This window comes from Streptomyces sp. HB132 (genome assembly GCF_016909575.1).
GTDB lineage: Bacteria > Actinomycetota > Actinomycetes > Streptomycetales > Streptomycetaceae > Streptomyces.
The window spans coordinates 164,504-220,583 of sequence record NZ_JAFBGA010000001.1; the positions used below are offsets into that span (position 1 = coordinate 164,504).

General features: G+C 72.1%; 54 protein-coding genes and 1 pseudogene (2 of these 55 cut by a window edge). 26 read left to right on the plus strand and 29 right to left on the minus strand.

Annotation, left to right across the window (positions count from 1 at the left end):
• Nucleotides 1–919: the 5' portion of a hypothetical protein gene (locus tag JOC24_RS00865; RefSeq protein ID WP_205018137.1), read on the minus strand. 125 nt of this gene lie to the left of the window's left edge; 919 of the gene's 1,044 nt are visible here — the first part of the coding sequence; its start codon is at nt 917–919; its stop codon lies beyond the left edge, outside the window.
• Between the two features lie 234 nt (nt 920–1,153).
• On the opposite strand from JOC24_RS00865, the pseudogene JOC24_RS00870 reads away from it, so the two are divergent.
• Nucleotides 1,154–1,758, plus strand: a pseudogene (locus tag JOC24_RS00870) (Uma2 family endonuclease).
• Between the two features lie 107 nt (nt 1,759–1,865).
• On the opposite strand, the gene JOC24_RS00875 reads toward JOC24_RS00870, so the two are convergent.
• The 5 genes from JOC24_RS00875 to JOC24_RS00895 form a co-directional block, all read right to left on the minus strand.
• Complete coding sequence (locus JOC24_RS00875) at nt 1,866–2,219, minus strand: PRC-barrel domain-containing protein (RefSeq protein WP_205018138.1); 354 nt, start codon at nt 2,217–2,219, stop codon at nt 1,866–1,868.
• A gap of 191 nt (nt 2,220–2,410) precedes the next feature.
• Nucleotides 2,411–2,581, minus strand: a complete 171-nt coding sequence (locus tag JOC24_RS00880; protein WP_031093367.1) for a hypothetical protein — start codon at nt 2,579–2,581, stop codon at nt 2,411–2,413.
• Between the two features lie 123 nt (nt 2,582–2,704).
• Nucleotides 2,705–4,222 (minus strand): PTS transporter subunit EIIC, encoded by a 1,518-nt coding sequence (locus JOC24_RS00885; RefSeq protein ID WP_205018139.1) that lies wholly within the window; start codon nt 4,220–4,222, stop codon nt 2,705–2,707.
• A 36-nt stretch (nt 4,223–4,258) separates the two neighbouring features.
• Nucleotides 4,259–5,227 (minus strand): N-acetylmuramic acid 6-phosphate etherase, encoded by a 969-nt coding sequence (murQ, locus tag JOC24_RS00890; RefSeq protein ID WP_205018140.1) that lies wholly within the window; start codon nt 5,225–5,227, stop codon nt 4,259–4,261.
• A 56-nt stretch (nt 5,228–5,283) separates the two neighbouring features.
• Nucleotides 5,284–6,201, minus strand: coding sequence for a MurR/RpiR family transcriptional regulator (locus JOC24_RS00895; protein ID WP_205018141.1), 918 nt, complete (start codon nt 6,199–6,201; stop codon nt 5,284–5,286).
• A gap of 102 nt (nt 6,202–6,303) precedes the next feature.
• On the opposite strand from JOC24_RS00895, the gene JOC24_RS00900 reads away from it, so the two are divergent.
• Nucleotides 6,304–6,672, plus strand: coding sequence for a hypothetical protein (locus tag JOC24_RS00900; RefSeq protein WP_205018142.1), 369 nt, complete (start codon nt 6,304–6,306; stop codon nt 6,670–6,672).
• Nucleotides 6,669–6,938, plus strand: coding sequence for a DUF4031 domain-containing protein (locus JOC24_RS00905; RefSeq protein WP_205018143.1), 270 nt, complete (start codon nt 6,669–6,671; stop codon nt 6,936–6,938). The genes JOC24_RS00900 and JOC24_RS00905 overlap by 4 nt, the downstream gene beginning before the upstream one ends.
• On the opposite strand, the gene JOC24_RS00910 is transcribed toward JOC24_RS00905, so the two are convergent.
• The 7 genes from JOC24_RS00910 to JOC24_RS00940 form a co-directional block, all read right to left on the minus strand.
• A complete protein-coding gene (locus tag JOC24_RS00910) occupies nt 6,892–7,227 on the minus strand; it encodes a hypothetical protein (protein ID WP_239579332.1) in 336 nt (111 codons plus the stop codon). The genes JOC24_RS00905 and JOC24_RS00910 overlap by 47 nt on opposite strands.
• 119 nt (nt 7,228–7,346) lie before the next feature.
• Nucleotides 7,347–8,609, minus strand: coding sequence for a Cmx/CmrA family chloramphenicol efflux MFS transporter (locus JOC24_RS00915; protein ID WP_239579498.1), 1,263 nt, complete (start codon nt 8,607–8,609; stop codon nt 7,347–7,349).
• A gap of 72 nt (nt 8,610–8,681) precedes the next feature.
• Nucleotides 8,682–9,365, minus strand: a complete 684-nt coding sequence (locus tag JOC24_RS00920) for an HD domain-containing protein (RefSeq protein ID WP_205018144.1) — start codon at nt 9,363–9,365, stop codon at nt 8,682–8,684.
• A gap of 74 nt (nt 9,366–9,439) precedes the next feature.
• The gene (locus JOC24_RS00925) at nt 9,440–10,480 is read right to left on the minus strand and encodes a DUF2891 domain-containing protein (RefSeq protein ID WP_205018145.1); all 1,041 of its coding nucleotides are present in this window, start codon (nt 10,478–10,480) and stop codon (nt 9,440–9,442) included.
• A 79-nt stretch (nt 10,481–10,559) separates the two neighbouring features.
• On the minus strand, nt 10,560–11,528 hold the full coding sequence (locus JOC24_RS00930; RefSeq protein ID WP_205018146.1) for a DUF979 domain-containing protein: 969 nt from the start codon (nt 11,526–11,528) through the stop codon (nt 10,560–10,562).
• Nucleotides 11,525–12,256, minus strand: a complete 732-nt coding sequence (locus JOC24_RS00935; RefSeq protein ID WP_205018147.1) for a DUF969 domain-containing protein — start codon at nt 12,254–12,256, stop codon at nt 11,525–11,527. Before JOC24_RS00935 ends, JOC24_RS00930 begins: the two co-directional genes overlap by 4 nt.
• A 240-nt stretch (nt 12,257–12,496) precedes the next feature.
• A complete protein-coding gene (locus tag JOC24_RS00940; protein ID WP_205018148.1) occupies nt 12,497–13,222 on the minus strand; it encodes a GntR family transcriptional regulator in 726 nt (241 codons plus the stop codon).
• A gap of 246 nt (nt 13,223–13,468) precedes the next feature.
• Between JOC24_RS00940 and JOC24_RS00945 the strand changes: the two genes are divergently transcribed.
• From JOC24_RS00945 to JOC24_RS00980, 8 genes are all read left to right on the plus strand, one after another.
• Nucleotides 13,469–14,218 (plus strand): LamB/YcsF family protein, encoded by a 750-nt coding sequence (locus JOC24_RS00945; RefSeq protein WP_205018734.1) that lies wholly within the window; start codon nt 13,469–13,471, stop codon nt 14,216–14,218.
• Nucleotides 14,215–14,850 carry a 5-oxoprolinase subunit B family protein gene (locus JOC24_RS00950; protein ID WP_205018149.1) on the plus strand — a complete coding sequence of 212 codons (636 nt, stop codon included), beginning with the start codon at nt 14,215–14,217 and terminating at the stop codon, nt 14,848–14,850. The genes JOC24_RS00945 and JOC24_RS00950 overlap by 4 nt, the downstream gene beginning before the upstream one ends.
• Nucleotides 14,847–15,707: a 5-oxoprolinase subunit C family protein gene (locus JOC24_RS00955; protein WP_205018150.1), complete on the plus strand. Its 861-nt coding sequence runs from the start codon at nt 14,847–14,849 to the stop codon at nt 15,705–15,707. The genes JOC24_RS00950 and JOC24_RS00955 overlap by 4 nt, the downstream gene beginning before the upstream one ends.
• Nucleotides 15,708–15,792: 85 nt before the next feature.
• Nucleotides 15,793–16,458, plus strand: coding sequence for an RNA polymerase sigma factor (locus JOC24_RS00960; RefSeq protein ID WP_205018151.1), 666 nt, complete (start codon nt 15,793–15,795; stop codon nt 16,456–16,458).
• Nucleotides 16,451–17,383 (plus strand): CU044_5270 family protein, encoded by a 933-nt coding sequence (locus JOC24_RS00965; protein WP_205018152.1) that lies wholly within the window; start codon nt 16,451–16,453, stop codon nt 17,381–17,383. Before JOC24_RS00960 ends, JOC24_RS00965 begins: the two co-directional genes overlap by 8 nt.
• A gap of 139 nt (nt 17,384–17,522) precedes the next feature.
• Nucleotides 17,523–18,926, plus strand: coding sequence for a lipase family protein (locus JOC24_RS00970; protein WP_205018153.1), 1,404 nt, complete (start codon nt 17,523–17,525; stop codon nt 18,924–18,926).
• A gap of 176 nt (nt 18,927–19,102) precedes the next feature.
• Nucleotides 19,103–19,792 carry a copper homeostasis protein CutC gene (locus tag JOC24_RS00975; RefSeq protein ID WP_205018154.1) on the plus strand — a complete coding sequence of 230 codons (690 nt, stop codon included), beginning with the start codon at nt 19,103–19,105 and terminating at the stop codon, nt 19,790–19,792.
• 132 nt (nt 19,793–19,924) lie between these two features.
• The gene (locus JOC24_RS00980) at nt 19,925–22,207 is read left to right on the plus strand and encodes an MMPL family transporter (RefSeq protein WP_205018155.1); all 2,283 of its coding nucleotides are present in this window, start codon (nt 19,925–19,927) and stop codon (nt 22,205–22,207) included.
• Between the two features lie 48 nt (nt 22,208–22,255).
• Here JOC24_RS00980 and JOC24_RS00985 read toward each other — a convergent pair whose 3' ends face one another.
• Nucleotides 22,256–23,242: a lytic polysaccharide monooxygenase auxiliary activity family 9 protein gene (locus JOC24_RS00985; protein WP_205018156.1), complete on the minus strand. Its 987-nt coding sequence runs from the start codon at nt 23,240–23,242 to the stop codon at nt 22,256–22,258.
• A gap of 373 nt (nt 23,243–23,615) precedes the next feature.
• Nucleotides 23,616–25,673 carry a HelD family protein gene (locus JOC24_RS00990; protein ID WP_205018157.1) on the minus strand — a complete coding sequence of 686 codons (2,058 nt, stop codon included), beginning with the start codon at nt 25,671–25,673 and terminating at the stop codon, nt 23,616–23,618.
• 362 nt (nt 25,674–26,035) lie between these two features.
• On the opposite strand from JOC24_RS00990, the gene JOC24_RS00995 reads away from it, so the two are divergent.
• Nucleotides 26,036–26,227 (plus strand): hypothetical protein, encoded by a 192-nt coding sequence (locus tag JOC24_RS00995; protein WP_205018158.1) that lies wholly within the window; start codon nt 26,036–26,038, stop codon nt 26,225–26,227.
• A 28-nt stretch (nt 26,228–26,255) separates the two neighbouring features.
• Here the strand turns inward: JOC24_RS00995 and JOC24_RS01000 are convergent, their stop codons facing one another.
• Nucleotides 26,256–27,899 (minus strand): DNA repair helicase XPB, encoded by a 1,644-nt coding sequence (locus JOC24_RS01000; protein ID WP_205018159.1) that lies wholly within the window; start codon nt 27,897–27,899, stop codon nt 26,256–26,258.
• Nucleotides 27,900–28,169: 270 nt separating this feature from the next.
• Between JOC24_RS01000 and JOC24_RS01005 the strand changes: the two genes are divergently transcribed.
• Nucleotides 28,170–29,153 carry a GNAT family N-acetyltransferase gene (locus tag JOC24_RS01005; RefSeq protein WP_205018160.1) on the plus strand — a complete coding sequence of 328 codons (984 nt, stop codon included), beginning with the start codon at nt 28,170–28,172 and terminating at the stop codon, nt 29,151–29,153.
• Nucleotides 29,154–29,258: 105 nt separating this feature from the next.
• Entirely contained in the window at nt 29,259–30,044 is a 786-nt protein-coding gene (locus tag JOC24_RS01010; protein ID WP_205018161.1) for a uracil-DNA glycosylase, read from the plus strand.
• Between the two features lie 75 nt (nt 30,045–30,119).
• On the opposite strand, the gene JOC24_RS01015 is transcribed toward JOC24_RS01010, so the two are convergent.
• Nucleotides 30,120–32,585, minus strand: a complete 2,466-nt coding sequence (locus JOC24_RS01015; RefSeq protein WP_205018162.1) for a helicase-associated domain-containing protein — start codon at nt 32,583–32,585, stop codon at nt 30,120–30,122.
• Between the two features lie 64 nt (nt 32,586–32,649).
• Here JOC24_RS01015 and JOC24_RS01020 point away from each other — a divergent pair, with 64 nt between their 5' ends.
• From JOC24_RS01020 to JOC24_RS01030, 3 genes are all read left to right on the plus strand, one after another.
• On the plus strand, nt 32,650–33,870 hold the full coding sequence (locus tag JOC24_RS01020; protein ID WP_205018163.1) for a hypothetical protein: 1,221 nt from the start codon (nt 32,650–32,652) through the stop codon (nt 33,868–33,870).
• Between the two features lie 69 nt (nt 33,871–33,939).
• The gene (locus tag JOC24_RS01025) at nt 33,940–34,521 is read left to right on the plus strand and encodes a sugar O-acetyltransferase (protein WP_205018164.1); all 582 of its coding nucleotides are present in this window, start codon (nt 33,940–33,942) and stop codon (nt 34,519–34,521) included.
• 11 nt (nt 34,522–34,532) lie between these two features.
• Nucleotides 34,533–35,078, plus strand: a complete 546-nt coding sequence (locus JOC24_RS01030) for a TetR/AcrR family transcriptional regulator (protein ID WP_205018165.1) — start codon at nt 34,533–34,535, stop codon at nt 35,076–35,078.
• A 156-nt stretch (nt 35,079–35,234) separates the two neighbouring features.
• Here JOC24_RS01030 and JOC24_RS01035 read toward each other — a convergent pair whose 3' ends face one another.
• On the minus strand, nt 35,235–35,789 hold the full coding sequence (locus tag JOC24_RS01035; RefSeq protein WP_205018166.1) for a hypothetical protein: 555 nt from the start codon (nt 35,787–35,789) through the stop codon (nt 35,235–35,237).
• 128 nt (nt 35,790–35,917) lie between these two features.
• Here JOC24_RS01035 and JOC24_RS01040 point away from each other — a divergent pair, with 128 nt between their 5' ends.
• Nucleotides 35,918–36,544 carry an HAD family hydrolase gene (locus tag JOC24_RS01040; protein WP_374104465.1) on the plus strand — a complete coding sequence of 209 codons (627 nt, stop codon included), beginning with the start codon at nt 35,918–35,920 and terminating at the stop codon, nt 36,542–36,544.
• A 29-nt stretch (nt 36,545–36,573) separates the two neighbouring features.
• Here JOC24_RS01040 and JOC24_RS01045 read toward each other — a convergent pair whose 3' ends face one another.
• A complete protein-coding gene (locus JOC24_RS01045) occupies nt 36,574–36,810 on the minus strand; it encodes a hypothetical protein (protein ID WP_205018168.1) in 237 nt (78 codons plus the stop codon).
• Nucleotides 36,811–36,975: 165 nt separating this feature from the next.
• Between JOC24_RS01045 and JOC24_RS33750 the strand changes: the two genes are divergently transcribed.
• Complete coding sequence (locus JOC24_RS33750) at nt 36,976–37,359, plus strand: cold-shock protein (RefSeq protein ID WP_205018169.1); 384 nt, start codon at nt 36,976–36,978, stop codon at nt 37,357–37,359.
• 36 nt (nt 37,360–37,395) lie between these two features.
• Here the strand turns inward: JOC24_RS33750 and JOC24_RS01055 are convergent, their stop codons facing one another.
• From JOC24_RS01055 to JOC24_RS01070, 4 genes are read right to left on the minus strand one after another with little or no spacing between them, the layout of a single operon-like run.
• Nucleotides 37,396–38,301, minus strand: coding sequence for a 1,4-dihydroxy-6-naphthoate synthase (locus JOC24_RS01055; protein ID WP_205018170.1), 906 nt, complete (start codon nt 38,299–38,301; stop codon nt 37,396–37,398).
• Complete coding sequence (locus JOC24_RS01060; protein ID WP_205018171.1) at nt 38,273–38,992, minus strand: futalosine hydrolase; 720 nt, start codon at nt 38,990–38,992, stop codon at nt 38,273–38,275. The genes JOC24_RS01055 and JOC24_RS01060 overlap by 29 nt, the downstream gene beginning before the upstream one ends.
• A gap of 25 nt (nt 38,993–39,017) precedes the next feature.
• Complete coding sequence (locus JOC24_RS01065; RefSeq protein WP_205018172.1) at nt 39,018–39,500, minus strand: DUF2771 domain-containing protein; 483 nt, start codon at nt 39,498–39,500, stop codon at nt 39,018–39,020.
• A gap of 27 nt (nt 39,501–39,527) precedes the next feature.
• Nucleotides 39,528–40,961, minus strand: a complete 1,434-nt coding sequence (locus JOC24_RS01070; RefSeq protein WP_205018173.1) for an MFS transporter — start codon at nt 40,959–40,961, stop codon at nt 39,528–39,530.
• 453 nt (nt 40,962–41,414) lie between these two features.
• Here JOC24_RS01070 and JOC24_RS01075 point away from each other — a divergent pair, with 453 nt between their 5' ends.
• Together JOC24_RS01075 and JOC24_RS01080 are read left to right on the plus strand one after the other, a co-directional pair.
• Entirely contained in the window at nt 41,415–42,347 is a 933-nt protein-coding gene (locus JOC24_RS01075; RefSeq protein ID WP_205018174.1) for a DUF3027 domain-containing protein, read from the plus strand.
• A gap of 344 nt (nt 42,348–42,691) precedes the next feature.
• Nucleotides 42,692–45,883: a sacsin N-terminal ATP-binding-like domain-containing protein gene (locus tag JOC24_RS01080; RefSeq protein ID WP_205018175.1), complete on the plus strand. Its 3,192-nt coding sequence runs from the start codon at nt 42,692–42,694 to the stop codon at nt 45,881–45,883.
• A 19-nt stretch (nt 45,884–45,902) separates the two neighbouring features.
• Here JOC24_RS01080 and JOC24_RS01085 read toward each other — a convergent pair whose 3' ends face one another.
• On the minus strand, nt 45,903–46,166 hold the full coding sequence (locus tag JOC24_RS01085) for a hypothetical protein (protein WP_205018176.1): 264 nt from the start codon (nt 46,164–46,166) through the stop codon (nt 45,903–45,905).
• A gap of 236 nt (nt 46,167–46,402) precedes the next feature.
• On the opposite strand from JOC24_RS01085, the gene JOC24_RS01090 reads away from it, so the two are divergent.
• Nucleotides 46,403–47,263 carry a calcium-binding protein gene (locus tag JOC24_RS01090; protein ID WP_205018177.1) on the plus strand — a complete coding sequence of 287 codons (861 nt, stop codon included), beginning with the start codon at nt 46,403–46,405 and terminating at the stop codon, nt 47,261–47,263.
• A 23-nt stretch (nt 47,264–47,286) separates the two neighbouring features.
• Here JOC24_RS01090 and JOC24_RS01095 read toward each other — a convergent pair whose 3' ends face one another.
• Together JOC24_RS01095 and JOC24_RS01100 are read right to left on the minus strand one after the other, a co-directional pair.
• Nucleotides 47,287–49,695: an HAD-IC family P-type ATPase gene (locus JOC24_RS01095; protein WP_205018178.1), complete on the minus strand. Its 2,409-nt coding sequence runs from the start codon at nt 49,693–49,695 to the stop codon at nt 47,287–47,289.
• A 137-nt stretch (nt 49,696–49,832) separates the two neighbouring features.
• Nucleotides 49,833–50,120 carry a DUF2530 domain-containing protein gene (locus JOC24_RS01100; RefSeq protein WP_205018179.1) on the minus strand — a complete coding sequence of 96 codons (288 nt, stop codon included), beginning with the start codon at nt 50,118–50,120 and terminating at the stop codon, nt 49,833–49,835.
• A 189-nt stretch (nt 50,121–50,309) separates the two neighbouring features.
• On the opposite strand from JOC24_RS01100, the gene JOC24_RS01105 reads away from it, so the two are divergent.
• A complete protein-coding gene (locus JOC24_RS01105) occupies nt 50,310–51,761 on the plus strand; it encodes an NCS2 family permease (protein ID WP_205018180.1) in 1,452 nt (483 codons plus the stop codon).
• A gap of 36 nt (nt 51,762–51,797) precedes the next feature.
• On the opposite strand, the gene JOC24_RS01110 is transcribed toward JOC24_RS01105, so the two are convergent.
• Nucleotides 51,798–52,013, minus strand: a complete 216-nt coding sequence (locus tag JOC24_RS01110) for a hypothetical protein (protein WP_205018181.1) — start codon at nt 52,011–52,013, stop codon at nt 51,798–51,800.
• A 134-nt stretch (nt 52,014–52,147) separates the two neighbouring features.
• On the opposite strand from JOC24_RS01110, the gene JOC24_RS01115 reads away from it, so the two are divergent.
• The 3 genes from JOC24_RS01115 to thpR all read left to right on the plus strand — a co-directional run bounded on the left by JOC24_RS01115 (nt 52,148) and on the right by thpR (nt 54,788).
• Nucleotides 52,148–52,588, plus strand: a complete 441-nt coding sequence (locus tag JOC24_RS01115) for a MarR family winged helix-turn-helix transcriptional regulator (protein ID WP_205018182.1) — start codon at nt 52,148–52,150, stop codon at nt 52,586–52,588.
• A gap of 100 nt (nt 52,589–52,688) precedes the next feature.
• Entirely contained in the window at nt 52,689–54,023 is a 1,335-nt protein-coding gene (locus JOC24_RS01120) for an MFS transporter (protein ID WP_205018183.1), read from the plus strand.
• 183 nt (nt 54,024–54,206) lie between these two features.
• Nucleotides 54,207–54,788 carry an RNA 2',3'-cyclic phosphodiesterase gene (gene thpR, locus JOC24_RS01125; RefSeq protein WP_205018184.1) on the plus strand — a complete coding sequence of 194 codons (582 nt, stop codon included), beginning with the start codon at nt 54,207–54,209 and terminating at the stop codon, nt 54,786–54,788.
• A 146-nt stretch (nt 54,789–54,934) separates the two neighbouring features.
• Here the strand turns inward: thpR and JOC24_RS01130 are convergent, their stop codons facing one another.
• A complete protein-coding gene (locus tag JOC24_RS01130; RefSeq protein ID WP_205018185.1) occupies nt 54,935–55,930 on the minus strand; it encodes an aldo/keto reductase in 996 nt (331 codons plus the stop codon).
• Between the two features lie 46 nt (nt 55,931–55,976).
• Nucleotides 55,977–56,080: the 3' end of a prolyl aminopeptidase gene (pip, locus tag JOC24_RS01135; RefSeq protein WP_205018186.1), read on the minus strand. The gene runs 871 nt beyond the window's last position; only the last 104 of its 975 coding nucleotides appear in the window; its start codon lies beyond the right edge, outside the window; its stop codon occupies nt 55,977–55,979.

The following is a 56,080-nucleotide window of genomic DNA, read 5'->3' on the forward strand; positions in this document are numbered from 1 at the left end:
TGGCGATCGGGGCGAGGACCCCGGCCACGTAGGCGGCGTAGGTGTTGTCCGGGCCCCACTCCAGGAACAGGGAGGCAGCCCCGGGGCGCGTCGGCCGGGCGGCGGCCTGGAGCAGTACGTACAGGCCGACGGTGAGTCCGCCCAGGGGCAGTGCGACGGCCAGGGTGCGCAAACAGGAGACGGCCCGGCCCCAGGTCAGCGACCAGGAGCGACACAACGCGGCCAGGGGGCCGAGGCCTTCGTTCGCGGAGGCCGCCGGGGCCAGGGCCCAGCCGAACCGGAGCAGCAGCGTGAGGGCCAGGCCCAGCAGGGGCGGGCCGTAGGTCAGCAGGGGGTTCAGGTTGGGGTACTCCCACAGCGGGACGATCGCGGTGTACTCCCTGAACGTGGTGGTGGTGAAGTACTCCTCGACCAGGACGCCGAGCACCAAAGGGGTCCACACGAACACCCCGCGCAGCACGTACACCCCGAGGACCGTACGGAAACGGCCACGCGGGCCGCTCTCTCCCGTTTCGGCAGCGGCTCGGGCGCACGCCGTCTGGAGGGCGGTGCATGCCAGGTGCAGCAGCAGGATCAGGAACGGCAGGCAGGCGAGCAGGATGAGCCACATCGTGTTCACGCGGGTGCCTTCGGGCGCGTAGGAGTCCTCGTAGATACGGGCCTGTGTCGCGCCCAGGCGAATCTCGGTGAACTCGGGCCAGGCGGCGACGAAGCCCACGACGGTCAGCAGTAGTCCGCCCAGGGCGGCCAGACCGGTGACGAGGGCCGCTCGGCCGTGGAGGCTGCGTCCGTCACGGCGCATGACGGCGAGCGCCGTGCGGGCGATACCGCGTCGCGAGCCGTCGGCCTCCTTCGCCTGCCGCTCCTCGCCCGGGGCCGCTCGGTGGGCGTTGCCGCCACTCGCCTGGCCGTTCGTCATGTCTACCGCCTCTCTCTGTCCGGGGGACGCTGCCCAGTGCTCGAAGATCAACGTCTCAGGGGAGAGATGTGTGAGAACGGGCGGCCGGTTCCTCGGGCACGACGAGCGCGGGGACACCTGTGGAGAGGTCCCTGGGGGCGTCACACGATCGTGGGACGTTGGATGGGAGCGGCGGACCGCCGCGAACAAGTCGATCCACGCTTCCGCGTACGGCCACAGGAGGAGGGACCTGCGATGACCGCCGCGATGGTCGAAAGCGATCAGGGCTCTGAAGGCCGCCCGTGGGACTACCTGCTGCGCACATGGCAGGAACTGGACGTGCCCGAGGGGTGGCGCGCCGAGATCGACGAAAGCCAGATCGCCTTGGTACCGCCGCCTCATGCGCACCACAACGGCATCGCCGCGAAGGTGCAGCGAAGGCTCTACACGAATCTGCCGGAGGAACTGGAGATCCAGCAGACGCTCGGTGTCCACGTCGCGCCTCTCGACAAGCTGTACGTCTTGGACCTCGTCGTGATGCCGCAGAACTGATCGAGGCCGCCGACCCGGAGACCAGTGCCCCGATGGATGCGTCGGAGGCCTTGCTGATCGTCGAGATCACCTCCAGGGGGAACGCCCGGGAGGACAGGACGAAGAACTACCGTGCCTACGCGCGCGCCGGGGTCCGCATGTATCTGCTGCTGGACAGGTTCGACACCCGTGGGGCGATGGCGACGCTGTTCACCGAGCCGAACGAGGACGGAACGTACAAGCGTTCCGACCCCGTGCCCTTCGGGAAGCCGCTGCTGCTGCCCGCGCCCTTCGACGTCACCCTGCCCACGGACGGCTTCCCGGTCTGAACCTTGCCGCCCTGGGCGGTCGGAATCTGAGGCAGGGCCTTCGCGCACCCGACAGCGGGGCCGGCCCTCTGAAGAGCCGGCCCCGCCTCCGAACGTGTGCGTCCGGATCAGTTGAGGCGGTAGCCGTCGTAGTAGCTGCCGATCTGGGCGTGATAGCCCGGGTCGTTCGCGTGCTTGTGCTTGTCGAACTCCGGGGAGTCCTTGATCTGGTCCTTGGTCAGGTCGACGAATATCTTCTTGTGCTCGGTGTCGATCCCCCTGACCGTCCCTGCCGGGAGCAGGACTTCCTTGCCGAAGATCCAGACACCGGTGTCGACGACGAGATGGGCGGAGCCCACGTCGTCGGAGTGCTTGTCGACCTTGCCGATGCTTCCGTCCGTCGCCTCGACCGTGAATCCGGTCAGGTCGGCGCCCGCGGTGTGGCCGCTCGTAGGCTGGTAGCCCCACAGGTTGTCGCTCATTCTTCGGCTCCCTCCTTGGCGATTGATTCCGCGCGGCGATTCTCATCGGGATGAAGATGAGTGCCGCTCAGTAATTCGGCTGCCCCTACATTTCCGGTCCACACCCACGGAATCCCGATAACACGCGAAAATGCGGGTGGCTCAAGACCATCAGGTCTTGAGCCACCCGCATAAATGCTGGTCAGGGTCTTCTACCAGCGATACCACCGGCCGCGCTTACCGCCGCCGGCCGCCGGGCGCACGAAGAATCCGATCAGCCAGACCACGAGCACGATCACCGCGATCCACCACAGTGCCTTGAGTGCGAAACCGGCACCGAAAAGGATCAGGGCGAGCAGAAGAACGAGAAGCAGGGGAACCATTGTTATCAACCTCCGGAGCAGCGTGTGCCCGGCGATGCATTGCCTACACACACGTGTTCCTACGGAAAATTTCCTGGGCTCCCCGTGACCGCTCGCGGCCCCGCGGACGAGCGTGCGGCGCGTTCAGACTCCGGCGGGTTCCTTCGGCTGGGTGTCGCCCGAGCCCGAGGGGGAGGCCGGGCCGGTGGCCGCGACCGTGGAGGCGGCCGGTTCCTGGCTGACGTTGAACTCCGCCAGCAGGGCCTTGCTGAAGCCGAAGAAGTACGTGGCGACGAACCCCGCGACATAGCCGACGAGCAGGCCGCCCGCGTAGATCGCGATCGTGGAGCCGAGGCCGTGGTTGCCGTCCAGGAGGGGGAACAGCGCCCAGCCGGAAGGGCCGATGGCCGTCGAGCCGACCGAGTCGCCGAGCTGGTTGAAGAGGCCGACGAAGCCGCCGCCGAAGGCGCCGCCCACACAGGCCGTGACGAACGGGCGGCCCAGCGGGAGCGAGACACCGTAGATCAGGGGCTCACCCACGCCCAGCAGACCTGCGGGCATGGCGGACCTGATGGTCTTGCGGATCGACTCGTTCCGGGGGAGACGGAGGTACACGGCCGCTGCCGCGCCGACCTGGCCGGCTCCGGCCATCGCGAGGATCGGGAGCAGGACCGTGAAGCCCTGCTGCTCGATCAGAGTGGTGTGGATCGGGATCAGGGCCTGGTGCAGGCCCAGCATCACCAGCGGCAGGAAGAAGCCGCCGAGCAGGAAGCCGGCACCCGCGCCGCCGGTGGAGAGCAGCCAGTCCGCGAACGTGCCGATGGCGGAGGAGACCTCGCCGGCCACGTACATCAGGCCGAAGATCGTGACGAGGCCGGAGATCAGCACCGTGAGTGTCGGGGTGACCAGGACGTCCAGTGCCTCGGGCACCCAGCGGCGGCACCACTTCTCGACGTACACCGCGAGGACCGCCGCGCCGAGGGCGCCGAGGACGCCGCCCTGGCCGGGGGAGAGGGTCTGGCCGAAGGCGTCGATGTTCGCGACGCCGGGGAAGACGATGATCGCCGCGACCGCGCCGCCGAGGATCGGCGTGCCGCCGAACTCCTTCGCCGTGTTGTAGCCGACGAAGACCGCGATCAGGGCCATGAAGCCCGAGGCCATCGCGGCCAGGGCGGGGGTGACCGAGGTCAGCCAGCCGAGGTTCACCAGCAGGCCGTTGAGGCCGGCGATGATGCCGCAGCCGATCAGGGCGGGGATCAGCGGGACGAAGATGTTCGCGATCTTGCGCAGGAACAGCTTGAACGGGGTGGCGTTCTTCGTCTTCCGCTGCGCCTTGAGGGCCGCGCCCTTGTCGGCCAGCTCCTCCGCCGTGTGCGTGGGTGCGGGCGTCCCGGACGCCCGGCCGTCCTCGACCAGTTGCTCGAACTCGGGGGTGACCCGGGCGACGGTGCCTGGGCCGAGGACGATCTGGTAGGTGTCGTCCTCGACCACGCCCATCACGGCGGGGACCGCCTTGAGGGCCTCGTCGTCGACGAGGGAGCGGTCGTGCAGGCCCAGCCGGAGCCGGGTCATGCAGTGGGCGATCGAGCTGACGTTCGCAGCGCCACCGACGAGCGGCAGGATCGCGGCGGCAGTGGCGCGGTTCTTGTCTTCAGTAGCCATGGTGCGTGGTGCCTTGCTGTGCGGGGGTGTGGTGCGTCAGGTGGTGCGGACGGCCGCGAGGGCCGCGCGGAGGTGGCCGTCGGACTCGGCCAGGAGGGTGGCGGCGGCAGGTCCGTCGACCCCGCCGAGGATGGTGAGGATGGCGTTCTTCACCTCGCCGTCGGTGGCGGCGAGGGCCGCCTCGATCTCCTGGTCACCGGCGCCGGTGGCGAGGGAGACGATGCGGCGGGAGCGGGCGCGCAGCTTCTCGTTGGAGGCGCGCACGTCGACCATCAGGTTCCCGTAGGTCTTGCCGAGCCGGATCATCGTGATCGTCGACAGCATGTTGAGGACGAGCTTCTGGGCCGTGCCCGCCTTGAGACGGGTCGAGCCGGTGAGCAGCTCGGCGCCGACGACGATCTCCAGGCCGTGTTCGGCTGCCGCGGCGAGCGCCGAGTCCGCGTTGCAGGAGAGACCGAGGGTGAGCGCACCCTTGGCGCGGGCGTGTTCGACGGCGCCGATGGCGTACGGGGTACGGCCCGAGGCGGAGATGCCGACCACGGTGTCGTCGGCGGTGAGGCCCAGACCGTCGAGGTCGGCGGCGGCCAGCTCCTTGCTGTCCTCGGCGCCCTCGACGGCCTTGACCATGGCGGAGGGGCCGCCCGCGATCAGGCCGAGGACCTCGGACGGGTCGGTGTTGAAGGTGGGCGGGCACTCGCTGGCGTCGAGCACACCGAGACGGCCGGCGGTGCCGGCGCCCGCGTAGATCAGCCGGCCGCCGCGCGCCATGCGCTCGGCAGTGGCGTCGATCGCGGCGGCGATCTGCGGCAGCTTCTCGGCTACCGCGGCGGGGACGGTGGCGTCCTCGCCGTTCATGATGCGGGCTATCTCCTGCGTCGGCAGCTGGTCGATCTCGGCGAGCTCCGGCCGGAACGCCTCCGTGGTGAGGGTGGCGAGCTGGGCGCGCAGTTCGCCGTAGCCGTCGGGTACGGGGGTGTCTGCGTTCGCGTCGGTGGTGGAGGTCATGAACAGCGCTCTGCTTTCTCGTTCTGGTTCGGATCGCGGGGTGCGGGTGCTGCAGGTCAGCGGCTGCGTGGCGTGTGGCGGTGGGCGAGCGCCTCGTAGGAGGCGGACAGTGCGGGCGCGGCCGTCTCGTACGTTCGTTGGGCGACCCCTATGAACAGGCAGTCGACGACGAGGAGCTGACTGGTGCGGCTCGACATGGCGGCGGGCCGCAGCTCGCTCTCCCGCGCTGTGGAGGTGGTCAGCACGTGGTCCGCGTACTGCGAGACGGGGCCGTCGGGGCGGCCTGTGATCGCGACAGTCGTCGCGCCCCGGTCGAAGGCGACCCGGAGCGGCTCTATGACGTCACCCGTGGAGCCGGAGTGGGTGATCGCGATGGCCACGTCGCCGGGGCGCAGCTGCACGGCGTTGGTCACGGCCAGGTGCGGGTCCATGTGGGCGTGGGCTATCAGGCCGATCCGGAGCAGCTTCTGCGCCAGGTCCTGGCCGACGAGGGAGGACGCCCCGACGCCGTAGATGTCGATGCGGCGGGCGGTCGCCGCGGCCGCCACGGCGGCCCCGAGCTGCACCGTGTCGAGACCGGCGGCCGTGTCGGCGAGGGTCTGCTGCTCGTCGTAGGCGAGCTTCGTGACGACGTCCGCGATGGAGTCGTCGACCGCGATGTCGGCGGTGACGGCGGGTGCCCGGCCCGACTGCTGGTGGGCCGCGAGGCCGGCGAGCGCGAGACGGAGGTCCCGGTAGCCCGGGTAGCCGAGGAGGCGGGCCGTGCGGACGACCGTCGCCTCACTGGTGCCGGTGAGTTCGGCGAGACCGGTGACGGTGAGGGCGGCACACCCGGCCGGGTCCCCGGCGACGGCTTCGGCGACCCGCTGCATGGAACGGGTCATGGACGGAGCCAGGGTCCGCACCTTCGCCGCGAGGGCCGCAGGGGCGGGCGGGGAATCCGGATTGAAACTTTCCTTCACGTCATTGGTCACATTTGAAAGATATTTTCACGGGCGAATCCCGTCAACCCCCCTTTGGTCCCTACCTCTGAAGGATCGCTCTCCGCCGTACGTACGGCGGGGGACAATGAGGCCATGGAGTTGAACAGCCTGGAACAGGAGCTGCACACCGCGCGTGCGCTGGTGATGGCCGACCTCGTCGCGGGCGATGTGGCGGAAGCCGGGATCGTCTCGATGGTCGAGGACGCGATAGCCCACCGGAGGTGGTGGGTCGAGCAGTGGCCCGAGGGTGTGTCCTTCGTCACGGGGCTCGTCGCGCAGGACGTCCAGGACGCTCTCCTGGAGCAGCACGGGCGCTGGCCGTTGTGCCCGGTGTGCACGGACGAGGGACCGCACGCCCTCGACGTCGAGCCGGAGCTCGGACCCGACCCGCACTGGGTCTGCACGAAGGCGACGGTGGCCGTCGCGCGGGTGGGATCGCTCTCCGAGGTGCTCGGCCGGTGACCGTCTACATCGACCCGCCGACCTGGCCGGGGCACGGCCGCCTGTGGTCGCACCTGGTCAGTGATGTGTCGTTCGAGGAACTGCACGCCTTCGCCGCCACGATCGGCTGCCCGCCCCGCGCCTTCGAGCGCGACCACTACGACGTGCCCGAGGCGCATTACGCGGACGCGGTGCGCGCCGGGGCGCGGGAGGTCGGGTCGAAGGAGATCGTGCGCCGCCTCACCGAGGCGGGGCTCCGGCGGCCGAAGGGGCGCCCCGCCCTCTGAGCCGCCGCCCCGTCGGTGTTCCTCCACTCGGCTCGTCGTCGTACGTGCTGATCATGTGGACGACGGCCTCGTCGGGCAGGGGCCGGGGCCGGGCGAGGACGGCCGTCCGAGGTCCCTCGGCAAGGTGGGCTCGGACGAACCACTCGGGATCGTCCGACAGCCGTGCCCGCTGGGCCGGATCGGCATGGGGGTTACGGGCGAAGAAGCCGCGGGTGCGGGTGTCGGGGTGCTCGATCACCGCGTCGACGACGACGGCGTCGGGCAGGGTCCGGTCCCGGCACAGCACCATCCGTAAGGCCGCCGGGTCGTCGGCGAGCAGCCGCAGCAGGATGCTCGTCGGTACGGACGGGTTGAGAGCCGGCCCGGCGAGCCCGGCGGGCGGGAGGATCGGCGTCCTCCCGGATCTGCTCAGGTGTAGGCATGCTCCGTGCCCCCGGACCGTTCGGAACCGACGACCTGCTCCGTGCCGGTGTGCTGCTCCCCGCCGGTGTGCGTCCGTGCGCCCGCGATCCGGCGGGACGGCGTACCGCCGCCGCGCAGCCGCAGTGAGACCGTCACCGCCGCCAGACCGAGCACCAGCATCGCGGCACCGGCCCAGGCCGTCGCCCGGAAGCCGAAGTCCGCGTCGATCACCGCACCGCCGAGCCACGGGCCGCTCGTGTTGCCCAGGTTGAACGCGGCCGTGGCCGTCGCCCCCGCCAGCGTCGGGGCGACACCCGCGACGTTGAACATGCGGGCGTTGAGCGCCGGGGCCGTGTAGAAGGCGGACAGCCCCAGCAGGAAAGCCAGGACGACGACGGCGACCTGGTTCGACGCGAAGAGGGCCAGTGCCACCAGGAACACCGTCGAGGCGCTGATCCCGCTCAGCAGCACACCGAAGAGGTGCGCGTCCGCGACCCGGCCGCCGATGGTCGTACCGATCAGCGCGCCGACACCGAACAGCCCGAGCACCCACGGGACCCAGCCCGAGTCCAGTCCCGCGACATCCGTAAGCAGCGGTGCGAGGTAGCTGAACGCGCAGAACACACCGCCGGCCGCGAGGGCGGTGATCACGATGGACAGCCACACCTGGCGGTCCTTGTAGATCGCGATCTCCCGCCTGAGCTGCGGCTTCTCGTCCGGCAGCGGAATGCGCGGGATGCGCGTGACGACACCGACCAGAGCCACGGCGGACGCCGCGCCCACCGCCCAGAACGCCGAACGCCAGCCGAAGCTCTCCCCGAGGAACGCTCCCAGCGGTACGCCCAGCACGTTGGCGATCGACAGTCCGCCGATCATGACGGCCATGGCCCTGGCCCGGGCGTTCACCGGCACCATCGCGATGGCGACCGCCGCGCCCACCGCCCAGAAACCGGCGCACGCCAGCGCACTCACCACCCGGGACACGAACAGCACGTCGTACGTCGGTGCCAGCGCACCCGCGACCTGGCCCAGCCCGAAGACGGAGATCAGCGCGATGAGCGTCGTGCGGCGCGGCAGCCGCAGCGTGGCGACGGCCAGCAGCGGGGCGCCGACCACCATGCCGATCGCGAAGGCGGATATGAGGAGTCCGGCCTTCGGGATGGACACGTCCATGTCGTCGGCGATGGGCGGCAGCAGCCCGGACAGCATGAACTCACTGGTGCCGAGGGCGAAGACCGAGAGGCCGAGGATGTAGACGGCCATCGGCATGCGGGGACGGCTGGAAGCAGAATCGGGCATGACAGTGGCCAACAGCGCTTTCGTCCCTGTCATTCCCTTGTCTCACCGGCTGAGAAGCTCCAGTTCGGTGGTCAGGTTCTGCCGCGCCCGCGGCTCCCATTCCCCCGCCCCGTGCGGCGTACGGAACAGCCGGGGCAGCTCCAGCAGTTGACGCAGGACGGCGGTCCGCCCCTCGCGGAAGGCGTCGTCCGGGACGAAGCCGTACTCCTCGCGCACCTGCGCCGCGTACGCCGCGTACTCCTTGGGCGGCGACGCGAGGATCGCGAGGTCCGCGTCGCACAGGACCTCGCCGTTGGTGTCGCCGTCCGCAGGGTCGTGGGTGACGGTGAGCCGGACCAGTCGGGCGACCTCGGCCGTCGCGGCGTCAGGGACACCGGCCTCGGGCAGGGCGCGCTCGGCGAGCGCCGCGCTGCGCTCCTCGTTCTCGGAGCGGTCGGGGCGGTAGACCGCGTCGTGGAACCAGACGGCGAGGCGCACCAGCTCCGGGTCGGAGGCGTGGCCGGCCAGCGTGTCGACGCGGTCCAGGACCTGCGTCAGGTGGGCGGTGGTGTGGTAGCGCCGCTGGGGTTCGGCCCAGCGGCCCAGGAGGTTGTCGGCGTAGGGCATCGGGTCGGGGCCCGGACCGCCGCGTGCGGCGAGCAGGGTCTCGCGCCAGCGGCCACGGAGGGCGTCGTCACCGGGCGGGTTTTCGGAGGGGCCGGTCTCGGAGGTGCCGCTGTCGCTCATAGGCCGAGGGTAGGACGTACGTCCTGCGCGCACGGCCCGCCCCCGGCCGCGCGGGCCGGGGGCGGGCCCGCTGCTCAGTGACCGGGCGCCGTGTCCAGGGCCAGTGCCGCGTACGTCGCCAGCCAGTGGTCCGAGGAGAAGTCCCCGGAGGACACCGTCGGCAGGCCGAGCGAGAGATGGGCCTCGGCCGAGGCCAGGAGCGCGGTTCGGGCCGGGCCGTCCGGGAGCGCGTCGGCGATCGTACGGAGGGCGGCCGCCCGGCTCAGGGTGAGACCGAGGAGGTGGCCGATCTGGGGGTCGGCGTGGTCGGAGACCACCGGCGGGTCGAGCAGCGTGGAGTCGGGCGCGGCGGAGACCAGGGCCGGCAGGAACGTGGCGATCCAGGTGCGGAACTCCGCCACCGGCAGCACCCGGCGCATCGCGTCCGCCTCGACCAGGGCGGGGGAGAGGAAGTCCTGGCCGGAGGGTTCCCAGTGGGCGGGGGCGTCGTGGTCGTCGGTGAACCAGGTCCGCAACCGCTCCGTCGCCGCGTCGAGGACCGGCGCGGGCAGCCCGGCGGCCGGGCCCGCGTCGAGGATCAGGCCCAGGCCGAATGCGCTGTTGTTGTGGACGCCGTGCCGGACCGGGTACGTCGCCTTGGGCAGCCAGGCGGTGAGCAGGTCGCCGACCGCTGCCACGCCGGGGGCCAGGGCGTCGGCCCAGCGGTCGCCGTCGGGCGTGGTGAGGGCCCGGCACTCCGCGGCCAGCGCGATCAGCCAGGCCCAGCCGTAGGGACGCTCGAAGTGCGGCCGACCACGCAGGTAGGACGCCTCGACGGCGATGTTCTCGGGGGTCAGATGAGTGTCGAGGACCTCGCGGACACGGGTGGTGAGGGTGGCCGGAAGGTCGCCGGTGGTGGAGAAGCGGCGCATGAGGCGGACGAGCAGCCAGTGCATGTGCACCGTTGAGTGCCAGTCGTAGCCCCCGTAGAACGCGGGGTGCAGCGTGCGGGGCGCGACGAGTTCCTCGGGCCCTGCGTAGAGGTGGGCGGGCGCGTTGGGGTATTCGCGTACGACGTTGGCGAGGGCCAGTTCCGCGAAGGGGACGGCGTACGCGGCGGGGAGCGCGGGGGACATCGGGGTCACTCCAGAGGGGGTGTCTCGGGCCGTGGGGGCGGGGGCCGGGTCGGGGGATCTCGGGGCGGGGTGCCTCGGGTCAGAAGGCGAAGAGCGCCATGATCGCGACGTTGCAGACCAGCAGGGCCGCCGCCGTGGGCAGCTGTGCCTTGATCGGGCCGTACTGGTCCTTGAGTTCGAGGAGTGCCGCCGGGACCAGGTTGAAGTTGGCGGCCATCGGCGTGACGAGCGTGCCGCAGAAGCCGCACAGCATGCCGACCGCGAGGACGGCGGGCGCGTTGCCGTTCATCTGCTCGATGAGGACGGGCCAGCCGATCGCGGCGGTCATCACCGGGAACGCGGCGAAGGCGTTGCCCATGACGATGGTGAACAACGCCATCCCGCAGCAGTAGACGGCCACGGCCACGAGCCGCTGGCCGTCCGGCAGCACCGCCTCGGTGATCCTTCCGACCTGGTCCCCGACACCGGCGGTCTGGAAGATCGAGCCGAGGACGGAGAGGAGCTGCGGGAGGAGCAGTGCCCAGCCCATCGACTCGAGCATGTTCCGACCGGAGTGCAGCGGAACGGAGACCTTCCGCTCGCGCAGGAGCACCATGCCCACCACCAGCGCGGCGACGGCGCCGACGCCCAGGCCGAGGATGGTCTCGTACCCCGGCTCCAGGACGGGTTCGCCACCGATCTTCCAGTTCTTCACCAGGGTCGCGCAGATCATCGCGACCACGGGGATGGTGAGGGCCGGAAGGAACAGTTTGTTGCCGAGACGGGCGGCCGAGGCCGCGCGCTTCTCGCGGGGCGGTGTGTGCGACTCGCCCTTGCCGGTGAGACCGAAGCCGCCCAGGACGATCAGGACCAGGACGGCGACGCCCAGCGGTTCGGCGGGGAGGGACTTGTCGACGACTCCGGTGGAGTAGAAGAACGCGGTGCCCAGCAGGCCCCAGAAGCCGGCGGAGCCGAAGCGCTTCGGGTTGGTGCGGTCCATGGCCATCTGCGCGGCCATGACGAGGAACACCGCGCCGACCAGCCAGAAGAAGTACTCGGACTTGATCACTTGGCGTCCTCCGTGCGGATCCCGGCATGCGCCGCCAGGTCGTTCTCGGCCGCTGTGACGGCGAGTTCGCGCTCCAGCTGCCGGTCCAGGTTGAGCAGGCGGGCCCCGTGGATCAGGAAGGCGCAGATCGCGGAGGGGATCGCCCACAGGGCCAGGTGCAGGGGTTCGAGGTGCTGGTCGTACGTGGAGTTCACGAAGCCGGTGATCAGCAGGATCGATCCGATGGCGATGAAGCAGTCCTCACCGAAGAACACTCCGATGGTGTCGGCGCCGGACGCGTGCGAACGGACCTTCTCGCGCAGTTTCTGCGGGAGCGGACGACCTGCCTTGGCCTCGGCCGCCGCTTCGGCCATCGGGGCGATCAGGGGCCGCACGCTCTGTGCGGGGCCACCGATGCTGGTGAGGCCGACGGATGCGGTGAGCTGCCGGATCAGCAGGTAGAGCGTCAGGAAGCGGCCGGTGGTCAACTTGCCCAGCTTGCCGATGAGGGTACGGGCCTGCTCCTGGAGTCCGTAACGCTCGAGGAGCCCGATGACGGGCAGCGTGATGACGAAGACGGTCACCGAACGGGCGGAGGCGAAGCTGTTGCCGAACGAGGCCAGCACCTCCTGCGGCGAGAGCTTGCCGAGCAGCCCCGTGATGATGCCGGCGGCACCCACCACGAGCAGAGGATTGCGGCGGGTGGCGAATCCGAGGATCACCACGAGCACGCCGAGGAGAACGATCACGCGTCGGCCTTCTTCCGCGCAGGGACGTGGCGGTGCACGGTCCTGGTCAGACGGGGGTATAACGCGAGACCTTAGGGTCTTGTTCAACAATCCCACAAGGGTGTGGGATGCATCGATCGTAATCAGTGGCGCGCGAGGAGGGAGAGACGGGTTTTATGTCCTCATCTGCCCGCATTCATAGGGGAGTGGGGGTGTGGCGGGAGTGGTGGGGCGGTGTGCGGATCATCGGACGATCCTGGGTCATCGCTCGGTGAGCCGCTGCGCGTACGCCTCCGCCAGTTGACGCCTGGAGTCCTCCAGGTAGAAGGCGAGCATCCGCTCGGCGCCGGCCGCGTCCCCCTTGGCGAGCCTGTCCGTGATCTCGCGGTTGCGGGTGAGGTAGGGCTCGTGGAAGCGGCGTGGGTCGGCCATCACGTGGAAGGCGAGCCGCAGTTCGGCGAGGACGTTGCGCATCAGTTCGTCGGTGCGGGCGCTGTTCGCCAGGCCGGCCAGCGCCTGGTGGAAACGGATGTTGGCGGTGGAGCAGGCGGGCCAGTCGTCCTGGAGTGCCGCCTGCTCGCCGGTCGACACCGCCGCCTCGACCGCCGCCAGGTCGAACGGGGGCTCGCCCAGGGTCCGCAGGGCAGCGCACTCGACGAGGAGCCGCACCCGGTAGATGTCGACCAGGTCGTCCACGGCCAGGATGCGGACGAACACCCCCCGGTTGAGGCGGTGCTCCAGGAGGCGTTCGTGGGACAGCAGGCGGAACGCCTCGCGCAGGGTGTTGCGGGACACGGCCAGGGCGCCGCTGATGCTCTCCTCGGACAGCCGGCTGCCCGGCGGGAAGTAGCCCTCCGTGATCCGGTCCCGCAGGACGGCGGCGACCCGCTCGGCCGTACCGGACCCCTCCAGGGAGGTGCTGTGCGTCGCCAGTTCCGAGAGGTCCGGTGCGTCGCCGGTCCTCCCGCCGTTCGTCTTCCCCGCCATGCCCCGTCCTCTGCCTGTCGCGCCTGTCGCGCCTGTCGTACGGTCGTGCCTGCCGCGTCCGCCGTTCCGCCCGCCGGTTCCGCAGTTCGAGGCGGGCCTGGGGTTCCGTCAGCTGTGCGCGGTGCTCTGTGCTCAGTGAACCGTACGAAGGCCTCGGGCAGAGCCCAGGCTCTTGTCAGATTGTTGAACAATCGCTAGCGTGCGCCCGTGACGGATCTGACGAGTGTGACGCGCCCGGCGCGGCCGATGGACCTCAACGCGGACCTGGGTGAGGGGTTCGGACGCTGGACCCTCACCGAGGACGAGGCGCTGCTGAACTGTGTCACCAGCGCCAATGTGGCCTGCGGTTTCCACGCGGGCGACGCCTCCGTGATGCGGCGCGTCTGCGACACGGCGGCGGAGCGGGGCGTACGCATCGGGGCGCAGGTCTCCTACCGCGACCTCGCCGGATTCGGGCGCCGCGCCATGGACGTCCCGGCACGTGAACTGACCGCCGAGATCGCCTACCAGATCGGCGCCCTGAGGGTCTTCGCGGAGGCGGCCGGCTCCACGGTCTCCTACGTGAAGCCGCACGGCGCCCTCTACAACCGGGTCGTCCGGGACGAGGAGCAGGCCGACGCCGTCGTCGCGGGGGTGCTGCTCGCGGGTGGCCGCCCGGCGGTCCTCGGGCTGCCCGGTTCGCGGCTGCTCGCCCGTGCGGAGGCGGAGGGACTGACCGCCGTCGAGGAGGCGTTCGCCGACCGCGCGTACACCTCGCAGGGCACGCTCGTGCCACGCGGCGAGCCGGGAGCCGTGGTGCACGACGCGGACGAGGTCGTACGCCGCAGCGTCGGCATGGCCGTCGACGGAGCGGTGACGGGGGTGGACGGCGGCCGGATAGCGCTCACGGCACGGTCGCTGTGCGTCCACGGCGACACCCCCGGCGCGGCGGCGCTCGCCCTGCGGGTGCGTACGGCGCTGGAGGAAGTCGGCGTCCGTGTGCAGGCGTTCGCGTGAGCGGCATCCGGGTGCTGGAGGCAGGCCCCCGCGCCCTGCTCGTGGAACTGGACTCCGGCGAGGACGCGGAGGCGTTCCATGCGGAGCTGCTCCGCAGCCGGGCCGCCGGGGAGCTCCCCGGCGTGCGCGAGATCGTCCCGGGCGCGCGGACGGTGCTGCTCGACGGGGTGGAGGACCGCGCGCTCGCGGGGCGGCTGCGGTCGTGGACCGTGCCGCCGCCGAGCCGGGGAGCGGGGGAGGCCGTCGAGATACCCGTCGTCTACGACGGCCCGGACCTCGCCGACGTGGCCGAGGTGTGGGGCGTCGCCGTCGACGAGGTGCCCCGCATCCACGCCCGTACGGAATTCCGGGTGGCCTTCTGCGGTTTCGCGCCCGGCTTCGGATACCTCACGGGTCTGCCGGGGCATCTGGGCGTGCCGCGCCGGACCACCCCGCGGACCCGGGTGCCCGCCGGTGCGCTGGCCCTCGCCGGTCCGTACACCGGGGTCTATCCGCGCCCGTCGCCCGGCGGCTGGCAGCTCATCGGGCGCACGCCCGAGCCGGACGCCCTCTGGGACCCGGGGCGGGAGCCGGCGGCGCTGCTCACGCCCGGGGCCCGGGTGCGATTCGTGCCGGCGGGGGTGCGCGGATGAGCGCGGGCATCGAAGTGGTCCGGGCGGGCGCCCTGACCACCGTGCAGGACGAGGGCCGCACCGGCTGGGCGCATCTGGGCGTGCCCCGGGCCGGGGCGCTGGACGGGCCCGCCCGGCGGCTGGCCAACCGCCTCGTCGGCAACGCCCCCGACGCGGCGGTACTGGAGACCACGCTCACGGGGTGCGCGGTCCGGGTGACCGGAACCCGGACCGTGCTGGCCGTCGTCGGCGGGGCGGGGTGCCGGGTCACGGTGGACGGCCGCCCGGTCGCGTGGGGTGCGCCCGTCCGCGTACCCGGCGGTGCGGTGCTGGAGGCCGGGCCCGCGGTGCACGGGGTACGCGGATACCTGGCGTTCGCGGGCGGACTGGAGCCCGAGCCGGTGCTCGGCAGCAGATCCGCGGACCTGCTCTCGGGTCTCGGCCCGCCGGTCCTGCGCGAGGGCGACGTCCTGCCGCTCGGACGGCCGGGCGGCGCTCCCCGCGTCGACACCGTGCCCTGGCCGGGCGTCCCCGCGGAGCTGGTGCTGCCCCTGCATCCGGGCCCGCGCGACAGCTGGTTCACCGGGGAGGCCCTGCGCACGCTCACCACCGCCGCGTACCGGGTCTCGGAGCGGAGCAACCGCATCGGGCTGCGCACGGAGGGCCCCGCCCTGCGGCGCGCCCGGGACGGCGAACTGCCCAGCGAGGGCATGGTGCTGGGAGCCGTCCAGGTGCCGCCGGACGGGCTGCCCGTGGTGTTCCTCAACGACCACCCGACGACGGGGGGCTATCCGGTCGTGGGCGTGGTCGCCGAAGCCGCGCTGGCGGGGGCGGCGCAGGCGGTCCCGGGGACACCGGTGCGGTTCGTGCGGGCGTGACGGGAACCCGGATCGAGGCGTCGGCCAACAGGAGGTGACCGAGCCCGCCTCTTCGAGGGAAGCCCATGAGTCCGAGAACCGACCAGTGACCGCCCCGCCGGAGCTCGAGGCCCGGCACGCCCCCGCCGACGCCGACGCCGAACCGGTCCCCGAGTCCGATGCCTCGATCGTCCGGCGCTCCCTGGGCGATCCCGACGTCTTCGCCGAGTTGTTCCACCGGTACGCCGACGACATCCACCGGTACGCGGCCCGTCGCCTCGGCACCGAGGCGGCCGACGACCTGATGGCCGAGACCTTCGTGATCGCCTTCCAGCAGCGCCGCGGGTACGACCTGTCGAGGCCGCAGGCGCGGCCCTGGCTCTACGGCATCGTCACCAATCTCGTGCGGGGGCACCGGCGTGCCGAGGCCCGGCGCCTCAGGGCGCTGTCGCGTGCCGCCTCCGCCGCCCCGGACGAACGGGGCGGGGACGGGGAGCCGTTGGCGGACCGGGTGGCCGCCCGGGTCAGCGCCGAGGGCACCCGCGCCGAACTCGCGGGGGCCCTCGCCGCGCTGCCCGCCCGTTACCGGGACGTCCTGCTGGTCATCGCGTGGGGCGACCTGGACTACGCGGAGGCGGCGGAGGCGCTCGGCGTGCCCGTGGGCACCGTGCGCTCCCGGCTGCACCGGGCACGGAAGAGGCTGCGTGACGCACTGGGCGGGTCGGATCCCACACGTCCGCACGAGGTTCAGGAGGAGCCCGACCATGGATGACCTCACCGCTCTGCGGGAGATGGAGGCCGATGTGCCCGCGCCGGGCGACGAGGCCCGCACGGCCGCCCGCGCCCGGCTGGCGCGCGCCGTCGCCGAGGAGACCTGCCGGACCCGATCACGCGCGGTGCCCAGGAGGCTGGTGCTGCGGGCGGGCTTCGCCGCGACGGCGACCGCGACCGTGCTCGCGGCCGTGGTCGTCACCACGGACGACGGGCCCGGACCGCGGATGACCACGCTGTCCGCAGCCCAGGTGCTGCACCGGGCGGCCGACCGGACGCGTGCCGACGGCGCCGGGCTGCCTGCCCCGCGCGACGACCAGTACTTCTACACCGAGGAGATCGCCACGCGGACTCCTCTGGACGGCGGGAGGCCGACGACGCGCACGGACAGGATCTGGCTGTCCGTGGACGGTTCCCGGCCCTCCCGGTACGTCTACGGCGAACGGGTCCGCGAGCAGCCGCCGTTGACCGAGCACGAGATGCGGTGGCCGCCCACCGGGTACGCGGAACTGAAGAAGCTGCCGACCGATCCGGACCGGCTCCTCGATGCGCTCGGACACGCGGAGGACGGCACGGACCGCCGCTCGGCCTACATGGACCTGTGCCTGCTGCTGCGCGGTCCGGGAGTCATGCCGGCGGGGCTGCAGGCCGCCGCGTTCGAAGCTCTCGCGAAGCTGCCCGGCATCGTCCTGGACGACGACGAGGTGGACGCTCTCGGCCGGCACGGGATCGGTGTCTCGTATCCCGGGATGACGTTCGGTCCCGTATTCGAGCGAGGCAGCTGCGCCTACCTCGGCATGCGCCTGGACGGGGTCGAGGGAGGCCACTGGGAGGGCCGCGAGCTGAAGGGCGGCGAGAAGTACGTGGAGGTCAGGGGGCGGGTGAGGTCGGGCGTGGTGGACGAGATCGGCCAGCGGCCCCGGTAGGGGCGGCGGGGCGGGTCCGGTCGGGGGGCCGGACCCGCCCACCACGTTACCGAAGCGTAACTTACCGATGAGTTACTTCAGGTAACGCCCCGGTGTTAGCTTGCGCTCACGTTCATCGGAGCAGAGCGAGGAGTGAGCCGTGAGTCCCCGCAAGACGACCCGTTCGAGCTCGACCACGAGTACCCCCCACCTCCTGGAACCCCGCCGGCGGGGACGCCGCACGGGACGTCTGCTGGCCGCTTCGGTGGCCGCCGCCGCGTGCCTGGGAGCGGTGGCCGTACCGGCCTCCGCCACCGGCTCGTCGGAGTCGGTGGTCTCCCGGGGCGTGACCATCCCCGCCTTCTACGACCCGCCGGCGCAGCTGCCCACCGCCGACGGCACCCTCGTCCGCGCGGAGCCCCTGCCGCTCGGGGTGAGCCTCCCCGGCCTGGACGGCCGGCGGATGCCCGGCACCGCGACGCGCCTGATGTACAAGTCCACCGACGCGGGCGGCGGGCCCGTCGCCGTCACCGGCGCGTACATCGAACCGTCCGCCGCGTGGAAGGGCGGCGGTTCCCGCCCCCTGGTGGCGCTGGCCACGGGGACCATGGGCCAGGGCGACCAGTGTGCCCCCTCGCTGTCGCTCCAGCACCCGCTGACCATCGGCGAGGGCACGGTGTCCATCGGCTACGACAACATCGCGGTCTACCGCTTCCTCGCGGCCGGTGCCGCCGTCGTCGTCACCGACTACGCCGGCCTCGGCGCGACCGACCGGCTCCACACCTACGTCGACCGTGTCGACGAGGGCCACGCCCTCCTGGACGCGGCACGCGCGGCACGCTCCGTCGACGGCGCCTCGATCACCTCGGCCTCGAAGGTCGGCCTCTACGGCTACAGCCAGGGCGGCGGTGCCAGCGCCTCGGCCGCCGAACTGCAGTCCACGTACGCCCCCGACGTCAATCTGGCGGGCACCTACGCGGGGGCGCCGCCCGCCGACCTCACCGAGGTCATGAAGGGCATCGACGGCAGCGCCCTGGCCGGTGCGCTCGGCTGGTCGATCAACGGCTTCGCCCAGTCCGACCCGTCCCTGAAGGCGATCGTCGACGCGAACACGAACGACGTCGGCAAGGCCGCGCTGAAGGACACCTCGACCATGTGCGTGGGCGACGCGATCCTCGGCTACGGCTTCGCCGACAGCAAGAAATGGACCGCGAACGGCAAGTCGCTCGCCGACGTCATCGCGGCCGAACCGAAGCTGCAGGCGATGCTCGCCCAGCAGCGCCTGGGCAACCTGAAGCCGACGGCTCCGGTGCGGCTGGCGACCGGCGTCCAGGACGACATAGTCCCCCACAAGCAGGCCAAGCAGCTCGCGGTGGACTGGTGCCGCAAGGGCGGCGACGTGACGTACGAGGCCGTCCGGCTGCCCGACCTCGGTGACAAGATCATGACCAACCACCTCGCCCCGCTCCTCACCGACCAGGGCAGTGCCATCTCCTGGCTGACCGACCGGCTCTCCGGCAAGAAGGCCGTCTCCAACTGCTGGTCGATGCCGATCCAGCCCTGACGTCCCCACTCCGTGACCCTCGAGGCCGCGGCGCGTCCGCTCGGCGGACGCCGCCGCGGCCTCGCGTATCTTCACGCATGCGTTCCCACGGGGAGCTGCGCCCCGGGTGGCCGACCCGTAGTCTGGTTATTGGACTAGACCTGTAGTCCGCAGCCGCTCCGAGGGAATGGAACACCATGAGCAACCGTGCAGTCCTGGAGGTGATCGCTCTCGACGCGGAGGACGCGGTCGCGGCGCAGGCGGGTGGTGCGGACCGCCTCGAACTGGTCACCGACATGGCGGCCGACGGCCTGACCCCGTCGGTGAAGGTCTTCGCGGAGATCAAGGCCGCCGTCGGCATCCCGCTGCGGGTGATGCTCAGGGCCGCGGACGGATTCGCCGCCGGGGACATCGGCGTCCTCGTGGAGAAGGCCCGCGCGATGCGCGCCGCGGGGGCGGAGGAGTTCGTCCTCGGTTTCCTCGACCAGGACGGTCACGCCGACCTGGTGGCCGTCGAGCGGCTCGTCGCCGAGCTGAACGGCTGCCCGTGGACCTTTCACCGCGCCATCGACCGCGCGGTCGACCGCGACGTCCTGCGCAAGCACCTCGCGGACCTGCCGGGGCTCGACACCTACCTCACGGCGGGCTCGCCGAACGGGGTCGACGCGGGCATGGACGTCCTGCTGGCCGAGGCGGGGCGCTCGGACCTGCCCGGTTACGAGCCGCAGATCATGGTCGGCGGAGGCCTGCGCCTCGACCACGTGCCGCGCCTGCGCGCAGCTGGAATCGAGGCCTTCCACATCGGCGGGGCGGCACGCCCGGGCGGCTGGAGCGGTCCGGTGGACGCGGCGGCGGTACGGGAGTGGCGCGCGGCGCTCGACGGCTGACGGGCGGTCGGGGCGGAGGCGGACGCCCCGGGCCCGGGCGGCGTCACCCGTTCCCCCACTCCGGGGTGCCACGGCGGCGGGACCGGCTTTGAATGCTGGTGTCCCAGGTGTCGCTCCAGCCCCGGAGTTCACATGTCGCACCCGCAGCCCGCCCACGACTCCGGCACCGACGCGCGCCGGACGGGGACGCTGCACGCGACCGGAGCGTGGTGTGCGCGTCACTTCGTGACCGTCATCGTGCTGTGGCTGGCCGCGCTCGCCGCGCTCCAGGGCCTCCAGCACGCCTACGGCGGCGACTACTCGGACAACTTCGCGATCCCCGGCACCCAGTCGCAGGACGGCCTGGACGTCCTGGAAGCGCACGCCCCCTCGGCCGGCGGCTACGGCAGCCAGGTGGTGGTGCACGACGCGGACAAGCAACTCAGCGAGCTGAGCAGCCAGATGTCGACGGTGGTCGGCAGCCTGCAGAAGCTCCCCGACGTGCTGTCCGCACAGAACCCGCTGACCGCGCCGAGCAGCACCGGCGGACCGGACGTCGGCCCGCTCTCCGCCGACGGGAAGACGGCGTACATCACCGTCCGGTTCAGCGAGCAGCCCTCCACCCTCGGCTCCGGATACCTCGACGGTGTGGACTCCGCCGTGCGGCCGCTCCGCTCGGCGGGCGCCGAGGTGGAGTACGGCGGCTCGCTGGGTGAGCTGGCCCGTCCCGAGGCGAACGACCGCGTCAGCGAGGCCATCGGATTCGCGGTGGCCGTCCTCGTGCTGCTGATCGGCTTCGGCAGCCTCCTGGCGGCCCTGCTCCCCCTGATCACGGCCCTCATCTGTGTCGTCTGCGGGCTCGGCCTGCTGGGACTGCTGGCCGCGGCGACGACCTTCGCCACCGTGTCACCGACCCTGGCCACGATGATCGGGCTCGGCGTCGGCATCGACTACGCCCTGTTCCTGGTGACCCGGCACCGCCAGAACCTCATGGACGGCGGGGATCCGGTGGCCGCCGCCGGGGACGCCACGGCGACCAGCGGACGGGCCGTGCTGCTCTCCGGGTGCACGGTGATCATCGCTCTCTGCGGGCTGTGGGTCTCCGGCATCGGCTTCATCGGCAAACTCGGCCTGGCGGCTGCCGTCACGGTCGTCACGGCGGTGCTCGGGGCGCTCACCCTGGTGCCTGCGATGCTCGGCCTGACCGGGAGGTACATCGACCGGATCCACGTACGCAAGCCGATCGCCGAGGTGGAGACCGACGCGGAGGCAGGTCCGGAGCCCGGGGCGGAGGGTGCCGCGGGCCGGGGCCGGGCGACGCACGGGACGTGGCACCGGTACGCGCAGCGGGTCGAGCGACGGCCGTGGTGGTTCCTGGCCGGCGGGGTCGTGGTGCTGGCGGTCCTCGCCTTCCCCCTCTTCTTCATCCAGCTCGGCCACATCGGGGACGGCGCCGATCCCGAGTCGTTCACCGACCGGCGCGCCTACGACCTCATGTCCTCGGCGTTCGGACCCGGCTCGAACGGCCCGCTGACGCTCGTGATCGACCAGAGCGAGGTCCCGCAGAGCGACCGGTCCGCACTGCAGAGCCAGGCCCAGCAGTCCCTGACCGACGTGCCGGACGCCGCCGTCATCACCCCGCTCGCCGCCACCTCGGACGGGGACGTCCTCACGGCCACCGCCTACTCCGTCGCCGCGCCGCAGGACGAGCGGACCACCAGCCTGGTCAACCACCTCACGGACGACGTCCTGCCCGACGCGGTCTCCGGCACCGCGGCGAACACCTACGTGACCGGTACGACGGCCGCCCAGGTCGACTTCCTGGACATCGTCTCCCGCCGGCTGCCCCTGATCATCGCCGTGGTCGTGGGACTCGCCTTCCTCGTCATCCTGGCCGTGTTCCGCGGGCTGCTCGTCGCGGTCAAGGCGGCCGTGCTCAACGTGCTGTCGATCGCGGCCTCGTACGGGGTCGTGGTCGCCGTCTTCCAGTGGGGCTGGGGCGGGCCCGCGCTCGGGGTGTCGGGGGACGTACCGATCGAGAGCTACGTCCCGATGATGATGTTCGCCATCGTCTTCGGGCTCAGCATGGACTACGAGATCTTCCTGCTGTCCCGGATCCATGAGGCGTGGCTGGCGACCAAGGACCCGAAGGCGAGCGTCGCGCACGCCCTGGAGATCACCGCGCGGGTGATCACGTGCGCCGCGCTGATCATGGTCAGCGTCTTCGCCGCCTTCATCATCAGCGACAACATCGTCGTCAAGATGCTCGGTCTCGGCCTCGCGGTCAGCGTGCTCGTCGACGCCACCGTCGTACGGCTCCTGCTGGTGCCCGCCGTGATGACCCTGCTCGGCCGCGCGGCCTGGTGGACGCCCCGGTGGCTGGACCGCATCCTGCCGCACCTCGACGCGGAAGGGGACGCGAAGGCGCGGGGGTGACCCCGGGTCGGTGGTCACCGGCCCGGGGTCACGCACGGCTCCTCGCGGTCAGTGGTTCTGCCCGGCCTGCCGGCGGCGGCGACGGCTCTGGGTCACCGCTCCCGCCGCGAAGATCAGGGCGGCTCCCGTCAGCGAGACCGCTGTCGCGGCCGGCAGGTATCCGGCCGATGAGTCGTCGCTGGAGGCCACCAGGGCCGCCCCGCCGACCGGGGCCGCGTGCCCGGCGTGCTCCGCGTGGGCCGGCACGGCCGGTGTCCCGGCCTTCTCCGCGGCCTCCGCCAGTTCGTCCGCCGACATCCGGCTGCCCTTCATGCCCGTGACCTGGCCGCTGCCGCCGTCGAAGACGATGTCGGAACAGGAGTAGAAGTTCTCCTGGCTGTCCGAGCGGATCCAGTGGATGAAGAGCATGTGCTTGCCGGTCCTGCCCTGCGGGAGCTGGAGGTTCCAGTAGTAGTTGCCGCCGTCCGAGCCCGCGCCACCGGCCTGCGGCGGATTGTTCACGGTCTGGGTGAGCGTCAGGTCGTCCCACGCCAGGGGCTGGTCGGGCGTCCACCCGTTCTTGGTGATGTAGACGTCGAACTTGCCCGGGTGCGCGGCCCAGTTGCTGTACTTGACCTGCGTCGTGGAGCCTGCCGTGAGGTGTGTCGTCGGCCAGTCGCCGCGGGCCGCGTTGTACGAGGAGAAGTTGTACGGACCGTTGTGGCCGCCGCTGCACAGCTCGCCGTCGGGGATGTACCCCTTGGTCCGTCCGCCGCCGTTGGAGTCCAGGACACCGAACCAGTTGTAGAGCGGCGTCGTGCCGGTCTGCGCGACCGCGGCGGCACAGGCCGGGTTCGACGGCATCTGGTTACCGCTCGCGATCATGTCCTTGTAGCAGAGGTAGCTGCGGGAGCCCGGCTCCATGGCGACGCCGTGGGCGGACGCGGGAGTGGGCAGTCCGGCCAGGGTGAGGGCCAGGAGGCCCGCTCCCAGGAAGCTCAGCGCGCGGGGGGCGCGTAACCGAGTGCTTCTCCGAACGGTGTTTCGCTTGGCCATGAGTTGGTCTCCTTCGGGATTCTCTGTTGGGGCAGATGACCCTGGTGGCCCCCACGCGCAGGGAGCGCCGAGCGCCTGAGCGAGACGTGCCGGTACAGCCGGGCCGAAGACGTGCCGGGGCGGCGGGTGAGGCCCGTGGACCGGTTTCGTGCCGGCCCGTCCCGGGCCCCTGGCCGACCTGTCTTCGGCTCGTGCGGGTGGGGGGAGAGGGGCCCATGGGAGCGCTCCCAAAAAAGTAGCGCGGACGGGGTGGTCTGTAAACGCCCCGTGCAGTGACTGGCGCAACTTCCCGCACACGCACGGCAGTCGCGGCCGGTGACGGGTCCGGGCGCTGTACGCACAGCCGTGCCCGGCCCATCACCGGCCCGCAGGACTAGGCCAGTCGCTCCGGCAGTTCCGCAGCGTGCAGCACGACGAGGCCGGACACCGCTCGGGTCAGGGCCACGTACAGGCGGCGCAGGCCCGTGCGTTCGTCGGGTTCGCCGTCGACCACGGCCGCCGGTTCGTCGAGTACGACGTAGTCGTACTCCAGGCCCTTCGCCAGCGAGGCCGGGACCAGGGTCAGCCGGGACTCGGCCGTCGTCTCCTGGCCGGGGGAGAGGAAGCTGTGGCCGGCCGCCGTCAGGGCCGCCGACAGCGCCGGGACGCGGGCGTCGGCGGCGATCAGGCCGATCGAGCCCTCCTGGCGCAGCGACTCCTCGCACGCCGCCACCACCGCCGCCTCCAGATCCGCCGCGCCCACCTCACGCACCGAGAGGGAGCCGGGCGCCTCACGCACCGACTCCACCGGGGCCAGACCCGGCGAGATCGCGGGGAGCAGCCGGGAGGCGTACGCGATCACCTCGCGCGGCACACGGAAGCCGGCCGTCAGCTCCTCCACCACCGCGTCCGCCTTGCCCAGATGGAACAGCGCCTGCTCCCAGCTCCCCGTCGACCACGGCGTCGTCCCCTGCGCCAGGTCTCCTAGCACCGTCGCCGAGCCGGTCGAGCAGCGGCGGCCCACCGCGCGGTACTGCATCGGGGACAGGTCCTGGGCCTCGTCGATGACGACATGGCCCAGCGAGTGCGTCCGTGCCACCAGGTCGGCGGCCTCGTCGACCAGGACCGCGTCCGCCGCCGTCCACTTCACCGACTTCACGCTGCGAGCCGGCCTGGTCATCAGGATCTGCTTCTGCTCGTCGTCGGTGAGGAGCCCCTCCGCGTGCGCGGCCAGGAATTCCGCGTCCGTCAGGATCCGCAGCACGAGCTTCGCCGGGTCGACCGCCGGCCAGATCGCCTTGACGGCCGCCTTCACCGCCGGATTGCGTGCGACGGCGTTCTGCACCCGGTCGTCCGGTGCCTCGCCCGCCTCTTCCATCCGTACGAGGACGGCGTGCGCGATGCGCTGCGGAAGCGCCTCGTGGGCGGCCCCGTACCGCATGTCCCGGGCCAGCAGCTCACCGACCATCTCCTCGACCTCGTAGGCCGGGATCCGCCAGCGGCGTGAGCCGCGCACCACCACGACCGGCTCCGACGGGGGCGTCACGTGCGAGCGGATCGCCCGCCGCAGGACCTCGGCCATCCGCGCGTCGCCCTTGATCACTGCGGCGGCGGATTCGTCGGTGCCGCGCACCTCGACGCGTGCCGCCACCAGGTCCTCGACGGTGGCCTGCCGCACCTCCAGCTCGCCGAGCGCCGGCAGGACCTGCTCGATGTAGTGGAGGAAAGACCGGTTCGGACCGACGACGAGGGTGCCGGTGCGGGCGAGGCGCTCGCGGTGCGCGTAGAGGAGGTAGGCGACACGGTGCAGGCCGACGGCCGTCTTTCCGGTGCCGGGGCCTCCCTGGACGCAGACCGTTCCGCCGAGACCGCTTCGGACGATCTCGTCCTGCTCGGGCTGGATCGTCGCCACGATGTCGCGCATCGGGCCCACACGGGGCCGCTCGATCTCCGCCTGGAGGAGCTTGCTGGTCTGCTCGGTCTCCGTGGGGTCGGCGAGGTGCTCGTCCTCGTACGCGGTGAGCTCGCCGCCCGTGTAGCCGAAGCGACGGCGGTGGTCGACGTCCAGCGGGTTTTTCCTGGAAGCCTGGTAGAACGGCTGGGAGACCGGCGCGCGCCAGTCGATGACCATGGGGTCGCCGTGGGCGTCGTGGACGTGGCGGCGCCCGATGTAGAACCGTTCCCCCTGCGAGCCCTCCGCCTTCTCGGCGCCGACCACGTGCAGGTAGTCGAGGCGCCCGAAGAACAGCGGGGTGTGGGAGAGATCGGCGAGCGCCTTGATGCGGTCGTCGATCTGCGACTGGAGGACCGCCGCGTTGACCCAGTTCGCGGTGACGTCGCGGATGTCGAGCGCCTGCACGTCCTCGCGCATGGCGCGCAGCGCGGCACGGGACGCGGCGAGGTGCGCCCGCTCCCTGACCAGTGGATTGCTTGACTCTTCGTGCGCGGGCACGGTGTTGCCTCCGGCTTTTCGACGCAGGACGGCGGACAGGGCTCACCGCCCGGTCCGCTCGGGGACGTACACACAGAGAGGCGCACGCGGGTGTGCGCGTGCGGCTGTTGTCGGCCGGTTTCCGTCCGGTCGGCGGCGCTCCCCCGGCTGCCGGCCGCGCGGAAGGGCGGCCGGTACCACGGTTCGGGAGGCGGGCAGACCGGCGATTGTATAGACCGCGGCCGCCGGGGGCGAACGAATAAAGGATCAGGCCGTGTCCGCCCCGTAGGGGACGGGTCCGTCTTCCGGCCGACCCGGGCCCGCACCTTCCTCGGCCGGCCGGCCGATGCCGCGACGCGGCCCGGCGGAGCACCATGGAAGGCATGAGCACCCTTTACGTGAACCCCCGCAGGACCGGTCCCGCGCACGGCGCGACCGCGGCCACCGGGCACCCGTACAGTCACCGGGTGGGAAACGCGATGCGCGCCGTCTCGGTCTACGCACGCACCGCGTTCGGTGTGGCCGTCCTCGGCGAGTACGCGGAGGAGGCGGGCGTCGTCCGCCGCCACCGCTGAGCCCGGGCGGGCCCCGCCCGTGGCCCCGTCAGCTCTCCGTCAGCAGCTCGTCCGCGTCGACGATCCGGTACGCGTACCCCTGCTCGGCCAGGAACCGCTGGCGGTGCGCCGCGAAGTCCTGGTCGATGGTGTCGCGGGCGACCACCGAGTAGAACCGCGCCTCGTGCCCGTCCGCCTTCGGCCGCAGCACCCGGCCGAGCCGCTGGGCCTCCTCCTGGCGCGAACCGAACGTCCCGGACACCTGGATGGCGACCGTCGCCTCCGGAAGGTCGATCGAGAAGTTCGCGACCTTCGACACGACCAGCACGCTGATCTCGCCCTCGCGGAACGCGCCGAACAGCTTCTCCCGCTGCGCGTTGCTGGTCTCGCCCTTGATCACCGGGGCGTTCAGGTGTTCGCCGAGCTCGTCGAGCTGGTCGATGTACTGCCCGATGACGAGGGTCTGCTCCCCCTGGTGCTTGCGTACGAGCGCCTCGGTGACCTTGCGCTTCGTGTCGGTCGTCGCGCAGAACCGGTACTTCTCCTCGGCCTCGGCCGTCGCGTAGGCGAGGCGCTCCGAGTCCGTGAGGTTCACGCGGACCTCGACGCAGTCGGCGGGCGCGATGTAGCCCTGCGCCTCGATCTCCTTCCACGGTGCGTCGAACCGCTTGGGCCCGATGAGCGAGAAGACGTCCGACTCGCGCCCGTCCTCGCGCACCAGCGTCGCGGTGAGTCCGAGGCGGCGGCGGGCCTGGAGGTCGGCGGTGAACTTGAAGACGGGCGCGGGCAGCAGGTGCACCTCGTCGTAGATCACGAGCCCCCAGTCGCGGGAGTCGAACAGCTCCAGGTGCGGGTAGATGCCCTTACGGCGGGTGGTCAGCACCTGGTAGGTGGCGATGGTGACGGGCCGGATCTCCTTGCGGGTCCCGCTGTACTCGCCGATCTCGTCCTCGGTCAGCGAGGTCCGCTTCACCAGTTCGTGCTTCCACTGCCGGGCGGAGACGGTGTTGGTGACCAGGATCAGCGTGGTCGCCTTGGCCTCGGCCATGGCACCGGCTCCGACCAGCGTCTTGCCCGCGCCGCAGGGGAGGACGACGACGCCGGAGCCGCCGTGCCAGAACCCGTCGACGGCCTGCCTCTGGTACGGGCGCAGTGCCCAGCCGTCCTGGTCGAGCTCGATCGGGTGCGCCTCGCCGTCGACGTAACCGGCGAGGTCCTCGGCCGGCCAGCCCAGCTTCAGCAGAGTCTGCTTGATCTGGCCGCGCTCGGAGGGGTGCACGGCCACGGTGTCCGGGTCGAGGCGCGCCCCCACGAGCGGCTGGACCTTCTTCGAGCGGAGGATCTCCTCCAGCACCGGTCGGTCGTTCGAGGTCAGCACCAGCCCGTGGACCGGGTGCTTGGACAGGGTGAGACGGCCGTACCGCGCCATCGTCTCGGCGATGTCGACGAGGAGGGCGTGCGGCACGGGGTAGCGCGAGTACTCCACGAGCGCGTCCACGACCTGCTCGGCGTCGTGGCCCGCGGCGCGGGCGTTCCACAGGCCGAGCGGGGTCACGCGGTAGGTGTGGATGTGCTCGGGGGCACGCTCCAGCTCGGCGAAGGGTGCGATGACACGGCGGCAGGCCTCGGCCTGCTCGTGGTCGACTTCGAGGAGCAGCGTCTTGTCGCTCTGGACGATGAGGGGTCCGGTCACGCGCGTCGGCCCTTTCCGGCGTGGGGTGGCCGCCCGGGTGCGAACGGTCAAACGTCCAGTGTGCCGCATCGGCCGCGAACGGGCTGGGCCCGTGCGCGCTTCGTACCCCGTCGTCGTCCGGACGCCGCCGGTGAGGAGTGCGGGTGTCCGGTGCGTGATCGGGGGCTCTGGATGCCGGCACCGGGCGTACGTATCGTTGGACCGCCTGTGACGTACGTCATGGTGCGACGACGTCCGTCCTCGCGGGGGCGGACCGGCGGATGGAGTGGGATGACGGGGGTCGAGCAGCGCATCGAGATCGTGCGGGCGTCCGAGGAGCACCTGGACGCGATCGTCGAGTTAGCGGAGTCGCGCACGCTGGTTCCGGGCGATCCGGCCGCCGGCCGGGACGGATTCCTGGTCTCGGCGTTCACCGAGGATGTCTACAGACAGCGCCTGACCGGCGCTGAGCACTTCTGGGTCGCGGTCAAGGGATCAGACGTCCTGGGTTTCCTGATGGCGTACAGCGACACCCAGGTGGAAGCCGACGAGTGGCTGAACAACCGGATCAAGACGGCCCTGGGCCACTTCCTGGTGATCAAGCAGATCTGTGTGGCCCGGGAGACGGCCAGACAGGGGGTGGCCTCGCTCCTCTACCACCACGTCCTCCAGCAGTGGCAGAGCTCACCGGTGATCGCCGCGGTGGTCTGTGAGCCGCCGAACACCGCGTCGACCGGTTTTCACCGCAAGCTGGGGTTCGAGGAGCTGACCCGGCTCACCCCGCCCGACGGCCGCCGGCGCATGGTCTGGGTGTGGCGCAAGCCCAGGGAGCCGATGCTGCAGGCCCAGTACGCGATAGCGGTGGACCTCTACAAGCACGAGGACACCACCAACTGGCACAAGCTGAACAACTTCTTCTACATCACCGCCGCCCTGGCGGCGGGGCTCGCGGTGACCCTGGGCAAGGAGAACGAGGCCGAGAACTACGCGACGGGCCTCGGGGTGATCATCGCCGTCATCGGACTGCTGACGTCCCTCGCCTTCTCCCAGATGCTGCGCTTCGGCCGCCGCTACCTCCTGAGCCGCAAGCGCGCGGCCATGGAACTGGAGGAGTACATGGCCTGGCACGGAGGTCAGCGCATAGTCGGCAGGGAGGCCGGTGACGCCGGCATGGGCTGGCTGCGCAGTTCCCCCACCGGCATGATCATGATCGCCCTGCCGTCCCTGGTCGGCGCGTGCTGGGCCGTGCTGCTGGTCATGTTCCTCTGGCCCTGACCGGGCGGACGTCCGACAGCGGCCGTCTCCGGCGGCCGCTCGTCCGCACCCCGGCGGCCGTGGCGGACCGCGAGGACGAGCCCGTCGAGCCCGTAGCGTGAGGGGATGGACGACACGGAGCCGGGGGGTGCGGTGCCGGGCCCAGGTGACCGGGAGTTCCCGGCGCACCACGCGCCCCGGTGCGCCGGGCTCGGTGAGCTGGACGCGCTCCTCACGGGGTGCCGCGCCTGTCCCCGGCTGGTGGCCTGGCGGGAGGAGGCCGCGGCGGTCAAGCGCGCGGCCTTCCAGGACCAGGACTACTGGGGGCGGCCCGTGCCCGGGTTCGGGCCCTCGGACGCGGCGGTGGCGGTGGTGGGGCTCGCGCCCGCCGCGCACGGGGGCAACCGGACGGGCCGGATGTTCACGGGCGACGCGGCCGGCGACTTCCTCTTCGCCGCCCTGCACGCCGTGGGCCTGGCCTCGCAACCGACCTCGGAGCACACCGGGGACGGGCTCACCCTGCACGGTGTGCGGCTCACCTCCCCGGTGCACTGCGCGCCCCCGGCGAACAGGCCCACCCCGGGGGAACGCGACACCTGCCGTCCGTGGCTGGCCGCCGAACTGGACCTGCTGAGCCCGGGGCTGCGCGCGGTGGTGGTGCTCGGCGGGTTCGGCTGGCAGGCCCTGCTCCCCGCGCTGGTGGAGGCGGGCCGGCACGTGCCGCGCCCGCGTCCCGCCTTCGGCCACGGCGCGCACGTCGTGCTGCCCGCCACGGAGGGCGGGCAGGAGTTGCACCTGCTGGGCAGCTACCACCCGAGTCAGCGCAACACGTTCACGGGCCGGCTCACCATGCCGATGCTCATCGACGTGCTCCGTGAGGCGGCGGCCCTCGGCGGCATCCCGGTGCCCTGACGGGGGTTCCCCGGGCCGACCGGTGGTCAGGAACGGTCGGGGGAGAGGGAGGTCGCGTCGGCAGGACTCCCGGGGTCAGGTCTGCTGCTCGTCGGCGAGCTCCGCGACGCCGGTGATCCGGTGCAGCGGATACGTCCGGACCTCGTCGGCCGTGTGGTCGTACGCCGTCACGAAGCCGCCCTCCACCTTGACCGGGGCGATCACCCGCTGGCTGGCCGCGCCGTCGGCGTTGACGTAGCCGATCCAGACCGCCGAGCCCGTCATGGCGGCTGCCTGCACGGTGACCAGGGTCTCCGCGGGGGTGGTGCGGGGGAGGGAGCCCGACGTCGCGGTGTCCGGGGCGTCCCGCTGGACCGCTCTGGCGGCCGTGTCCCCGGCCCGGACGGCGCGGACCGCGGCGGCTAGGAGGGTGGCGTCGGGGACCGGCGGGCCCTCGGGGACGGGGACGGGCGGCGTACGGGGCGGGGTGCGGCGGGCGCCGGCGCGGGTGATCAGGACGTCGCCCTCCGCGGACTCGGCGGCCGGGGCGTACCCCATCTCGCGCAGCCCGTCGAGGAGCGACCCGGGGTCGGCCTGCGTGGCCAGGACGGTCGGCGCCAGCCGGCGCAGCCGCAGGGGGGCCGAGCGCTTGTCGGCCAGGATCTCGTTGAGCACGGCCTCGTCGTCGCACCGTACGTAGGCGGAGGCGGCGCCGATCCGGAGGTGGCCGTGGCGGCGCGCCACGTCGTCGATGAGGTAGCTCAGCGGCTGCGGCACCGGTGTGCGGCTGTGGGTGGCGAGGAAGGCGTGCAGGTCGGTGGCGGCCTGCCCCGCGTCGAGCGCGCGGCGTACGGAGCCGGGGGTGAAGCGGTAGACGGTCGCCCCGCCCTTGGACTCGACGTCGGCGAGCACCGAGAGCATCTCGGCCAGCGGGCGTTCCAGCGGGCCGGGGGCGACCGCCGTCAGGTCGGCCTGGAGCAGTACGTGGTCCAGGGGTTCGGGGATCAGCGGGGCGAGGCGGGCGGCGGCCGGGGCGGGGCCCTCCTCGAGCAGGGCGCGGGCCTGGGAGGAGAGGGCCCCTCGGCCGGTGATGCCGAGCAGCTCCGCCTCGTTGACCGTCCACAGGGCGATCCGGGAGCGAAGGTCGGAGGCGTCGCCCGGGGCTGCCTGCCCACCCGGCCCCGGGGTACGTACCGGCCGTTCCCAGCGGAGCCGGGCGAGCAGTGTCTGCGGGTCGGGGGCGGTGCCCGGCGGGAGCGAGGCGAACAGGGTCAGGACCCGTCGGCGTACCTCGGGCGCGGCCGAACGGTCCAGATCGGAGCCGAGCGTGGACAGGGCCCGGCCCTTGGAGTCCTGGCCGCCGATCAGACCCGCGGTGCGGGTGGCCGCGAGCCAGGCGGTGGCGAGGTGGGTCCAGCGGTCCTGGGCGGGCAGGTCCAGCCACTCGTCGGACGCGGGGGTCGGCGCATACCGTTCGTCGGTCTCGCCGTCGGAGGCCAGCAGGCCCGCCGCGTAGGCGAGTTCGATCCAGAAGGCGGCAACAGGCTCCGGGGAGTCGAGCGCGACGGCGGCACGCTTCAGCTCGCGCACGCTGAGGCCGCCCGCGCGGAGGATGGCCGGGCCGCCGTTGTTCCAGAGCTTCAGGAGTTCCTCGACGGTCGACAACGCCATGAAGCCCTGGCCCGCCGCCGCTCTGTCCACGGCCTGGGGATCGCGCTCGGCCGCCGCCACGAGCTCCGGTGCCACGGGTTCGGGAACGCGGTGCGCGCGGCCGGCCCGCAGGTGCAGCGCCGCCTCACGGGGCAGGACGACGGTGCGCGTCGAAACGGGCAGCAACAGCCCGCGGTCGCGCAGCCATTGCACGGGCGGGGCGGGATTCGGGGTGAGCTCGCCGTACGGCGGTCCCCAGACCAGCCGGTCGAGCACGGACAGCGCCTCGGCCGGGGCGGTGTCCAGCAGTTCGGCCATCCTGGTCCGGTCCGTGAAGAGACCGGCCAGCGACGCGACGGCGGAGACCGGGTCATGGGTGCCGGGCAGCCCGGCGGTGGTCAGGATCTCCTGAAGGCGGCCCGGCGACATGCCGGCTGTCGCCTCGGCGACGGTCGGGCCGAGACCGGTGGGGGAGGGGTGCTGCGGGGACGGGGCGAGCAGCTCGCGTGCGGTGCGTACGAGATGCAGCCGCTGGTCCTCGCCCCAGACCAGGGCCTGTTCGCGCAGGGTCGTGAGGGCGGCGGGCAGCGCGGCGGTGATCGCCGCGCCCGCGTCGTCGCGGCCGTCCCCGTCGTCGTGGCCGTCACCGGTGAGGAGCGCGAGCAGCGTGTCGTACGGAGCCGGATCCGGCGCCACGGCCAGCGCCTCCGCGGTCTGCAGGGCGAAGCGGTCGAGGTGTTCCAGCGCGCGGACGACGGAGGCCCGTGTGCCGGCCCGGGTCGCCAGCTGGGTGATGTCGTTCGGCACGGGGCTCAGCAGGTCGGGGCGGGCACGCAGCAGCCCCGCCAGCGATTCGTCGCCCCGGGCGCGCAGAGCCTCGGCGAGCGTGCGCGGTGGTGTGGTCGTCCCCATCCGTCCCACGGTAGCCCCTGGAACGCTACCGTCGGGGCAGGGCGTGTGGAGGGAGAACCAGCGCGTGGGGATCGAGAGCGACCAGCTCGTCTACGACTACCTCAGCCGGGTCGGTGACCTGGCGCAGCAGCAACAGCTGTCCTCGGGGGCCCGGATGAGGCTCGTCGCGACACTGCGGGGCGAGATCGACCGGCAGCGCGGCACCGACGGTTCGGACTCTCCGGCCGTGGTCCGGCGCATCATCGGCAGGCTCGGAGCACCGGACGAACTCGTCGCCGCGGCTGGCGAGTCGGGCGACGGAGCGGTGTCGCTGCCGTCGCCCCGGGCGGACGCGGCGACGGACGCCGCACGCCCGCGCGGGGTGCCACGGGCGCGGCGGGGAGTGCTCCGGAAAGACGCGTCGGGCAAGGGCGCGTCGGGCAAGGGTGCGTCGGGTAAAGGCGCGTCGGGCAAGGGAGCCGTGCCCGAGCGGGCAGCACCCGAGGGCGCGTCGTCCGAGGGCGCGTCGTCCGACGCGACGACGGGGCCCGGCTCCGGCTGGCCGTCGGCGTCCGCTCCGCACATGGCGGGCCTCGGCCAGGCCCCGGCCGTGGGTGAGCCCTCCGAGGGTGAGCCCGAGTGGTGGCGGATCGAGCCCGGGCCGTTCGGTGAGGGCGCGCAGGGTGCGCAGGGGCCCATGGGTCCGGGCACGGCCGTTCCGGGGTTCGTGGGCGGGCTGGAGAGCCCGGAGCTGTTCGGGCTGCCCGGCACGTCGAAGGCCCCGCGCGGCCCTGGGACCCCGGGCGCACCGAAGCCCCCCGGGCCCCGCGCCCCGGAGGGCGAGGAGGAGTCCGGCGAGGCGGCAGGCGGGAAGGAGGCCGTACCGGCTGCGCTGCCCCGTCCCCGGAGGCGGCTGCGACTGCGTCCGCGGCGGGCCGTCGCGGACGCCGAGGCGGCCGCACGGCCGCGTCTCTCGAACCCGCTGCTGCTGCTGGCCGCCGCCCTGCTGGTGGCCGGAGCCGTACTCGGGTCGTGGCTGGCGCTCGCGGGTGGCTGGCTGCTGGCCTACAGCTCACGGAAGTTCTCGCGCGCGGAGGCCAAGTGGGTCGCGATGGGCCTGCCGGGCGTGGTCGTGGCGGGGGCCTTCGTCTGGGTGTGGGGGCGCATGGACGGCCGCTGGGGCGAGCCCCTCGCAGAGGACGCGGTGGGCGACGCGATGACGGACGTGTGGCCCGTGGTGGTGCGGGTGGCGGCGGTGGCCTCGGCGATGTATCTGGTGTGGCGGGCACGCAGGCTGCGGGGATGAGCCCCGCCCGCAGGCTGGTGCGGGCATAGAGCGTACGTTCGTACACTTTCAAGGTGTACGATCGTACGCATGCCGACGGACTACTTCGCCAACGATCCGCGCACCAACCACGAGCGCATGCTCGCCGGTGACCTCTACGTCGCCGACGATCCGGAGATCTCCCGGAGGCAGCAGCGGGCGGTGCGCCTCGCGTCGCGCTACCAGGACGCCTGCGCCGAGGACTCCGGTGCCGCCCGTACGATCCTGGCCGAGCTACTGGACTCCGTGGGCGAGGGCGTGGACCTGCGCCCGCCGCTCTACGTCGACTACGGCAGCAACATCAGCATCGGCGCCCGCACGTTCGTCAACTACCACCTCACCGCGCTGGACGTCGCGCGCATCACCATCGGTGAGGACTGCCAGATCGGCCCCAACGTCCAGCTCCTCACGCCCACCCACCCCGTGGAGCCGGGCCCGCGCCGGGACAAGCTGGAGGCCGCGCTCCCCATCACCATCGGTGACAACGTCTGGCTCGGCGGCGGCGTCATCGTGTGCCCCGGGGTGACCATCGGGGACGACTCCGTGATCGGTGCGGGCGCCGTGGTCACGAAGGACATCCCCGCCGGCGTCGTCGCGGTGGGCAACCCCGCCCGCGTCGTCCGCAGCGTCTGACCGGCCGCCCCATGGCCACCGGACGCACGGATCCGCAGCGCCGCGAGCGCATCCTCGCGGCCACGCTCGACCACATCGCCGAGGAGGGCGTGGTCGGCGTCTCCCACCGCAAGGTCGCCGGGCGGGCCGGTGTGCCGCTGGGCTCGATGACGTATCACTTCAGCGGCATCGACGATCTGCTGCGCGAGGCCTTCACGCTCTTCGCCGACCACATCGTGGCCGTCTTCGAGCTGTACCTGGGACGGGCCGGCACGCCCGACGAGGCCCGGGAGGCCGTCACCGACCTGATCCACGTGCTCTCCGAGGGGCCCCGCCGGGACCTCGTCCTCACCCAGGAGCTCTACACGCTCGCCGCGCGGCGTGACGAGTACCGAGAACTCACCCACGCCTGGATGAACCGCAGCCGCCGTCTGCTGGAGCAGCACTTCGAACCGGACACCGCCCGCCAGCTGGACGCGCTGATCGAGGGGCTGGCCCTGCACCGGTCCCTGGACACCGAGCCGCAGAGCCGTGAGCTGACGCGGCTGGCGGTACGACGGATGACGTCCGGCGCCTGAGGCGCGGGTACGGAGCGCCGGAAGCGTGCACGGGCGGACACCGGAACCGTGCACACCCCCGAACCGCCTGCGGGGCGCGGACCTGACACCGCGCCCCGCAGGCCTGGGGTGCCCCGCAGGCCCGGAAGGGCCCGGGGGTGCCCACGAAGGCCCGCGTCAGCGGGCCCGTTCCCTGCGCAGTCGCACCTCCTCGGCGGTCACGGGCGCGTGGATCCGGTACACGTCGCCGACCCGCAGACTGCCCGGCGTGCTGTACTCGCCGTGGGTCGCGACGAAGGAGACGGCTGTCCGCGATCCGGGCTGCCAGAAGGTGCGGTAGTACGGAGCGTTCCCCGCGTACTCCGGGATCTCCAGCAGAGGGACACCGCGACGGTGCAGGAGGCGCCGCAGCTTCTCGAACCGGAGCCGGGTGGCGAAGCGCCCGTAGCGGGCGCGGAGCACCTCGCCCGGGATCGTACGGTCACGGCGGGCGAGCCGGTGCACCTGGAGGCTGAAGTGGTGTCCCGCCCACGGGTCGCGGGCGCTCGTACGGTGGAAGTGGAACTCCGCCAGGCCGTGGTCGCGGAGCATCGCCTCCTTGCCGAAGGCGTTCTCGGCGAAGTCCGTCCCCAGCACCGCGGCGACCCGGCCCGGGGAGTCGTCAGGTCGGAGGCCGAGCACGGTGCCGGTGGTGACGGTGTCGACGTAGAACGCCAGGGAGTACGGGGTCAACTCTCGTCCTGGGCAGGAGCGGATGGGTGCTGTGATCCTGCACGCCGTGGAGCGGTCCGGAGCCCTCGGGCCCCTCGCCGCAGCCGGTGACGGACGGGCCCGACGTCATGACCGGGGAGGTCGGCACAATGGGTGCTATGCCCACACACACCTTGACGGTCGGTTTCGACCTCGACATGACGCTCATCGACTCCCGGCCCGGCATCAAGGCCGCCTACGAGGCACTGGCCGCCGAGACGGGTGTGTACATCGACACGGATCTGGTGGTCAGCCGGCTCGGCCCGCCGCTCGAGGACGAGATGGTCAACTGGTTCCCGGCCGACGCGATCGCCGCTGCGTGCGACCGGTACCGCGCCATCTACCCGGACACGGCGATCACGCCGACGACCGCGCTCCCCGGCGCCCGGGAGGCCGTGGAGGCCGTTCAGGCGCTCGGCGGGCGGGCGATGGTCGTCACCGCCAAGTACGAGCCGAACGCCAAGCTCCACCTCGCGCACCTCGGCATCGCGACGGACGTGCTGATCGGCGGGCTCTGGGCCGAGGGCAAGGCGGAGGCGCTCCTGGAGCACGGCGCGCGGATCTACGTCGGCGACCACACCGGTGACGTACGGGGGGCCCGCGCGGCCAACGCCCTGTCGGTGGGTGTCACCACCGGGCCGTGCGATGAGGAGGAGCTCCGCGCGGCCGGAGCCGACGTGATCCTTCCGGACCTCACGGCGTTCCCCGCCTGGCTGAGCACCGTCGCGGCGGCCTGACTCCCCGGGCGCGAGGCCGGGCCCTTCCGCTACCTCGCGGCGGCGCGCTTCGGGGAGTTCTTCCACACCGAGCGGACCACCCCCGCCGCCGCGATCAGGAAGCCCAGACCCATCAGCATGCACACCGCGTAGGCGATGGACGGGAACGGTTCGGTGCCCAGGAACAGCGGAGCCACGGTGACCAGGGTGGCCAGCGCGCCGAGGAAGAAGACGATCGCGCCGACCTGTACGAGCCGGTCGCCTGCGCCGGAAGGAGTAGTACTCACCCGGCAAGGGTAGTTCCCAGCTCGGCGGAACCATTCGGCGACGTCTTGTGTCCGGCCTCTGGGCCATTAGCCTGGGACTTGGCGGGTCCAGGACCCGCTGTACTGCTATCCGGAGCCGTTTCGCGGCTCTCCCGCGCACCGACGAGTACGAGGACGAGGACAGACGTGCCCACGGGTAAGGTCAAATGGTTCAATTCGGAAAAGGGCTTCGGCTTTCTTTCGCGCGACGACGGCGCCGACGTCTTCGTCCACTCCTCAGTACTTCCCGACGGCGTCGAGGCCCTCAAGCCCGGTCAGCGCGTCGAATTCGGTGTGGTCGCGGGCCAGCGTGGTGATCAGGCCCTCTCCGTGGTGGTCCTCGACCCCACGCCGTCCGTCGCCGCCGCTCAGCGGCGCAGGCCGGACGAGCTGGCGTCGATCGTGCAGGACCTGACGACGGTCCTGGAGAACATCACGCCCATGCTGGAGCGGGGCCGATACCCCGACAAGGCCGCGGGCGCGAAGGTCGCCGGCCTGCTGAGGGCGGTCGCCGACCAGCTCGACGTGTGACGGCCGGGCCGGGCCCGCGAGGCCCGGCCCACGCCGTCAGCGTGCGGTGAACGCCAGCGCGTCCGGGGCGAGTGCCGGGACGAGCCCTTCGGCCGCCGCCCGGGTCAGCAGGCCGCGGACGGCCGCGTAGCCGTGCTCGCCGAGGTCGGCGGTGAACTCGTTCACGTAGAGCCCGATGTGCTGGTCGGCCACGGCCGGGTCCATCTCCTGGGCGTGCTCCAGGACGTAGGGACGTGAGCGCTCCGGGTCGTCCCAGGCCATCCGCACCGACGTGCGGATCGATTCCGACAGCCGGTTCAGCGTCTCCTCGCCCAGCGAGCGCTTGGCGATGATGGCGCCGAGCGGGATCGGCAGGCCGGTGGTCTGCTCCCAGTGCTCGCCCATGTCTGCGAGGCTGTGCAGGCCGTAGTTCCGGTAGGTGAAGCGTGCCTCGTGGATCACGAGCCCGGCGTCCACCCGGCCGTCGCGCACCGCGGGCATGATCTCGTCGAACGGCATGACGACGATCCCGCCCACTCCGCCGGGCACGACCTCGGCAGCCCACAGCCGGAAGAGCAGATAGGCGGTGGAGCGCTCGCTCGGCACGGCGACGGTCTTCCCCGTCAGGTCCGCGCCCGCCTCCTTGGTGAGGACCAGCGGCCCGCAGCCACGCCCGAGGGCTCCGCCGCACGGCAGCAGCGCGTACTCCTCCAGCACCCAGGGCAGGACGGCGTAGGAGACCTTCAGCACGTCGAACTCGCCGCGCTCGGCCATGCCGTTGGTGAGGTCGATGTCGGCGAAGGTGACGTCGAGGGCGGGCGCGCCGGGGACCCTTCCGTGCGCCCAGGAGTCGAAGACGAAGGTGTCGTTCGGACACGGCGAGAAGGCGATCCGCAGCGCGGGGAGCGGTGCGCCCGCGGAGTCGGTGGCGGTGTCAGTCACGGTGTCGGTCGAGTCGGTCATGCCGGGTCCAACTTTCAACTACGGGTGCGGTCTTCCCGAACGCCTCGGTGAGCGCCGTCAGGGCGTCGCCGATGCGCCAGGCCTCGCGGTCGCGCGGCCCCACGGTGTTCGATACGGCCCGGAGCTCCAGCGCCGGCACGCCGAACCGGTCGGCGGCCTCCGCGACGCCGAAGCCCTCCATGGCCTCGGCGACGGCTCCGGGGTGTGCGGCCAGCAGCTCGGCGGTGCGGGCAGCGCTGCCGGTCACGGTGGAGACGGTGAGGACCGTGCCCCGCACCGCTCCGGTGGCCTGCGCCACGTCCCGTACGAGGTCTCCGGGCGGTGCGAAGGCGTCCCTGCCGAAGCCGAGACCGGTGACGGGCACGAATCCGTCCGGGGTCTCGGCGCCCAGGTCCGCGGCGACGATGTTCGTCGCCACGACGAGGGAGCCGACGGGCGCGGCGGGTGCGAACCCGCCGCCGATGCCGGCCGAGACGACCAGCGAGTAGGGGGTCGAGGCGGGCGCGGCGGCCAGGGCGAAGGCGGTGGCGGCGGCTGCGGCGGCCGGTCCGGCGCCGCCCGAGAGGACGTCGAAGGGGCCGGCCCGGTGCAGCTCGGCGCCCGGCACCTCACGTATCCGCGGCTCACCCCCGAACGCACGCGTGACCGCGTCCCGTTCGGCCGGGACAGCGGTCACGACAAGCATCCGCACGGCGGAGGTCCTCGGGGTCAGAGGGTCAGGACGTCTTCGTGAGCTGGAAGTGCCAGATGCCCGTGAGCTTCTGGCCCTTGGTCTCGACGATGCTGACCTGCGTCTTGTCCGCCGTGGTCTCGCCCGTCTGGCTGGCGAAGAAGGCGCTGCCGGGGATCGACCGGTAGGTCCGCTTGTACGGCTCCTGCTCGGCCTGCTGGCCGTTGATGAACAGGGACCAGCCGTTGTCCGCGACCTCGGGGTCGACGCCGAAGCGGACCTTGTCGTCCATGGCGACCTTGACGGACTTGTCCGCCTTCTTGTTCAGGCAGCCCTGGATCTCGGACTCCTTGAGGGCGTTGCCGTCGTTGTAGCAGGCGGCCTCGGAGCTCACCGAGTTGTCGCCGACCGTCACGGTGGCGAGCGGCGTCGGTTTGTCGCAGGCGGACAGGACGAGAAGTCCCGCGGACACGGCACCAAGAGCGACGCCGATTCGACGGCCCTTACCGGAGAAGAACGCAACGGTCATGCGCCGAAGGTTATCGGTCGGTGCCGCTCATGCCACGCGGGGGTGCGGTGAGCCGCGCCGTGCGGCCCCCAGGAGGCCCCGTACGGAGGCGGCCGCGCCGAGGGCGAGGAGCCCGGCGGCTACGGACATGCCGAGTACTCCGTTGAGGGGGAGCGCGATCCCGATCGCGCCGCCGACCACCCAGGACATCTGGAGCAGCGTCTCCGACCGTGCGAAGGCCGAGGTACGCACCTCCTCCGGCACATCGCGCTGGATCATCGCGTCCAGCGACAGCTTCGACAGCGCCTGGGTGAAACCGGCGACCGCGGCGAGCGCGGCGACCATCAGCGTGCTGAAGAACACCGCGGCCAGCACCGCGACCCCCAGGGCGAGTCCCAGCACCGTCGCCACGATCACCTCGGGGCCGCGTGCCCTGAGCCAGGAGCCCACCGCCGTGCCGCAGGCGTTGCCGGTGCCGGCCGCGACGCCGACGATGCCGAGGGAGACGGCGGCGCTCTGCCCGGCCAATGGGTGCTCGCGAAGCAGGAACGCCAGGAAGAAGATGAGGAAGCCGGAGAGCGCGCGGTGCGCGGCGTTGGCCTGGAGGCCGTGCAGGACGGACGGTCCGACGGACCGCAGCCCCGGCGGTTTCTCCCGCCCGCCCCTCCTGCCGATCCTCGTGCTGCCGCTCCGGCCGCCCTTGGTCCCGGCGCCGGTGGCGACCGGGCGGGCCGTCTCCTCGTGGGGAACGACGAGACGGGCCTTGCGCTCGCCCTTCGCGGAGTCGACCTTGTGCGGCAGCGTGAAGGCGAGGACGGTCCCGCCGAGGAAGATCGCACAGGCGCCGTAGAGCGGCCAGGCCGATCCGATGCTCTGCAGCCCCGCTCCTATCGGTGCCGCCACGCCCGTGGCGAGCAGCCCGGCCAGGGTGACCCGCGAATTGGCCTTCACCAGGGAGAAGCGGGGTGGCAGGAGACGGGGCACTACGGCGCTGCGCACCACTCCGTACGCCTTCGAGCAGACCAGGACGCCGAGCGCCGCCGGATAGAGCTCCAGGCCGCCCGTGGCCACCGCACCCGACATCGTGATCGCGAGCACCGCCCGGGCGAACATCGCACCGGCCATCGCGGCGCGGCGGCCGTGCGGCAGACGGTCCAGGAGGGGGCCGACCACCGGGGCGAGCAGTGTGAAGGGGGCCATCGTGACGGCGAGGTAGAGGGCGACGCGTCCGCGGGCCTCGTCCGTCGGTACGGAGAAGAACACCGTCGAGGCGAGTGCGACGGTGATCATGACGTCACCGGCGCCGTTGACCGCGTGGAGCTCGATCAGCTTGCCGAGGCCCGACTCGCCCGCGCCGTGGGCGTGGGTCGCCTTGCGGATGCCGCGCGCGGTGCCGGTGAAGGGGGCGCGCAGGGCGCGGCCCATCGCCCGGCCCGCCCTGCGGAGCGGACCGGATCCGTCGGACGACCTGGCGGCAGCCACGTGGTCATAGTGCCCCACCCCCCGCTGTCATGAACCCATGATCGAGCCGGGGCGTGGCGGCTGCCGCTCCGTCGGGTGAGTCCTCCACGGCGGGGAAACGGCCGGGAAGCGGCCGGGACACACCGCCGATCCCGGACGAACCGGGCTAGGTGCGCCGGTGCTCCGTCAGCTGATCCACAAGGGTTCCGGTCCAGTTTGGGACGGGCATGTGGGCGCGGGGCGGCGGAGAGGGTAGCGTGCACTCACGCGCCACCGGCGGTTGTTCTTGGCCGCGCGCCTCTCCGCGATCCCGCAGAATGGGTGGCAGAAGGCGCGCCCGAGGCAGGCACAACGGGTGTGGACGTCGACGCGGCCCCCAGGTCCGCTCCGCCCACAACTGTCATGGCCGAAAATCGGACATCGATGGAGCTGCTGGCGCGCTCGTGAGACGGCGTATGGAGAGAAGCGAGACCTGTGAGTGCTGCGACGACGCGAAGCCGTACGGCCCGTACCCCCGCCCCTGACCGTCTGTGCGCCGAGGCGGTAGACCTCGCACGCGCTGCGGCCGAGGAGGCCGCCGCGCCAGGAGTGGTGGGTGAGCACGTGGCGCTGGTCTCCGAGGGGGACCGGGTCGTCACGCACTACTTCGAGGCCAAGGAACCCGGCTACCGGGGCTGGCGCTGGGCGGTGACGGTCGCCAGGGCCTCGCGCGCCAAGAACGTCACCCTTGACGAAACGGTGCTGCTGCCCGGATCCGACGCGCTCCTCGCCCCCGAGTGGGTGCCCTGGAGCGAACGGCTGCGCCCCGGCGACATGGGCCCCGGCGACCTGCTGCCCACCGAGGCGGAGGACCCGCGCCTGGAGCCCGGCTGGACGGGCGAGGACGAGCCCCTGCCGAACTCCGCCGTCTCCGAGGTGTCCGAGGAGCTCGCCGCCCTCGCCGACGCGGAGGACGCGGAGCTGACGCCGCCTCCCGGGACGAGCCGCGGTTCGATCGCCGCGGTCGCGGACGAGCTCGGAACGCGCCGGGCGCGGGTGCTGTCCCGGTACGGACTGCGGCAGGCGGCCGACCGGTGGGACGAGGAGTTCGGCGCGAAGACGCCCATGGCGCAGGCCGCGCCCGCGTCGTGCGTCACCTGCGCGTTCCTGGTGCCGATGGCGGGCTCGCTGAAGCAGGCCTTCGGAGTCTGCGCGAACGAGTTCGCCCCCGCGGACGGCCGGGTCGTCTCCCTGTCGTACGGCTGTGGGGGGCACTCCGAGGCGGCGGTCATGCCGAAGCCGCCGAAGCCGACGCCGCACGCGCTGGACACGCTCCAGGTCGACGACTATCCACTGCGCCCGGCCGAGGACTCCGGCTCGGTCCTGGTCCAGCCGGACGGATCGACGGAGGACCTGGGCCACTCCTGACGCCCCCTGCCGCAGGGCCCGGAGGTCCGGCAGCCCGGACTTCCGGGTGCCGGAGGGGCTCGGTTTCCCGCTGAGGGGCTGCGGTTCGGTGGGGCGGCCCGTCGGTGGGCCCGCCCGGGACGTCTTCCCTGCCGCTGCGGGGCCCGGTCATGTCCGCGTGCCCGGGCCGGCCCGGCCGCCGGCTTCACCCCGGTCGCCGGGCGGGCCTGATCCGGCCGCGCTCGCGATGTGCCGCGCTGACCTGGGCCGGAGGCGGGCGGCGATCACGGGCCTCCCGGTCGCGGTACCTTCGGGCGCACACTGGGCGTCACGGGTCACCGGAAGAGCGGAGTACGAGCGTGGGCATGAATGCGACCGAGGGGGCCGATCCGTTCGGGACGGCGCGACTGCGGCGCGGCGTGCTCGACGCCTGGGGCGCCGGCCCCGCCCGCTTCCGGGAGGACGCCAACGCCGAGGAGGACCTGGCCCTCGGCGGATACCGCGACCGGCTCGTCGTCGAACTCGCCCAGAACGCCGCCGACGCCGCGGCCCGCGCGGGCGTCCCCGGCCGGCTCCGCCTCACCCTGCACCCGGCGTCCGACGGCGGTCCCGCCGTCCTCGCGGCGGCCAACACCGGAGCCCCCCTGGACGCGACCGGCGTCGAGTCGCTCAGCACGCTGCGGGCCTCCGCCAAGCGCGAGGGTCACGAGTCGGCCGTAGGCCGGTTCGGTGTCGGCTTCGCCGCCGTGCTGGCCGTCAGCGACGAGCCCGCCGTGATCGGGCGTCACGGCGGTGTCCGCTGGTCCCTCGCGGAGGCACGCGACCTCGCGCGGCAGGCCGCCGTCGGCAGCCCCGGGCTCGGTGACGAGCTGCGCCGCCGCGACGGGCACGTACCGCTGCTCCGGCTCCCGCTGCCCGCCGAGGGGACCGCGCCGGACGGTTACGACACGGTCGTCGTCCTGCCGCTGCGCGACGGCGTCGCCGAGGACCTCGTGGGCAGGCTCCTCGATGGTGTCGACGACGCGCTGCTCCTCACACTGTCCGGCCTCGACGAGGTCGTGATCGAGACCCCCGGGGGCACCCCCGGCGACGTACGCACGCTGCGCCGCTCGCAGCACGGTCCTTACACGCACGTCGACGACTCCGTGCACGGCCTCCACCGGTGGCGCACCGTCTCGGGCGAGGGTCCCGTCGAACCCGCGCTGCTCGCCGACCGGCCCGTCGAGGAGCGGCTGCGTCCGCACTGGTCGCTGACGTGGGCCGTGCCCGTCGACGAGGAGGGGGCGCCTCAGCACCCCCGCACCGCCCCCGTGGTGCACGCCCCGACACCCACCGACGAGCCGCTGGGGATCCCCGCGCTGCTGATCGCCTCGCTGCCCCTCGACACGACCCGACGGCACCCCGCGCCGGGCCCGCTCACCGAATTCCTGGTGCAGCGCGCGGCCGACGCGTACGCGGAGCTGCTCGCCGGGTGGGAACCCGTGTCCGTCGCCACGATCGCGCTCGTGCCGGGGGTGCTCGGCAAGGGGCGGCTCGACGGCGCGCTGCGGGCCGCGATCCTGGAGCGGCTGCCCCGGGTCGCCTTCCTGGAACCCGCCGCGCCCCGCGATCCTGCCGAGGCGACGGCGCAGTGGGACGACTGGGACGGCTCCGGGACACCGCGCCCGGAAACCACCGCGCTCCGGCCGGTCGAGGCCGAGGTCGTCGAGGGCGTGGGTGCGGAGACCGTACGGGTGCTCGCCGAGGTCCTGCCCTGTCTGCTGCCCGCCGGCCTGGAGCGCCGCACCGAGTTGCGCACGCTCGGTGTGGCCCGTGTCCCCCTGACCGAGGCCATCGACCGGCTGGCGGGTCTGGAACGGAACCCCGACTGGTGGCGGCGGCTGTACGACAGCCTGGCCGGTGTCGACCCCGACCGGCTCTCCGGCCTTCCCGTCCCTCTCGCGGGCTCCGCGGACGCGCCGCCGCGCACCACCGTCGGGCCCCGCCAGGTCCTCCTGCCGCTGCCCGACGCACTGACCGAACCGGTCCTCGCCAGGCTGGCCAGGCTCGGGCTGAAGGTGGCCCACCCGGACGCCGCGCACCCGCTGCTGGAGAAGCTCGGTGCCCTGCCCGCCACCCCCCGGGCCGTCCTGACGACCCCGCAGGTCCGGGCCGCCGTCGCGGGTTCGCTGGACGCGGGTGAGATCTGGGACGAGGACGCCCTGGACGGGGACGAGCTCGCCGACACCGTCCTCACGCTCGTACGCGACGCCGACCTGGCACCCGGTGACGAGCCCTGGCTGGGCGCGCTGGCCCTGCCCGACGAGGACGGGGAGCCGGCGCCCGCCGGCGAGCTGGTGCTTGCGGGCAGCCCCTTCGCCCAGGTGATGCGTGAGGGCGAACTCGCCCTGTGCGACGCGGAGCTGACCGAGCGCTGGGGCGAACAGCCTCTGACGGCCTGCGGGGTGCTGGCCACCTTCGCCCTCGTGCGGGCCACCGACGTCGTCCTGGACCCGGACGAACTGGAGCCCCGCGACGGTGACTTCGCCGAGACGGACGACGCCGGTCTGCTCGATGCCGTGGACGTGTGGTGCGAGGACGTCCTGGACCAGCTCCCGGACACCCCGGTGCCGCCGGTCGCCACTGAACTCGTCGCCGTGCGCGACCTGGACCTCGTCGACGACGACGCCTGGCCGCAGGCGCTGGCGATGCTGGCCCGGCCGCCGCTGCGCGACGCGCTGACCCAGCCGGTGCGGGTGCTGCTCCCGGACGGTACGACCCAGTCGGTACGGCCCTACACCGCGTGGTGGCTGCGCGACCACCCCGTGCTCGACGGCCGCCGCCCGGCGGGCCTGCGCGCGGCCGGCGGCGACCCGCGCCTGGCGGGGCTGTACGACTCCGCCGACGCCACCGGCTTCGACGACGCGCAGGTGCTGCGCGCACTGGGCGTACGGACGTCGGTCGCCGCGCTCCTGGACGAGCCGGGCGGGGCGGCCGAGCTGCTGGGGCGGCTCGCGGACGAGGAGCGTCCGGTAGGCCCGGTGCAGCTGCACTCGCTCTACACGGCGCTCGCCGAGCTGGATCCCGAGCAGGTCACGCTGCCCGACGAGTTGCGGGCCGTCGTGGACGACGAGGTGCGGGTCGCCGACGCGGCGGACGTCCTGATCGCCGACGCCCCCGACCTGCTGCCCCTGGCCGGCGGCCTCCCCCTGCTGCCGGTGGCCCCGGCGCGGGCGGCCGAGCTGGCGGACCTGCTCCAGGTGCGGCGGCTCGGCGAGAGCGTCGAGGCCGCGGTGTCGACGGAGGGGGAGGAGCACCAGGTGCCGGATTCCGTGCGGATCCTGCTCGGCGCCGGGACCCCCGACACCTACGTCGAGCACAGTGAACTGCGCGCCGGAGGCGTCGAGCTGGACTGGCGCCGCACCCCGGACGGTGTCGTCCACGCGTCCACGGTGGAGGGCGTGGCGGCCGGTCTCGCCTGGGCCGCCGGTCAGTGGCCGCGCCGCTTCGAGGTGGCGGCCCTGCTGGAGGATCCGTCGCGTACGGAGGAGCTGGCGCGGGACCGCTGGTTCGACTGAGGGGCCCGGCGCCGGGAGCTCACAGCTCCTTGACGTACCGGTGCGCGTGGGCGAGCGAGGCGAGGGGGTGGCGGTCACGTACGGTCTTGACCGCCGCGACGTCTCCACGTTCGTCGCGTACGGCGCGGACCTCGTTCTCGTCCACCTGGTCCCGGAATCCCTCGTAGGTTCCGTAGCGGTCCTCGAAGGCGCGCTTTCGCCGGCGGACGATCCGGTCCCCGGCGAAGGCCAGCACCGCCCCTACGATTCCGATCACGATGACTCCGGTGAGGCCGTCGATCATCGGTACCCCCTCCTGCCTTCTCTCGAAGACGTGAATGTGGCCGTCGAAGGCCCTGCCAGGTCAGCACAGCCAAGGTGCGGCCGGGTTCATGTGATCTTCACAGAAAAGTCGTTGACCGGGCACAACCTTTCACAGGTGTGAGCTGTCTGGTCTGTGGAGTCATCAGACTCACAGACCACATGGGGACCGTCGGCCGCGGGACTTGCCACGGGCCCCCTTCTCCACCTGGGGAACACATGCGTATTCGTGCCACTGTCGCCGCCGTTTCCGGCGCCCTGGCTCTGTCCGCTCTCGCCGTTCCGGCGGCGCAGGCGGGCGACCGGGCTGTTCCGAGCCTGGACAAGCCCACTGCCGCCGAGGTGTTCGGCGTCACCAAGGCCCCGCTCGCGAGGTCGCGCGCCGCCGTGGCGGAGCCCGTGATCTCCAAGGTCGTCATCAACGGCGGCAAGGACATCGTCCTCGGCACCACGGCCTCGAAGAAGATCACCGTCTCGCTCACCGCCTCGCACCCCTCCGGCATCACGGACGCCTACATCGACCTGTGGCACGGCTCGGACGTCGAGACGGACGTCGACGGCTGGGTGATTCCGAACGAGGATGTCGCGAACTGCACGAACTCCAGCGCCACCACCGCCACCTGCAAGCTGACGATCACGATCGTCCCCGGCCAGGACCTGTACATGAACGCGCTGGCCGGCACCTGGCACGTCACCGCCGGCGCGCTCGCCGGTGACGACTCGTTCGCGTACGACGACTACTTCTCCAAGGCCCGCGTCCAGCGCCTCTCCAAGGTCACCGTCAACGCCGCCCCGGAGCCCGTCAAGAAGGGCAAGACCATCACGGTCACCGGCAAGCTGTCGCGCGCCAACTGGGAGACCGGCACGTACAAGGGCTACGCCGGTCAGTCGGTCAAGCTGCAGTTCCGCAAGAAGACCAGCAGCACCTACACCACGCTCAAGACCATCAAGTCGAGCAGCACCGGTGAGCTGAAGACCACCAGCACGGCGTCCGTGGACGGCTACTGGCGCTACAGCTTCGCCGGTACGTCCACCACCCCGACCGTCACGGCCGCGGGTGACTTCGTCGACGTGAAGTAGCCGCAGGGCAAGCCCTTCACGATCTATGTGGGAAAGCGGCGGCCGACCAGCCTCCAGGCCAGTTCCAGGACGGCCGCCGCGACCGCCGCGATCCCCACCGCGGCCCACGGCATGGTCGTCCCCACCAGCTTCAGCGCGAAGAAGTCCTGGAGCCACGGCACGGCGAGCACGACGAGGAAGCACAGGCCCATCGTCGCGACCAGGGCGATCCGCCACCACGTGTACGGGCGGGCGATGATCGCCAGGACCCACATGGAGACCAGGAACAGAGTGAGCGTCGCCGCGCTCGTCTCCGCGTCCAGCGCCCCCGTACCGGCGTAGTGGTGTCGGGCCAGCAGGTAGGTGGTGAAGGTGGCCGCCGCCGCGATGGTCCCGGAGGGGACCGCGTAGCGCATGACACGGTGTACGAAGTGCGGCCGGGCCCGCTCCTTGTTGGGGGCGAGCGCGAGGAAGAACGCCGGGACGCCGATCGTCAGCGTGGACAGCAGCGTCAGGTGGCGCGGCAGGAACGGGTACTCCACCTGGAAGCACACCACCAGGATCGCCAGCAGCACCGAGTAGACGGTCTTCGTCAGGAACAGGGTCGCGACCCGGGTGATGTTGCCGATGACCCGGCGGCCCTCGGCCACGACCGACGGCAGCGTCGCGAAACTGTTGTTCAGCAGCACGATCTGGGCCACCGCGCGGGTCGCCTCGGAGCCCGAGCCCATCGACACCCCGATGTCGGCGTCCTTGAGCGCCAGCACGTCGTTGACGCCGTCACCGGTCATCGCGACCGTGTGCCCCCGTGACTGGAGGGCCCCGACCATGTCCCGCTTCTGCTGCGGGGTGACCCGGCCGAAGACCGCGTTGCGCTCGATCTCCGTCGCCATCTCGTCGCGGTCCTCGGGGAGGCGGCGGGCGTCCAGGGCGTGCTCGGCACCCGGCATCCCCAGCTTCTGGGCAACCGCGCCGACCGACACGGCGTTGTCGCCGGAGATGACCTTCGCCGCGACGTTCTGGTCGTCGAAGTAGGCCAGGGTCTGCCCGGCGTCGGGGCGCAGCCGCTGCTCCAGGACGACGAGCGCGGTGGGTACGGCCTCGGAGGCGGCGTCCGGGGCGTCCAGCTCGCCGCGCACCCGGGCGAGGAGCAGGACCCGCAGCCCCTGCTCGTTGAGGTGCACGGTCTCCGTCAGGGCGGGGTCGTCCGGGGGCAGCAGCACGTCGGGGGCGCCGAGCAGCCAGGCGGAAGCGTCGCCGTCCCCCTCGGCGAAGGCGGCGCCGCTGTACTTGCGGGCCGAGGAGAAGGGCACGGCCTGTGTGACGTCCCAGCCCTCGCCGTCCGGACAGGCGTCGATGATGGCCTGGAGACTCGCGTTGGGCCGTGGGTCGGAGGCGCCGAGGGCGCCCAGGACCCGGCGTACGTAGTCCTCGTCGGAGTCGTTCAGCGGGCGGACCTCGGTGACGTCCATGCCGCCCTCGGTGAGGGTCCCCGTCTTGTCCAGGCAGACGATGTCGACCCGTGCCAGACCCTCGATGGCGGGAAGCTCCTGCACCAGGCACTGCTTGCGGCCGAGCCGGATGACACCGATCGCGAAGGCCACCGAGGTGAGCAGGACCAGGCCCTCGGGGATCATCGGGACGATGCCGCCGACCGTGCGGGCGACGGAGTCCTTGAAGTTGCTGTCCTTGACGACCAGCTGGCTGATGATCAGTCCGATCGCCGTCGGCACCATCATCCAGGTCACGTACTTGAGGATCGTGCTGATCCCGCTGCGCAGTTCGGACCGGACGAGGGTGAAGCGGGACGCCTCCTCGGCGAGCTGCGCGGCGTACGCCTCGCGGCCGACCCTGGTGGCGGTGAACGCCCCGCCGCCCGCGACGACGAAACTGCCGGACATCACCGGGTCGCCGGGCCGCTTGACGACGGGGTCGGCCTCGCCGGTCAGCAGTGACTCGTCGATCTCCAGGCTGTCCGCCTCGACGACGGTGCCGTCGACGACGGCCTTGTCACCGGGACCCAGCTCGACCAGGTCACCGAGGACGATCTCGGACACGGAGACCTCGGCGGCGGCTCCGTCGCGCCGCACGGTCGGTTTCGCCTCGCCGATGACGGCGAGGCTGTCCAGGGTCTTCTTGGCGCGCCATTCCTGGACGATGCCGATGCCCGTGTTGGCGATGATCACGAAGCCGAACAGGCTGTCCTGGATCGGCGCGACGAACAGCATGACGACCCAGAGCACCCCGATGATCAGGTTGAACCGGGTGAGGACGTTCGCGCGGACGATCTCGGTGACGGAGCGGGACGAGCGGACCGGTACGTCGTTGACCTCGCCCCGTGCGACCCGTTCGGCGACCTCCGCGGTGGTCAGGCCCCCCGGTGGCGCGGGAGCGGGGGAGGTCGGTACGGGGTCCGGTCGCTCACCGGAGGAGTCGAGTGCCCGCTGCGTCATGATTCCGACCGTACGGGCGGACGGTGCGGTTCACCCCCCGGGCGCCGGAAGATCCGACCCGGGGAGGAGCGGAATGGTCCCCTGGTCGTACGCGGACGACCCTCCGGAGCGGGCGGCCGGACAGGAGCGGGGGCGCGTCAGTGACGCGCGGTGCCCGGCGTGGACTCCTCGGCGGCGGCCTGTGCGGCGGCCCGCTTGATCGCCGCGTCCCGGCCGCGGACCAGCCAGATACCGATGAGGCCCAGTCCGGCGCCGGCCAGGCAGACCCAGATCCACCAGGCGTGACCGCGGTCGTCGAACCAGCCGTAGAAGGGGACCTGCACGAGGAAGAGGACGAACCAGAGGATCGTGCCGCCGGTGATGGTGGCGACGACGGGGCCCTCCAGGGGCTCGGGCGCCTCGTGTTTCGGTGTCCACTTCTGCATGCGGTCAGTCTAGAGCTGTCCCCGGCCGGGGCGCCGCGGGCCAGTCGGCTCAAGGGTCTACGCGCGGAGATAGCGATCTTTCGCTTATGTATTCATACTGAATCTGCTTGCGGGTGACTCGATTTATTCGTGTGAACATCCAAATCTGTCTGATTTTCATCCCCCTCGATGCACGACTGAAGGTCCTACATGTCCTCCTCGGCCACCGCTCCGGTCGATCAGCCGCCGACGCCGCAGCAGCCCCACGGCGTCCTTGATCGTTACTTCAAGATCTCCGAGCGGGGGTCGACGGTCGCGCGAGAGGTCCGTGGTGGTTTCGCCACGTTCTTCGCGATGGCGTACATCATCGTGCTCAACCCGATCATCCTCGGCAGCGCGAAGGACATGTACGGGCACCAGCTCGACGGGGGCCAGCTCGTCACGGCCACCGTGCTGACGGCCGCGTTCTCCACGCTCCTGATGGGTGTCATCGGCAACGTGCCGATCGCGCTCGCCGCCGGCCTCGGCGTCAACACCGTCGTCGCCCTCCAGCTCGCCCCCCGGATGAGCTGGCCGGACGCGATGGGCATGGTCGTCCTCGCGGGCATCGTCGTGATGCTGCTGGTCGCGACCGGGCTGCGCGAGCGGGTGATGAACGCCGTGCCGCGCTCGCTCCGCAAGGGCATCGCGATGGGCATCGGCCTCTTCGTGCTGCTGGTCGGCCTGGTCGACTCGGGCTTCGTCTCCCGTATCCCGGACGCCGCGCACACCACGGTGCCGCTCCAGCTCGGCGCCGACGGCCACCTCAACGGCTGGCCCGTCCTGGTCTTCGTCCTCGGCACGCTGCTGACCCTGGCGCTGATCGTCCGAAAGGTACCGGGAGCGATCCTGCTCTCCATCGTCGTCATGACGGTGGTCGCACTGGTCATCGACGCGGTCGCGGACCTGCCCGCCGGCGCCTGGGGTCTGACCGTTCCGGAGTGGCCGGGCAATCCCGTCTCGTCCCCGGACTTCGGCCTGGTGGGTGAGGTCAGCCTGCTCGGCGGCTTCAGCAAGGTCGGTTATCTGACCGGCGTCCTCTTCGTCTTCACCGTGCTGCTGTCCTGCTTCTTCGACGCGATGGGCACCATCCTCGGCGTCGGCGACGAGGCGAAGCTGATGGACAAGGACGGCAACTTCCCGGGCATCAACAAGGTCCTGCTCGTCGACGGTGTCGCCGTCGCCGCGGGTGGCATCACCTCCTCCTCGGCCTCGACCTGCTTCGTGGAGTCCACGGCGGGCGTCGGTGAGGGTGCCCGGACCGGGCTCGCGAGCGTGGTGAGCGGGCTGCTCTTCACGGTGGCGCTGTTCCTGACGCCGCTGGCGACGATGGTCCCCTCGCAGGCGGCCACCCCGGCACTGATCGCGGTCGGGTTCCTGATCCTCGCGGGCAACGTGCGGGACGTCGACTGGAGCGACTTCACGCTCGCCATCCCGGCCTTCCTGGCCATGCTGATGATGCCGCTCACGTACTCGATCACCAACGGCATCGGCATCGGCTGCATCGCCTTCAGTGCGATGCGCCTGGCGGCCGGCCGCGGCAGGGAGGTCCCGGCGGCCATGTACGTGGTGTCCGCGGTCTTCGTCTTCTACTACGCGATGCCGGCGCTCGGCCTCACGTAGGCGCGTACCCCTCCACCCCCACGGGGCGGATTCCCGTCAGGTGACCCGATCGGCCGGGTCACCGTGGCGGGGGTCCGCCCCGTAGAACTTCTCCGTCTCGTCGACGGCCGCGTGGAAGCGCTCGTCGAAGTCGTCGCGGACGAGCGTCCGGACCACGTAGTCCTGGACGGTCATGCCGCGTCTGGCGGCGTGCCGGCGGAGCCGCTCGAGCAGCTCACCGTCTATGCGCAGGCTGAGCACTGTCGATCCCATGCCAAGCAGAGTCGCGGCACACATGGGCCTCTCGCGGCTCTTTCCGCCTCATACTCACTCGTTCGGGTGATCAGTTTCTCGCGCGTGTACCACCGGCTGGTATTTAGCACAGCTAATGAGTTACGCTAAGCAACATGCCTGACCTGATCCACGACGGCGACAGTGCGGCCGCCGTGAGCTCCCTTCGCTCCGCCGTGATGCTGCTGGGCCGGCGCCTGAAGCACCAGCGCGTCGACGAGTCGCTGAGCCCCACAGAGATGTCGGTGCTCGGCACCCTCGCCCGTTGCGGTTCCGCCACTCCCGGTGAGCTGGCCCGCAAGGAGCACGTGCAGCCGCCGTCGATGACCCGCATCGTCGCGCTGCTGGAAGCCAAGGGGCTGGTCAGACTGGACCCGCACCCCGATGACCGTCGGCAGAAGATGGTCAGCCGGACCGAGCAGGCGGAAGCCATGCTCGCCGAGAGCCGCTCCAAGCGGAACGCCTGGCTGGCCGATCTCGCCGAGGGCCTGGACGAGGACGAGTGGGAGAAGCTACGGGCCGCAGCGCCCGTGCTGGAGAAGCTCGCCCACCTCTGATCCGGCCGGGCGGGCGGGCCCGCGGAACGCGGCCCCGCACCGCCCGCCGTCACGTCCTCGTCAGCACGTACGCCGTATACGCCCGAGGAGGCGAACCCTTTTGAGTACGGGATCCGGAGCAGACTCCGCCCCCGCACCGACTTCCACCCACGAGAGCAAGACCGGCGGGACCTTCTCGTCGCTGAAGATCCGTAACTACCGCCTGTTCGCCACGGGCGCCGTGATCTCCAACACCGGTACCTGGATGTCCCGCATCACGCAGGACTGGCTCGTCCTGAGCCTCACCGGGTCCGCCGCCGCCGTCGGCATCACCACGGCCCTCCAGTTCCTCCCGATGCTGCTCTTCGGCCTGTACGGCGGGGTCATCGCCGACCGGCTCCCGAAGCGGCGTCTGCTGCTCATCAGCCAGGCGGCACTCGGCCTGTGCGGCGTCGCTCTCGCCGTCCTGACCCTCTCCGGCGTCGTCGAGGTCTGGCATGTCTACCTGATCGCCTTCCTGCTCGGCATGGTCACCGTCGTCGACAACCCGGCGCGCCAGTCGTTCGTCTCCGAGATGGTCGGCCCCGCGCAGCTGCGCAACGCGGTCAGCCTGAACTCGGCGAACTTCCAGTCCGCCCGGCTCATCGGCCCCGCCGTCGCGGGTGTCCTGATCACGACGGTCGGCAGCGGCTGGGCCTTCATGTTCAACGGGCTGTCGTTCATCGCCCCGCTCGTCTGCCTGCTCATGATGCGTACGAGCGAGCTCCACGCGTCCGTGACCGTGAAGCGGGCCAAGGGACAGCTGCGCGAGGGCCTGCGCTACGTGTCCGGCAAGCCCGAGCTGATCTGGCCGATCGTCCTGGTCGGCTTCGTCGGCACCTTCGGCTTCAACTTCCCGATCTTCCTGACGGCCTTCGCGGACGAGATCTTCGACGGCGGCGCCGGGATGTACTCGTTCTTCAACATCCTCATGGCGGCCGGCTCCCTGGCCGGGGCGCTGCTCGCGGCCCGCCGCCGCTCCTCGCGGCTGCGGATGCTGGTGGCCGCGGGCACCCTGTTCGGTGCCCTGGAGATCGTCGCGTCGCTGTCGCCGTCCGTCTGGCTCTTCTCGCTGCTGCTCGTCCCGATCGGCATGATCGGCCTGACGACCAACATCAGCGCCAACACGAGCGTCCAGATGGCCGCGGACCCGGAGATGCGGGGCCGGGTGATGAGCCTCTACATGATGGTCTTCGCCGGGGGCACACCGGTGGGCGCCCCGATCGTCGGCTGGATCAGCGACGTCTACGGCGCCAGGACGGGCATGGCGGCCGGAGGCACGATCTCCATGCTCGCCGCGCTCGGTGTGGGCTTCGCCCTGACGCGCGTCGGGGGCCTGCGCCTCAAGCTCGACCTGCGCCCGGGCCGCCCGCACGTGCGGTTCGTCCCACGCGAGCAACTGGCTACGGCTGCCTGAGCCGTCCCGCGTGCGCCGCCCCCTTCTCGCCGAAGGGGGCGGCGTTCTCGTTCCCCGGCCCCCGGCCCCCGGTCCCCGAGGGGAGCCGGCCGCCGCCGGCGAGAGGACCGTGCCGGTGAGGCCGATCGCGGCGCCGAGAGGGCCCGTCCTCCGGGCACGCGGGGACGCTGGGACACTCGGCCCATGAGCAGCCGCCCCAGCCAGAGACTCTTCGCCGCCGTCCTGCCGCCCGAGCCCGCCGCCGATGAGCTGGCCGGGGCCGTCGCCCCGCTGCACGAGCTGCCCGGGGCGCTGAACCTCCGCTGGACCGCGCGGGCCGGCTGGCACTACACGCTGGCCTTCCTCGGGAACGTCGACGAGGAGCTGCTGCCGGAGTTGTACTCCCGGCTGGAGCGGGCCGCGCACCGGACCGAGCCGTTCCCGCTGCGCATCCACGGCAGCGGCCGGTTCGACGGGCGGGCGTTCTGGGCGGGGGCGGAGGGCGGCCTCGACACGATGCGGCTGCTGGCGCAGCGCACCCACGCCGCCGCGCGCAGGTCCGGGGTGGAGATGGAGGCGCATCGCCGCTACACCCCGCACCTCACCCTGGCCCGCAGCAGGGTCCCGGCCGACCTGGCGCCGTACACGGCGGCGCTGGAGGGCTTCGAGGGCACGGAGTGGGAGGCCGCCGAGCTCAGTCTCGTACGCAGCGACCTGCCGGTGGACGGGGTGCCGGGGGAACAGCCGCGGTACGAGGTCGTGCGGGCCTGGCCGCTCGGCCGGTGAGCGGGGCGGTTACGCTCGTGGGGTGGACCCGAAGACCAGAAACCGCATCATGGCCGCCGTGCTCGTGCTGATGTTCGTCGTCGTGGCGGCGGCCTCCGCCCTCGGAGGCTGAACCCCGGGGCGGAGGCCGCACGCGCGCCGCGTTCCTACCAGGCGAAGTTCTCCGGCGACGGGCCCGGGCCCGGGAAGATCTCGTCCAGGGCGGTCAGCACCTCGTCCGACAGCTCCAGCTCCACAGCGCGCAGCGCCGAGTCGAGCTGCTCGCGGGTGCGCGGGCCGGAGATCGGGCCGGTGACACCGGGCCGGGTCAGCAGCCAGGCCAGGCCCGCCTCACCGGGCTCCAGACCGTGCTTCTCCAGCAGGTCCTCGTACGCCTGGACCTGCGCCCGCACCTTCGGGTCGGCCAGCGCGTCGCCGGACCGGCCGGAGGTGGACCGGGCGCCGCCGCCGTCACGCTCCTTGCGGATCGCGCCGCCGAGCAGCCCCCCGTGCAGCGGCGACCACGGGATGACCCCGAGGCCGTACTCCTGGGCGGCCGGGATGACCTCCATCTCGGCGCCGCGCTCCATCAGGTTGTAGATGCACTGCTCGCTGACCAGCCCGTAGCTTCCTCGCCGGGCGGCCCGCTCGTTGGCCTGGGCGATCTTGTAGCCCGAGAAGTTGGACGAGCCCGCGTAGAGGATCTTGCCCTGCTGGATCAGTACGTCGATGGCCTGCCAGATCTCGTCGATCGGGGTGTCCCGGTCCACGTGGTGGAACTGGTACAGGTCGATGTGGTCCGTCTGCAGCCGCTTGAGGCTGGCGTCGACGGCACGGCGGATGTTGAGGGCGGACAGCTTGTCGTGGTTGGGCCAGGCCTCGCCGTCCGCGGCCATGTTGGCGTAGACCTTGGTGGCGAGGACGACCTTGTCGCGGCGGTCGCCGCCCTGCGCGAACCAGGTGCCGAGGATCTCCTCGGTGCGGCCCTTGTTCTCGCCCCAGCCGTAGACGTTGGCGGTGTCGAAGAAGTTGACGCCCGCGTCCAGGGCGGCGTCCATGAGTGCGTGGCTGTCGCTCTCGTTGGTCTGGGGGCCGAAGTTCATCGTCCCCAGGACGAGGCGGCTGACCTTGAGTCCGGTGCGTCCGAGCTGCGTGTACTTCATGGTGCCCCAGCCAACTCCTTCGAGCGCGCTCGAAGCAAGGGGGGTCTCAGGCGCGTCGCGCGAACCGGTCGATCGCGTCCAGTACCGCCCGCCTGGTCGCCGGGCCGCCCAGGTGGCCCGCGTCGTCGATCACCGTCAGTTCGGCGTCCG

Coding starts and splice junctions, on each gene's coding strand:
- JOC24_RS00875 (WP_205018138.1), bottom strand. CDS start 2,219: ATGAGCGACAACCTGTGGGGCTACCAGCCTACGAGCGGCCACACCGCG.
- JOC24_RS00880 (WP_031093367.1), bottom strand. CDS start 2,581: ATGGTTCCCCTGCTTCTCGTTCTTCTGCTCGCCCTGATCCTTTTCGGT.
- JOC24_RS00885 (WP_205018139.1), bottom strand. CDS start 4,222: ATGGCTACTGAAGACAAGAACCGCGCCACTGCCGCCGCGATCCTGCCG.
- murQ (WP_205018140.1), bottom strand. CDS start 5,227: ATGACCTCCACCACCGACGCGAACGCAGACACCCCCGTACCCGACGGC.
- JOC24_RS00900 (WP_205018142.1), top strand. CDS start 6,304: ATGGAGTTGAACAGCCTGGAACAGGAGCTGCACACCGCGCGTGCGCTG.
- JOC24_RS00910 (WP_239579332.1), bottom strand. CDS start 7,227: ATGGTGCTGTGCCGGGACCGGACCCTGCCCGACGCCGTCGTCGTCGAC.
- JOC24_RS00915 (WP_239579498.1), bottom strand. CDS start 8,609: ATGCCGATGGCCGTCTACATCCTCGGCCTCTCGGTCTTCGCCCTCGGC.
- JOC24_RS00920 (WP_205018144.1), bottom strand. CDS start 9,365: ATGAGCGACAGCGGCACCTCCGAGACCGGCCCCTCCGAAAACCCGCCC.
- JOC24_RS00925 (WP_205018145.1), bottom strand. CDS start 10,480: ATGTCCCCCGCGCTCCCCGCCGCGTACGCCGTCCCCTTCGCGGAACTG.
- JOC24_RS00940 (WP_205018148.1), bottom strand. CDS start 13,222: ATGGCGGGGAAGACGAACGGCGGGAGGACCGGCGACGCACCGGACCTC.
- JOC24_RS00945 (WP_205018734.1), top strand. CDS start 13,469: ATGGACCTCAACGCGGACCTGGGTGAGGGGTTCGGACGCTGGACCCTC.
- JOC24_RS00955 (WP_205018150.1), top strand. CDS start 14,847: ATGAGCGCGGGCATCGAAGTGGTCCGGGCGGGCGCCCTGACCACCGTG.
- JOC24_RS00965 (WP_205018152.1), top strand. CDS start 16,451: ATGGATGACCTCACCGCTCTGCGGGAGATGGAGGCCGATGTGCCCGCG.
- JOC24_RS00975 (WP_205018154.1), top strand. CDS start 19,103: ATGAGCAACCGTGCAGTCCTGGAGGTGATCGCTCTCGACGCGGAGGAC.
- JOC24_RS00980 (WP_205018155.1), top strand. CDS start 19,925: ATGTCGCACCCGCAGCCCGCCCACGACTCCGGCACCGACGCGCGCCGG.
- JOC24_RS00985 (WP_205018156.1), bottom strand. CDS start 23,242: ATGGCCAAGCGAAACACCGTTCGGAGAAGCACTCGGTTACGCGCCCCC.
- JOC24_RS00995 (WP_205018158.1), top strand. CDS start 26,036: ATGAGCACCCTTTACGTGAACCCCCGCAGGACCGGTCCCGCGCACGGC.
- JOC24_RS01005 (WP_205018160.1), top strand. CDS start 28,170: ATGACGGGGGTCGAGCAGCGCATCGAGATCGTGCGGGCGTCCGAGGAG.
- JOC24_RS01010 (WP_205018161.1), top strand. CDS start 29,259: ATGGACGACACGGAGCCGGGGGGTGCGGTGCCGGGCCCAGGTGACCGG.
- JOC24_RS01015 (WP_205018162.1), bottom strand. CDS start 32,585: ATGGGGACGACCACACCACCGCGCACGCTCGCCGAGGCTCTGCGCGCC.
- JOC24_RS01025 (WP_205018164.1), top strand. CDS start 33,940: ATGCCGACGGACTACTTCGCCAACGATCCGCGCACCAACCACGAGCGC.
- JOC24_RS01030 (WP_205018165.1), top strand. CDS start 34,533: ATGGCCACCGGACGCACGGATCCGCAGCGCCGCGAGCGCATCCTCGCG.
- JOC24_RS01040 (WP_374104465.1), top strand. CDS start 35,918: ATGGGTGCTATGCCCACACACACCTTGACGGTCGGTTTCGACCTCGAC.
- JOC24_RS01055 (WP_205018170.1), bottom strand. CDS start 38,301: ATGACCGACTCGACCGACACCGTGACTGACACCGCCACCGACTCCGCG.
- JOC24_RS01065 (WP_205018172.1), bottom strand. CDS start 39,500: ATGACCGTTGCGTTCTTCTCCGGTAAGGGCCGTCGAATCGGCGTCGCT.
- JOC24_RS01080 (WP_205018175.1), top strand. CDS start 42,692: ATGAATGCGACCGAGGGGGCCGATCCGTTCGGGACGGCGCGACTGCGG.
- JOC24_RS01085 (WP_205018176.1), bottom strand. CDS start 46,166: ATGATCGACGGCCTCACCGGAGTCATCGTGATCGGAATCGTAGGGGCG.
- JOC24_RS01090 (WP_205018177.1), top strand. CDS start 46,403: ATGCGTATTCGTGCCACTGTCGCCGCCGTTTCCGGCGCCCTGGCTCTG.
- JOC24_RS01095 (WP_205018178.1), bottom strand. CDS start 49,695: ATGACGCAGCGGGCACTCGACTCCTCCGGTGAGCGACCGGACCCCGTA.
- JOC24_RS01100 (WP_205018179.1), bottom strand. CDS start 50,120: ATGCAGAAGTGGACACCGAAACACGAGGCGCCCGAGCCCCTGGAGGGC.
- JOC24_RS01105 (WP_205018180.1), top strand. CDS start 50,310: ATGTCCTCCTCGGCCACCGCTCCGGTCGATCAGCCGCCGACGCCGCAG.
- JOC24_RS01110 (WP_205018181.1), bottom strand. CDS start 52,013: ATGGGATCGACAGTGCTCAGCCTGCGCATAGACGGTGAGCTGCTCGAG.
- JOC24_RS01115 (WP_205018182.1), top strand. CDS start 52,148: ATGCCTGACCTGATCCACGACGGCGACAGTGCGGCCGCCGTGAGCTCC.
- thpR (WP_205018184.1), top strand. CDS start 54,207: ATGAGCAGCCGCCCCAGCCAGAGACTCTTCGCCGCCGTCCTGCCGCCC.
- JOC24_RS01130 (WP_205018185.1), bottom strand. CDS start 55,930: ATGAAGTACACGCAGCTCGGACGCACCGGACTCAAGGTCAGCCGCCTC.